This window comes from Flavobacterium cyclinae (assembly GCF_021172145.1).
Classification (GTDB): domain Bacteria; phylum Bacteroidota; class Bacteroidia; order Flavobacteriales; family Flavobacteriaceae; genus Flavobacterium; species Flavobacterium cyclinae.
Genome location: NZ_CP089095.1, coordinates 1,267,836 through 1,325,506, shown reverse-complemented (window position 1 = coordinate 1,325,506; position 57,671 = coordinate 1,267,836). Strand labels below are relative to the sequence as shown.

Genomic DNA, 57,671 nt, shown 5'->3' with positions numbered 1-57,671 from the left:
AACGTTTAATTCGTTGAAATATTGGTTAATATAAACAGATCCTTTTGTTTCTTCGTGTAATCTTTTAGCAACATTGTAGTACGAACGTTCATCATCTGCAGAAACGTGAGCCGGACAAACATAAACCTTAGCTCCCATTGAACGCAACATATCGATTTTATCTTTTGATGATTTTGAACTCACTGCTAAAATACAATCGTACCCTTTAATGATGCTAACCATTGCCAAACTAAAACCAGTATTTCCTGAAGTAGTTTCAATAATGGTATCTCCAGGTTTTAAGATACCTCTTTTTTCTGCTTCTTCAATAATATATAACGCGATTCGGTCTTTTGTAGAGTGTCCTGGATTAAAGGCTTCAACTTTTGCATAGAAATTACCTGGTAAATCAGCTGAAACTTTATTCAGTTTGATTAATGGTGTATTCCCAATTAAATCTAATACACTATTATAGGCTTTTATTTCTTCTTTCATATGAAGATACTGTTTGTTTTAATGTTTCCAAAATACTATGCTTTACTAGCATTTTTAGTATTTTATACTTAATTTTTTGGATTGCAATCACTTTTAGGTAATTCCAAAACCTTGCAAATTTAACAAAAAAAAGTTTAACTACTTCTTAATTTTTTCTAAATCTAACAAAAACGCAAATTCTTTGGCCAATTCTTTTAATGCTTCAAAACGGCCTGATGCACCACCATGACCAGCATCCATATTGGTGTCTAAGAATAATTGCTTATCGTTAGTTTTCATAACACGTAATTTTGCTACCCATTTTGCCGGTTCCCAATATTGCACTTGCGAATCGTGAAGTCCAGTGGAAACATACATATTTGGATACGCTTGCGCTTTTACTTGGTCGTATGGTGAATAGGACAACATATAATCGTAATACACTTTTTCATTTGGATTTCCCCATTCGTCATATTCCCCTGTTGTTAATGGAATGGTATCGTCTAACATAGTCGTAACTACATCCACAAAAGGAACTTGGGCGATAACCCCATTATATAATTCTGGTGCCATATTTACAATCGCTCCCATTAATAATCCACCTGCAGAACCACCTTCTGCATATAAATGTTCTGGGGAAGTATATTTTTCTGCAATTACAAATTTAGAACAATCAATAAAATCGGTAAACGTGTTTATTTTCTTCAAAAGTTTTCCGTTTTCATACCATTCTCTTCCTAAGTCCTCTCCTCCTCTAATATGAGCAATGGCATAAATAAATCCTCTATCTAACAAACTCAAACGTGTTGAAGAAAAATAAGGATCCATTGTAGCTCCGTAAGAGCCATAAGCATAAAGTAAGAATGGGTTTTTACCATCTTTTTTGATTCCTTTTCTATACACCATAGAAATTGGCACTTTTGTTCCATCAGTAGCAGTAGCCCAAATTCGTTCTTCAACATAATTGTTTTTATCAAACTTCCCACCCAAAATTTCTTGCTCTTTCAATACTTTTTTCTCCTGAGTTCTCATATTGAAATCAATCACAGAAGAGGGTGTTGCCATAGATTGATATCCATAACGTAAAATTTCAGTATCGAAATCTACGTTAGTTGTAGTATAAGCCGTGTAAGTTTCACTATTAAAAGGTAAGTAATACTCCCCTTTTCCATTCCAAGGCATGATTCTAATTTTGTTCAAACCATTAGAACGCTCTTCAACAACTAAATACTCTTTAAAAATATCGATTCCTTCTAATAAAACATCTTTTCTGTGCCCAATTAAATCTTTCCAGTTTTCAGCCGAAGTAGCAGTTTCTGGGGTTTTCATTAATTTGAAGTTCGTTGCTTTGTCTTTATTCGTAACAATGTAAAAACTATCTCCATAATGCGAAATCGAATATTCTAATCCGCGTGTTCTTTTATGGAAAACTTTAAACTCTCCATTCGGATTTTTTGCATCTAAAATTTGGTATTCAGAAGTTAATGTACTGTTAGAACCAATAACTATGTATTTTTTTGATTTTTCTTTGTAAACAAAAGTGTTAAAGGTATCGTCTTTTTCATGAAAGACTAAAACATCAGCAGCAGCTTCTGTACCTAGAGTATGCTTATAAATTTTATCGGAACGTAAGGTTTGTTGGTCATTTCTTGTGTAAAACAAAGTTTTATTATCACCAGCCCAAGTTGAACCTCCCGATGTATTTTCTATTTTTACAGGAAGAATTTCTCCTGTTTCCAAATTTTTAATTTGGATGGTATATTGTCTTCTTGAAACTAAGTCAACTCCAAACGCTACCCATTTATTATCTTCACTTACATTTAATCCCGCTAAATTAAAGTACGAATGTCCTTTTGCCATTTCGTTACAATCAAACATGATTTCTTCCTTAGCATCTAAACTTCCTTTTTTACGAGCATAAATGGGATAATCTTTTCCTTTTTCAAAACGAGTGATGTAATAATAACCATTGTATAAATAAGGAACTGAACTATCGTCTTCCTTAATTCTACTCTTCATTTCTAAGAACAATTCGTCTTGGAATGGTTTGGTATGAGCCGTTGATTTTTGGTAATATTCATTTTCTTGGTTCAAATAATCAATAACTTCTGGGTTTTCTCTTTCGTTTAACCAATAATAATTATCAATTCTTTTATCACCGTGCTTTTCTAATGTTTTTGGAACAATTTTAGCAACAGGAGGAACAATTTTATCTGACATTGTTTTTGTTTTATTTTGACTGTAAACAGGAGCAAAAATAATGCAACTAAGAAGTAAAAATGGTAATTTTTTCATGAAGTTTTACAATAATTATTAACCGCTAATTTACTATTTTTGTCCAAATAAAAAAACTTAAAAATTATGTTTGGAGATATTATGGGAATGATGGGTAAATTAAAGGAAACCCAGCAAAAAGTAGAAGAAACAAAAAAACGTTTAGACTTTGTTTTAATCGATGAAAGAAGCAGCGATGGCTTGTTAGAAGTAACTTTAACTGCAAACAGAAAAATCAAAAACATTACAGTAAGCAATGAATTACTTCAAGACAAAGAAATGCTTGAAGATTACTTAGTTAATGTGTTAAATAAAGCTATTGAAAAAGCTACAAACGTTCACGAAACTGAGTTAGCAGCTGTTGCTAAAGAAGGTATGCCAAATATCCCAGGAATGGATATGTTTAAATAATTCCCATTCCTAAAGCAATTGCCACTAAAAGCAATAAAACGGCAACTAAAACTTGGAGAAATTTTAGGGTAACTTTCTTTAAAAGTTGGTTACCCAAATACGCTCCAGTAATCGCACATAGCGTTGCAGAAATCAGTAATACCTTATTTTCATACAAGGTATAAGTCGTGATTTTGGAAGCGTAAACACTTAAGCGAGTAAAATCGATAAACATAGAAACTACAATTCCTGTAGCGATGAAACTTTCTTTGGATAAACCCGCTTTAATCAAAAAAGCACTTCGCAAAGCCCCTTGATGTCCGGAAAGTCCACCAAAGAATCCGCTTAAAATTCCACCTAAAGGCAATTTATCTTTTCCAAACTCGAATTTACTCAAAAACGGAATTAAGTCTAAAAGCGCAAAAATTACTAGTAAAATTGCAATGATGAATTTCACAGGAAAAACTTCTAATTGTTTTCCAAAAAGAAAATAACTAAATAATGGTTGTAGATCCGAAATTTGCAACAACAACCACGAACCTATCATAGCAGCAAAAATGGCTGGGATTCCAAATTTTAGTAAAACTTCTTTGTTGGCGTGTTTCCCAACCAAGAAAAACTTAAAAATATTATTTGCAAAATGAACCAATCCACACAAACCTATTGCAATATCCACTGGAAAAAACAACATGAAAACCGGAGTTAACAGCGTTCCTAAACCAAAACCTGAAAAGAAGGTTAGAATGGCGGTTAAAAACGCTACAATAGATATGATTAGGATTTCCATATAATTTTTGTTTCAGGTTTCAAGTTTGATTTTAAAAATTATTTAAATTTCTTCAATCTGTGTTCCAAAAAATTAAAAAGTCAGTTTAGAAAACACTTCCATCACATATTCATGCATCACTTCTTTGTAATCTAAATGCGTTACAATTCTCAATTTTCCATGTCCCATTGAACTAATAGCAATACCTTTTTGTTTTAATTTTTCCATGAAAAGCTTTTCATCCACAAAAGATTGCAGTCCAAAAATCAAAATATTAGTTTCAACCGATTCTACATTAGCAACCCATGGCATTTTTACTAATAAATTGCCCAATTCTTTCGCTCTTCTGTGATCAATTTCTAAACGACTGATATTGTTTTGTAATGCGAATAATCCAGCGGCAGCTAAATATCCTGATTGACGCATGTTACCGCCAAAAATCTTTCTAATTCGTAAAGCTCGATGCATATCTGCTTTACTTCCCAACAAAACCGAACCAACTGGCGCACCCAATCCTTTAGACAAACAAACCGAAATCGTATCAAACAATTCCCCAAACTGTTTTGGATGTTGTTTTTTTGCTACTAAAGCATTCCATAAACGCGCACCATCTAAATGATATTTCAAATTATGGTCGATGCAAACTTGCTTAATTTCTTGCAAAGGTTGTAAATCATAACAAGCGCCACCACCTTTGTTTGTTGTATTCTCAATACTAACTAAGGAAGTTAAAGGGGCGTGATAAAATTCAGGGTCATTGATTCCGTTTTTAACCAAATCGGCTGTAATCATCCCTCGATTCCCATCTACCAAACAACACGAAACACCACTATTAAATGATGCACCACCACCTTCATAATGATAAATATGCGAATATTTATCGCAAATTACTTGTTCACCTGGCTGTGTATGCAACTTAATCGCCGTTTGATTTGCCATTGTTCCCGAAGGAAAAAATAAGGCGGCTTCCATTCCAAATAAATCCGCCAAAGTTTCCTCTAACTCATTGACTGTTGGGTCTTGTTTATATACATCATCGCCTACTTTAGCATTAAACATAGCGTTTAACATCTCAACAGAAGGCTTGGTTACGGTATCACTTACTAAATTTATTTCCATAGAATAAAAAAGAATAGCTATTTTTGTTGTGTAAAACTACAATATTTATGATAAATACAGAACAAGTCAGAGATATTATTGATCGCCTTGGTGCGTTAAGGAGGTATCTTTGACATCGATGCCAAATTGATTGAAATAACTAACGAGGAAGAAAAAACCTTCGCTCCCGACTTTTGGAATAACGCCAAAGAAGCCGAAATCATTATTAGAAACCTACGTTCGAAAAAGAAATGGGTTGAAGATTACAATAAAGGAATTGAATATTCTGAAGAACTTCAGATTATGATGGATTTCTTCAAAGAAGGCGATGTTGCCGAAGAAGAAGTTGAAGAGCAATATCAAAAAACCTTACAACACATTGAAGATTTAGAGTTCCGAAATATGCTTTCCGATGAAGGAGATAGTATGAGTGCTGTATTGCAAATTACGGCTGGAGCTGGTGGAACTGAAAGTTGTGATTGGGCTTCCATGTTAATGCGAATGTACTTAATGTGGGGCGAAAAGCAAGGATACAAAATCAAAGAATTGAACTTTCAAGAAGGCGATGTTGCTGGAATTAAAACCGTAACCTTAGAAATTGAAGGCGAATTTGCTTTTGGTTATTTAAAAGGTGAAAACGGTGTTCATCGTTTGGTTCGAATTTCTCCTTTTGATAGTAATGCAAAACGCCATACGTCTTTTGCTTCTGTTTATGTGTATCCTTTGGTAGATGATTCTATTGAAGTAGAAATCAATCCAGCTGATATTGAAATTATAACTTCTCGTTCGAGTGGTGCAGGTGGACAAAATGTAAACAAAGTAGAAACCAAAGTACAATTGTTTCACAAACCAACCGGTATCCAAATTCAGTGTTCCGAAACGCGTTCTCAACAAGACAACCGCCAACGTGCGATGCAAATGTTGAAATCGCAGTTATACGAAATCGAATTAAACAAACGATTAGCACAAAGAGCCGATATCGAAGCAGGAAAAATGAAAATCGAATGGGGTTCGCAAATTCGAAATTATGTAATGCACCCTTATAAATTGGTAAAAGACGTTCGTTCTGGATATGAATCTAGTGACGTGGAAGGCATTATGAACGGCGATATCGATAATTTCTTGAAAGCCTATTTAATGATGATGGGGCAAAAAGAAGAATAATTTTTTTTATAAAATTAAAACCGAGAACAAATTAACAAAATAGTAATTATTCTCGGTTTTTTTTATATCATATTCAAAATAGATTTGTTTATATCTATAACGATTTCGTAAATTAGCACACCAATAAACAACAAAACCCAAATGGACTTAAATTTCAATAAAAACGAAGATCACAATAAACTTTTAGTAACTGATTTAAAAAAGCGATTTGCTCAAGTAAAATTGGGTGGCGGTCAAAAAAGAATTGAAAAATTACACGCTGAAGGCAAAATGACCGCTCGTGAACGTATTGATTATCTGTTAGATGACAAAGCAAATAGCATTGAAATTGGTGCTTTTGTTGGCGACGGAATGTATGCAGAGCATGGAGGTTGTCCTTCTGGAGGGGTTGTAGTTAAAATGGGGTATGTATCGGGTAAACAATGTATCGTAGTAGCAAATGATGCTACTGTAAAAGCTGGTGCATGGTTTCCAATTACCGGGAAAAAGAACTTAAGAGCCCAAGAAATTGCTATTGAAAATAGATTACCTATTATTTATTTAGTGGACTCTGCAGGGGTTTATTTACCAATGCAAGACGAAATTTTCCCAGATAAAGAACATTTCGGAAGAATTTTTAGAAATAATGCCATTATGAGTAGTATGGGAATTACCCAAATTGCAGCTGTAATGGGAAGTTGCGTAGCGGGTGGTGCTTATTTACCTATCATGAGTGATGAAGCTTTAATTGTAGATAAAACCGGAAGTATTTTCTTAGCAGGAAGTTATTTAGTGAAAGCCGCTATTGGAGAAAGCATTGATAACGAAACACTTGGAGGTGCTACAACACACTGCGAAATTTCAGGTGTAACGGATTATAAAGCTAAGGATGATAAAGATGCTTTAGACCGAATTAAATCGGTGGTAGGTAAAATTGGTGATTATGAAAAAGCAGGTTTTAACCGAGTAAAAGCGGAAAAACCAGCGTTAGAAGCGAAAGATATTTACGGAATTTTACCAAAATCTCGTGCTGATCAGTACGATATGATGGAAATCATCAAACGTTTGGTAGACAATTCAGAATTTGACGAATACAAAGCAGGTTACGGACAAACCATAATAACAGGTTATGCACGAATTGACGGTTGGGCTGTAGGAATTGTAGCCAACCAAAGAAAAATTGTAAAAACAGCTGGTGCCAAAACGAAACCAAGCGAAATGCAATTTGGAGGTGTAATTTATTCGGATTCAGCAGATAAAGCGACGCGTTTTATTGCGAATTGTAACCAAAAGAAAATTCCTTTAGTATTTTTACAAGACGTTACCGGTTTTATGGTAGGTTCCAAATCAGAACATGGTGGCATTATCAAAGATGGTGCTAAAATGGTAAATGCGGTTTCTAATTCGGTTGTACCAAAATTTACGGTTGTAATTGGAAATTCGTATGGAGCAGGAAATTATGCAATGTGTGGAAAAGCATACGATCCAAGATTAATCTTTGCTTGGCCAAGTGCTGAATTAGCGGTAATGGGTGGCGCTCAAGCAGCAAAAGTATTGTTGCAAATTGAAGCGGCTTCTTTAAAAGCAAAAGGAGAAGAAATCACACCAGAAAAAGAAGCGGAATTATTTGATAAAATTAAAGCACGTTACGACCAACAAGTGTCTCCCTATTATGCAGCCGCCCGTTTATGGACAGATGCTATCATTGATCCATTAGACACCAGAACATGGATTTCAATGGGGATTGAAGCGGCCAACCACGCTCCTATTGAGAAACCATTTAATTTAGGAGTGATTCAGGTGTAATTTGTAACACGAATTTCGCGAATTGCCACTAATTAATTGAGCAGAAAATTTTTTTTACATCGCTATCTAAATCATATGTACAGATATATATTAATATCACTTATATTATTTAACAATATTGTATATTCACAAATTGAAACTCATCTTTTAAATGGAGAATGGGTAAAAGTAAAAAACAGAATGGTAGATGGAAGTAAAAATCTTTCAGAATCTTTTTCATCTTCAAAATTTTTAATGTGGAAAATATCTAATAAAAAAATATGCATGGATTCTGATCCAGTAAATTCTATTGAAGAAACTTGCTTAGATTTTGATTTAGTAAAAAACTTGATAAGAACATCTTCTGAATCTGGTTATGAAATTAATAAACTAACTACAGACACTTTAATAGTAATTCAAAAAATCAAAGGTATCAATGAAAATGATAAATTAGAAAAACTTTGGTTTGTTAAATCTACAATAATTAGAAATAATTACTTAAATAAACATAAAAGCGATTCTATTTTAATAGCAAACGAACATTTTACCCCAACTTTAAATAAAAAATTTATTACAGAAATTCATAAGCAGTTTTTAAAGAAAAGTAATTATCCGAATTTTGATTTAATTGGAAACTTAGTTTTCTTTCCTAAGGAAGAAAAAATAGAAGTAGAGATAAATAACAGTAATGATAAAAATGTAATTGAAAATAATGAAGAAATAAGTTATATTGTACGTACGATTGAAAAATCATACGGTAATTGGAATCTTAATGATTTTAAAAACTTTAATAAAATTTACATACCATTTATAATTAAAAGTGAATCATATAAATTCAAAGGTGGTTCCCATAAAGGTACTCCAATATTTTTCTTTCTAGAAAATGTAAATGATATTGATAAAATCTATGGGATAAAAATGGAAGATTTAAGAGCTTCTGGTGTTAATTTTCAAAACGGAATAATGGCTTATCAAAATAAAGAATATGAAAAAGCAATATTCCTTTTCATGAAATCATTTCAAATCGATAATAGAAATATTGATGCATTATATAATTCTGCTTCAATTTATTCTATTTTGAATGATAAAATTAAAATGTGTGATTGTTTAAAAAAATTAAAAGATTTAGAACAAACTGAAGGTACTAGACAATATAATGAAAATTGTTTAAATTAAAAATTATTACTGATTCTGGAAACAAACTTCTCCATTCATTTTTTGAATATCTTATTTCAAATAACTTCAGAATTATACACATCATTTTCTTCTGAAACTTTAAGAATAGCCTCAATTTCTTGCTTATAATCTGAAACAGATAACAACTTTCCTGTTACATCATATATATAACCTTCTTCATTTAAAATTTGGTCAATTTTATTCAAAACTTCTTCGTTTTGGATATCCAAAATTCGATGAATAATACTTTTTCTATGTGTTTCAATATTCATGAGTAAACTGATTTACACAAAGATAATTATTATTTCAATTACTTTATCTTTGCAGTATGTCAAAATCATTATTCCAACCCTTCAAAACCAACATTTCAGGTATTACTTTACCTAAGAAATTCACGTTTCCTTTTTATTACGAACCGCATGAATTGAGCATTATTGCGGCTAATGAATTGCAATCGTATTTGGAAACACAAACTGATTTTGAACACAATTTTGGATTGAAAGAAAATCAAGAAGGTTTGGTAATAGGTAAAATGTTTGGCGTTTTAGTCTGTCAGAATCAAGAAGGTGAACTTGGCTATTTATGGGCCTTTTCTGGAAAATTGGCTGGTGTGAATCATCATCCTTATTTTGTCCCTACTATTTTTGATATGTTGCACGAAGATGGATTTTTTAGAAAAGAAGAGGAAGTATTGAACGCTATCAATCACCAAATTGAAATTTTAGAAAATTCAGACGACCTTTTAAATTCAAAAAGAAAATCAGAAAACACCAAAAAAGAAGCGGTTTCAGATATTCAAAATCAGAAAGATAAAATCAAACGCTTAAAAATTGAACGCGATGAAAAGCGTAATTCATTTGCTAATTTATCTGCATCTGAAATTGAACAATTAGAACAAGAACTTTCAGAAGAAAGTAAAAAGGAAAGCATTTTACTCAAAAAAATGACTAAATATTGGAATTTTCAAATCGAAAATGCTCAGAAAGACGTCAATTTGCTCTTGGATGAAATCAATCAATTAAAAGAAGAACGCCGATTAAAATCGGGAGCTTTACAACAAAAACTCTTTGCTGAATATTCTTTTTTGAATCAGTTTGGAGAACGAAAAAGTATTGGTGAAATCTTCAATAATAATCCGCCTGCTGGTGCTGGAGAATGTGCCGCTCCAAAATTATTGCATTATGCTTTCGAACATAATTTGAAACCTATTGCTATGGCTGAATTTTGGTGGGGTCAATCGCCAAAATCGGAAATTAGAAAACACAAGCAATTTTATCCAGCTTGTAAAAGCAAATGCGAACCTATTTTGTTATCGCACATGCTAAAGGGTTTAGAAATTGAAGCCAATCCTTTTCAAGAAAATCCAGCAGAAGGAAAAAACATTGAAATAGTCTTTGAAGATGAAGTTTTAGCAATAATTAACAAACCTGCAGAATTTTTATCTGTTCCAGGAAAAATCATAGCTGATTCGGTTTATCAAAGAGTAAAAGAATTATATCCAAATGCAACCGGACCCTTAATTGTGCATCGTTTGGACATGTCGACTTCAGGTTTGATGTTAATTGCAAAAGATGAAGAAACGTATGTAAAATTACAATCGCAATTCATTAAAAGAACAATAAAAAAACGTTATGTTGCTTTATTAGATGGAATTTTACAAGAAAATGACGGTTTTATTGATTTACCGCTTCGAGTTGATTTAGACGACCGTCCACGCCAATTGGTATGTTTTGAACACGGAAAAAAAGCCCAAACCAAATGGAAAAAAATTGAAATCCGCGACAATAAAACTCTGGTTTACTTCTACCCTATTACGGGAAGAACGCATCAACTAAGAGTACACGCTTCACATGAATTGGGTTTAAAAACGCCTATTGTAGGCGATGATTTATATGGCACAAAAGCCAATCGTTTACATTTACATGCCGAAAGTTTGACCTTTGAACATCCTACAACTAAAAAAGAAATAACAATTTGTGAAAAAGCTGAATTTTGAATTAGGAATACAAATTGATTTTTTCAATTAAATCTTTAAAAGTAAAAGGTTTTCTAACATAAGCTTTAACCCCAAGGTTGAGCCCATACTCTTCATCTTTTTGTTCCACTTTTGCTGAAAGTAAAATTACAGGAATAGCAGCGTATTTCGATTTTACATGATATTCCATAAATCCATAACCATCTAGTTTAGGCATCATTACATCACAAATAATAAAATCGGGATTTGATTCTTCAACTTTTTTTATTCCTTCCTCTCCATCTTGGGCTAAAACAACTTCAAAACCAACATACACTAGCATTTCTGCTATGGTTTCTCTTAGATTAACCTCATCATCAATAATTAATATTTTTTTCATAATTACATATTATTCATTTTTAAACAATGGAAACTCTAAAGTAACCTTAGTTCCTTTTCCTAATTGACTTTCAAGCATTACAGAACCCGAATTTTTCTCGGTAAACGTTTTAATAATATATAATCCTAACCCAGTTCCTTGAATACCATTAGAATTACTAGCTCTAAAGAAAGTATTAAATAATTTAGGCTGGTCTTCCTCAGGGATTCCAATACCATTATCAATCACTTCTACAATTATATTTTCATCTTTTTCTTTTAGATTTAATTTTACATTTCCAAATCCAACAGAATATTTAAAAGCATTGCTTAATAAATTAAACAAAGTGTATTTAATTAAATTAGCATCCGCATAAATGGTAAAAATTGAAGATTCAAAAAATACTTCTACACTACGATTATCTTTTTGATGCGCAAAACTTGTCTCTATAACATCTAAACAAATTTCTTTTAGATTACAAATTACAGGATTAAAACTTGTTTTATCGGCATCATCTTTAGAAATAGTCAAAACTGCATCCATTAGTTCAACAATTCGATCAATTTCTTTTGTTATTGTTTCTAAACGTTTTTCTACTTGTGGTGTTTTTTCAAAATTACTGTTTTCTATATACATCGCAATCAATTCAGCACTTGTGCGAATGGTTGTCATAGGAGTTCTAAATTCATGCGAAATAGTTGAAACTAAATTTGTTCTTAATTCGTTTAATTGACGCTCTTGAATTAATGTATCTTCAATGATTTTTTCTGCTTTTTTTCGTTGTGTTATATCACGAGTACTTGATTGATAACTTACTGGAACATTATTTTCATAAACCAAAGTTGCATTAGTTTCAAACCATTGATACTCGCCATTACTATTAATTAATCTAACTTGTTCAGAAATTCGTTTGTTTTTATTGATTATAGTACCAATCTGACTTTTAAATTTTTCTAAATCTTCTGGATGAATCAAATCAGCAGGATATTTACCAATTAAATCTTCTGGAGTGTAGCCCAAAAGATTTTTTATAGATGGTGAAACATATTTAAAACTAGAATCTAAGTTATGTAAGCAAACTAAATCAATAGTATTATCAGCTAGTAAACGATACCAGTTTTTAGCTTCCATCAACTGTTGGGCTTTATTCCTATTGTTTTCTTCTACAAGTAATCGGTTTTCCTCTTCCATTCGTTTACGTTCAGAAATATCAACAACCTGAGCCACATAATATTGAACATTACCATTACTATCTTTAACAGTAGAAACCGATAAATGTACCCAAACTAAGGATTGATTTTTGTGAATAAAACGCTTTTCAAAATGAAAGTACGAGATTTCACCTTCGTCCATTTGTTTTTTATACGCCAAATCAATCTCAAGATCATCTTTATGAGTAAATTGTACAAATGAAAGTTCTTTAAATTCTTCTTTTGTATATCCTAGAATTTCTGTCATTCTATTGTTTACTACAATCCAATTTCCATTTAAACTCACCAATGCGGAACCAAATGAAGAATTGTTAAAAGCCCCTTTAAAACGTTCTTCACTTTGTTGTAACTCGTATTTCAGTAACTTTTCTTGAGTAATATTTTGCATGGCTCCAATCATTCTAACGGGATTCCCATTTTCATCTCTAATAATAATGGCTTTATCACTAACAAAAGCATAAGTACCATCACTTTTTAAATAACGATATTCATGCGACCATTTTTGTTTATTTTCAATGAATGCATTTTCTATAGAATTTTCGTAATCTTCTTTGTCTTCGGGGTGAACTAAAGATTCACAAAATTCACCAGGAATTACATTGTTATCAAATTGGTAACCAAAAAGTAAATTATAACTTTCGCCAACAAATATTTTATTAGTTTCTATATCCCAATCCCATAATGCATCAGATGTAGCTTCACTAGCATACTTAAATCGTTCATTACTTTCAATTAATGCATCTTCCGCTTTTTTTCTGGCCGTTATGTCATTAAAAGTACAAATAACATAAAGCAATTCTTTTTTATTATTAAAAACAGGAATTGCATCTACCAACAACCAAACTAAATCATTTGTCAATGGGCGATGAACTCCCATTGTAACATTTTTTACAGGAATTAAATTTTTTATTACTTGTGGAACCGGATGTTCTTCTGCTTTAAATTCAGAACCATCTAAATGAACTACTTTCCAATGCGGATGAAAAGAAGATTTTCCTATCATTTGGTCTTCTGTTAAACCAAGCATTTCACAAGCCGATTTATTATATTCTAAGAATTCAGACTGTGGACCTTGAACAATAATACCTACTGCAGCATTTTGAATTACACTTGTAGTTAACTGACGACTTTTTAATATTTCTTCATTAATTTTTTTACTTTCTGTGACATCAATACCATATCCAGTCATCATTTCAAACTGACCATCACTATTATAAATGGGAATAAATTTTCTTATAAAAAAACGTTGATTTCCATTCAGGTCATTAATTTGATCCTCCCACTCGACAATTTCTTTATTTTCTAAAGCTTTTAAAAATTTTCCTCTTCTACTTTTTGCAAAACCATCATCTCTTCCCGTATGTTTTGCATATTCAAAATCATCTTTACCTATAATAAAATTTCGTAATTCATCATTTTTAATAGCTTCACGATTTAAAAATAAATACCGATGATTTTCATCCCAAACCCCTAAATCAATTGGAAGTCTATCTAAAATTTTACCATAAAACTCTTTTTGCTTTGTAATTTCTTCTTGCGATTTTATAAAATCCATTACATCTCTACAGTTACCAATAAAGTATAACGTATTATCTCGTTCAATTAATTTTACATCGGATGAATGCCAAATGTAATGCCCTTTTTTATGCTTAATTCTATAGGTTACCGATTCATTACATTTCTCATTAGGAACCAACTTACTTAGAAACTCGCCTACACTTTCAATATCATCTGGATGTAAATATTCAGCTGTAATTTTTCCCAATGATTCTTCTATAGTATAACCTGTTGCGGCTTCCCAACTATCAGATAAATATAGTATTTCCCCTAAATGATTAAGCTCGTAAAGAATTTCCTTAGAATTCTCAATAAAAGATTCTAATTGTTTGTTTTGATTGATTACTTCTCTTTTAAGTTGAATTGTATTTTCAAATAATTCAATATGACTTTCAACCAACTGTAAGCAAGTATCCATCGCTTCTTTAGAAAGTTGATCATCGTAAATTAAAGCTAAAGTCCCTATTAATTCTGAATTAGTAATTACAATTGGATAAATAGTAATATTGCTAAAATCGTCATTTATTCGTTCTTGATAAGTTTGAGATACTTTGAGCGATTTTACTTCGTTTAGTCTATTTGTATAATTTTGAGAGTTAACATTTAAATCAAAATCACCTTTTTTAATAGAAAGTAATTTGTCTTCGATTTGAACCTGAAATGAAAGAGCAAAACAAGATTCATTGTTAAAAACAAGATTTAAAACATTTGAAATATTTTTTTCTAGCTTATCTATTGATATTGAAGTTATTTCAAATTTATCTTGAAAATTTTTAGCACTAGAGATTGGCATTTTTTATAGATTGATACTTCGCAATATAGTTCTAATATTTTAAAAATAAAAATTTATATAATTATTAAAAAACAATGCTAAAAAATGTGAAATATATAAAATACTTCCTCTAAATTAATACTTTAATTCCTATACTTTTTTTATGTTTTTAAAAAACAAACTTATATATTTAGACCTGAAAATTTTCCCTATGAAAAACTACACATTAAAATCGTTATTATTAATTAGCTTAACATTTTTAAGCATTGATCAAATTCATGCCCAATTTTCACGAAGAGATTCATTACAAGGTGGATTAAGAATTGAGCGAACTTGTTTTGATGTAAAAAGATATGATTTAAATATTACTATCAATCCTGAACAAAAAAGCATTACTGGATTCAATGAAATTACGTTTGAAGTTTTCATTCCTACACAAAAAATTCAATTGGATTTATTTGATAACATGAAAGTGGATTCTATTGTTTGGAATTCAAAACAATTAAAATATGATAGAGATTTTGATGCCGTATTTATAGATTTCCCTGAAAAATTAACTTCTAAATCCCAACATAAATTAAAATTCTATTACTCTGGAAATCCTAAAATTGCCAGAAATGCGCCTTGGGATGGTGGATTTGTCTTCAAAAAAGATAGTAATGGAAAAGATTTTATTGGAGTTGCAGTTCAAGGAACGGGAGCAAGTTTATGGTATCCAGTAAAAGATTCTCAATCAGATGAACCCGATAATGGTGCTTCTATAAAAGTTGCAGTTCCTAACGGATTAATGAATGTTTCAAATGGGCGTTTGTTAGGTTTCAAAGATTTAAAAAACGGTTATACACGATGGGATTGGGAAGTAAAAAATCCAATTAATAATTATACGATTACGGTAAATATTGCCGATTATGTCCACATTCAGGATAAAATGCCTGATTTGGATTTAGATTATTATGTATTAAGAGAAAATGAAGCAAAAGCGCGTGAACATTTTGCTGAAGTTAAACCTATGATGGAATGTTTTCAGTCGAAATTTGGTCGTTATCCGTTTTGGGAAGATGGGTATAAATTAGTTGAAACGCCTTATTTAGGAATGGAACACCAAAGTGCCGTTGCTTATGGAAATAAGTACAAAAAAGGATACATGGGATTTGACTTATCAGGAACTGGCGTAGGCATGTTTTTCGATTATATTACGATTCATGAAACTGGTCACGAATGGTTTGGAAATAGCATTACCAGCATGGATATTGCCGACATGTGGATTCATGAAGGGTTTACAACGTATTCAGAAACTGTTTTCATCGAATGCATTAAAGGATATGAAGACGCAATGAAATATGTAAATGGACAGGCTAAAAATGTTAGAAACGACCGTCCTATAATTGGGCAATATGGTGTTAATAATGAAGGTTCTGGTGATATGTATTATAAAGGGTCATTACTTTTAAACACTTTGAGACATATAATTGCAGATGATGAAAAATGGTGGAAAATACTTTATGATTATACCGAAACTTTTAAAAAGAAAATAATCACTTCAGATACTGTAATTGATTATTTTAACAAAGCTTCTGGAATGAACTTAACTCCTGTTTTTAGACAATATTTATACACCAATCAACTTCCAATATTTATTTATAAAGTTAAAGGCGATTATTTATACTATTATTGGGATAATGTATCAGAAGAATTTAATATGCCAATTGATATTGGATTTGAAGATTCTAAAATAAGATTATATCCTACCTTAAAAGAACAAAAAATTAAACTGAAGAAATTAAGCAAGAAAAGTTTTCTAATCTATGACAATCAGTTTTATGTAAAAATAAAAGAAGACAATTAGTCTTCTTTTGTTTTTAATAGTTGTTCTATTGTTTTAACTCTACTTATTTTTTTAGTATCAGTCTCTACAAATTTTGGTGTAAAAATTATATCTTTTGGTTTTTCAAACTTGTCCAATTTTTCAAAAATTTTTGAATCAATATCCATTGGATCTCCTTCCATAACTAATGTTACTTTTGTTCCTAATACTGCATCTGGTAATCCCGCTATGAAAAATCTATTTGTTATTTCTGACATCAATTTAGCTTCAATTTGCTCTGGAAATAATTTAATTCCACCACTATTAATCACATTATCATATCTGCCAATCCATTTGAAGTGTCTCTCATCTAAGATTTCTACAATATCGTTTGTCACAATTTGTTCCTCTGAAATACTAGGAACATCAATAACTAAACAATTTCTATCATCTTGAGAAATAACAACATGTTCTAAGGTAGCAAAACAGTTCTCTCCTATCTTTTTTGCAGCTATATGTGTTATGGTTTCGGTCATTCCATACGTTTCATAGATATCTGATTTTATTTCTTTTAACTTATTTGCTAAATCATCAGATACTTTTGCTCCCCCAATAATAATTTTTTTAAATTGAGATAACTTCTCTAAACTATTCTCTGCTTGAAGCGGAACAATGGCAACAAAATCATAATTCTTATGAGATAATAAATCATCTAAATGCGATGTTGGAGGCATGATTTCTAATTCTAGTCCCAACATCATAGCTCTTACAATCATCATTTTTCCGGCAATATAACGAGCTGGCAAACATAATAAAGCTTTATCTTGAGGATGTAAATTAAAGTAATTGCCAGTTGCAATAGCCGAATGTACCATTGACTGTTTCTTAATAGTGATAGTTTTTGGAGTTCCCGTTGTTCCTGATGTAGTTAATTGAATGGTTTCTTTATCATCTAACCAATCCAACAAAAAAACACCCAAGTCTTTTTCGTGTTCTTGACCTTCTTTAATAAGCGTATAAGCTAATTGATACAAGGCATCTTTATCAAAATGAAAATTATTTATTTTAAAACGATTGTGAATGTTTTTATAATGTGGAATCATTGGAATTATTTTCTACAATTAAACTACCTGTTAACTTTTCTTTCCAATTCTTCCATTTATACACTTTGGAAAATAAGTAAATTAAAATGGGATATATTACAAAAACGGGTAAAAATGCTTCATAATCTAAAGAGGGTTCTGATAAATCTTTAAATACAGAATACGTTTGAAAAACAGTAAAATCAGATGTTATTAACAAAGCAGCTATCATATTATTTGCAGCATGAAAACCTAAAGCTAATTCTGTTCCTTCATCCATTAAAGTAATTATCCCTAAAAAAAGTCCAGTACCTATGTAGTATATTAAAACTAAATAACCCATTTTTTGAACTTCAGGATTAAAAATATGCATGGTTCCAAAAATTACTGATGTCATTACTAATGGAAACCATTTGTTCTTTGCCAAATTAAAAAAACCTTGCATTAAATACCCTCTAAAAACTAATTCTTCTGTACTGGTTTGAATAGGCATTAAGACCAACGTTATTACCATTAAGATTAAAAATGGTATCAAGTTAAATTGAAGCTTAATTTCTGAGGGATTTATAAAATACGAAATTACAATCATTGAAGAAGAAAACAAGGCCCAAATACCAAAAGCAAAAAATACACGTTTCCAATCCATTTTATTTCTTGAAGTAATAATTGAAATAAAAGACTGATTATGCATTTTAATTACTACGAAATATAAGCCAATTAGAGCAAAAAGAAACGATATTAAAATTAAAAACAGTAGTAAATTTGAATCAAACATTTTATACAAATCACTTTCTCCTGATGGTATTTTATTTGAAGTAATGCTTTTAACCAAAATTGCTATTAATAAAGGAACTTGTCCAACTACAGACGCAATAAAAACAATTAAAGAACCTAGTAAATATTTCCAAAAATCACCTTGCTTTTTTAACCCTTGTGCTATAAACATAAATAGAATCAATTACTTTTGTGTAATTCTAAACAAAAATACAAAATGATAACCATTTACCATAACCCAAGATGCACTAAATCAAGAGAAGGTTTGTGCGAAATTGAAAACTTAAACCAACCTTTTAAAATTCGAAAATATTTAGAGGAACCTTTTACTGAATCGGAACTAAAAGAAGTTATAAAAAAATTGAATATACAACCCATAGAGTTGGTTAGAACAAAAGAATCGATTTGGGTAGAAAACTACAAAGGAAAAGAACTCAGCGATGATCAAATAATAAAAGCAATGTTAGAAAACCCTAAGTTAATTGAACGTCCAATCATTGTTAATGGTAATAAAGCAATTATTGCAAGACCAAAAGAAAAGATTAACGAAATCCTTTAGTAGTTTTAACAAAGATTTAGCAATTAAGGAATAAACCATAAGTTACTTTTGCAGTCTTACTTGCAAAAAAACAATTATGAACAAGAAAATTATTATTGCTACACTCACATTACTATTAAGTTTAACCACATTTGCTCAACGTCCAGAAGGTAAAAAAGTTACTATTTCGGGTAGAGTAATGGAAAAAGGAACTGATTTTCCTTTAGAATATGCTACTATTGTTTTTGAAAATATGACTACCAAACAACTTTCTGGTGGTATTACTGATGAAAATGGAAATTTTAAATTTGAAATCAATGCTGGTAAATATAACGCTAGAGTTGAATTTATTTCCTTTAAAACCGTAGCAATTCAACAGAAAGATTTTACTTCTGATACTAACTTAGGAGTAATTGAATTAGCACCAGATGTTGCTCAATTGAATGAGGTTGAAGTAATTGCTGAAAAATCTACTGTAGAAATCAAACTTGACAAGCGTGTTTACAACGTGGGTAAAGATATGATGGTTAAAGGTGGAACTGTTAGTGATGTTTTAGATAATGTTCCATCAGTAACTGTTGATGCAGAAGGAACAGTAGCTCTTAGAGGAAATGAAAACGTTAAAATATTAATTGATGGAAGACCTTCTGGCTTAGCCGGAATCAATATTGCAGATGCGCTTAAATTATTACCCGCTGATGCTGTAGAAAAAGTTGAAGTTATTACGAATCCTTCTGCTCGTTATGATGCTGAAGGTGGTGGAGGTATTATTAATATCATTCTTAGAAAAGGGAAAGCTAACGGAGTAAATGGTTCTCTTATGGTAAATGCAGGTGACCCTGAAACTTATGGAACTAGTGTTAGTTTAAACAAAAAGAGTGAAGCTTATAATTTGTTTTCAAATTTTGGTTACAATTACAGAAATAATCCAGGGAACACTTTAGTAGATTCTGAGTACTTTAATAACGATGGAACTACTAATCGTTTTATTAACGAAAGAAGAACTAACGACAGATTAAGTGAAGGTTATAATGCTAATTTTGGAATTGATTTAAATTTATCTAAATCTTTAACTTGGACTAATGCTTTGACTTTTAGAGAAAATAGAGGTAAAAATCCTGACAATGTTTTTTTCTATAATTTTGATGCTGCTTCTAATCCTACTTTTACAAGAAACCGTTTTAATGATCAAAATAGCGATGAATTTAGTATTGAATATGCCTCAAATTTTGTAAAAAAATTCAAAAAAGAAGATCACAAATTAACAGTAGATATTGCTATTTCGCAGAATAGAGAAAATCAATTTGCTACAATTTCCGATCAAATTATTGGAGATCCAAGTACACTAGTTTTAGAAAACACTAGTAATATTAATACGCAACAACGTAATTTACTTCAAACTGATTATGTATTACCGATTGGTAAAAATGGCCGTTTTGAAGCAGGATATAGAGGTAGTTTTTTAAACAACTTAACTGATTTTACTGTTACACCTGACAATTCAAATTTTTCAAACACACTTGAATACGTTGAAAATGTAAATGCTCTTTACACGCAATATGGTTCAAAAATTAATAAATTCTCTTATTTCTTTGGTATTCGTTTTGAGGATAGTAATATTGAAGTTAATTCAATATCTGAAAACGATTATAACACAAAAAAATACAACAACTTTTTCCCTTCTGCAACTTTAAATTATGAATTTTCACAATCAAGTTCTTTAAGTTTAAGTTACAGTAAAAGAATCAATCGTCCAAGAGGTCGCTTTTTAAATCCTGTTTCATCATTATCTAGTAATATTAACATATTTCAAGGTAATCCTGATTTAGATCCGTCATTAACCGACGCTGTTGATTTAGGGTATTTAAAAAGATGGAATAAACTAACTTTTAATACTTCGGCATATATTAATATTACTAATGATTCGTTCCAATTTATTAGAAAAGAATCAGGATTGTTTGTTGAAGGTGTTCCTGTAATTTTAAGTACTCCTATTAACTTAGCGAGAGAATATAGAGCTGGATTTGAATTTAACTTGAATTATACACCTTACAAATGGTGGAGATTAAATGGAAACTTTAATGCATTTAGAAATGAAACTCAAGGTGATTATAGTTATGTAGATTATGTAGGTAATACTGTTATTCAAAACTTTGATAATGTAGCATTAACATGGTTTGCTAGAATAAATTCTAAAATAACATTACCATATAAAATTGATTGGCAAACAAACGGAACTTATAATGCTCCTCAATCAAATGCACAAGGACGTTCATTAGGTGTTGCATCTATGAATTTAGCTTTCAGTAAAGACATACTAAAAGATAAAGCTACAATTGCTTTAAATGTGAGTGATGTCTTTAACTCGAGAAAAAGAATCATGGAAACTAATATTCCTAATGTAGTAAATTCGTATAGCGAAATGCAATGGAGACAAAGACAAGTTATGATGACATTTACTTATCGTTTTAACAAACAGAAAAACGAAAAAGATAGACAACCTCGTAGAGAAGATAATGGTGGTGAAGGCGATTTTATGGGAAGACCCTAATTGCTGAAATCCAAACAATAAAAAAAGTCCCGATAAAATCGGGACTTTTTATTTTAAAAATTAAAAGAAATTATCCTTCTAATTCAGCTTGTCTTTTAGCTCTTTTCTCTTTGATTAATTCCATGATAGCACCGCCCAACCAATAGTGAACAAATCCTACCAAGAAAATCATCAACCAAAAACCAATAGTTAATATGGTTAAGAAAAGTAAAAAACCTAGGTACTGTTGAAATTCAAACATAATATTTTCCGGAATTTATGAATTCACGTCAAAGATAATAGTATTATTTATTTTTGCCAATAGAATTCAAAATTATTTTAAAAGTTTAAAACCATTTTTTTAATTTAAAATACACAAACATAAATACAACTACAATTATCATAATTCCCCAAATGATAAAATAACCATTTTCCCACTCAAGTTCAGGGAAATGTTTAAAATTCATTCCGTAAACACCTACAATAAAAGTCAATGGTAAAAAGAACATAGAAACAACTGTAAGGGATTTCATTACTTCATTCATCTTGTGATTTTGTGCCGAAAAAAAGTAATTAGATGCACTTTCTAAAGCAATTAAATCCGATTCTATTTGCTCTAATAACTCTAAACATTTTTGATGCAATCGCGAAAAAAAAGAATAATTTTCATGCTGAATATCATTAAAAACATCATCATCTTTCATACTTTTAATAGAATATAACGAATCACGAAGTGGAATAATAGATCGTTTTAAAAAATTAAAATTATCTCGATGTTTCTCTATTAATTCTAACACTTCTGGTTTTGTACTTGATTTCGATAAATCAATAATTTCATCTACTCGATCTTCTTCACTTTCAATAGAAATATAAAAATTTTCAATTATTGCATCTAAAAGTAAATACAAAAGAAAATCCGATTTTTTAGACCTAACAACTCCTGAATTCGTGCGTAAACGTTCTCTAATATGAGTAAAAAAGTCACTTCTTTTTTCTTGAAACGACAACAAAACATTGTCTTTCAACAAAAAACTAATTTGTTCATAACCTAAAGCATCACTATCTTTTATAGGTAAAAGCGATTTAACATTAAAAAATAAAATATCGTGGTATTCTTCTAATTTTGTCCTTTTAGTTGTATTTAAAATATCGGATATGATAAGATGATCAGCTCCAAAAATTTCTCCAATAGCTACTATTTTATCAGATTCATTTAATCCATGTACATTAACCCAATTCACTTTTGAAATATCTATAGCATTTTGAATTTCTGAAACATCAAGTTGTTGCATTTCGATTACATCTTGCGCATCATATACAAATAATTGAATTTCAGTAGGAGTTGCTTTATGCGAACCGGTATACTCTATTACACCCGAATGTACTTTTCTTCCTTTTTTATATTTAATTTTTCTCAAAACAAACAAATTTTATATAAAGATAGGAGTTTTTAAAAATGAGAAGTATTTTTACAAAAATTATTTTAGATGCAAACCTTATTCATCAACATAAAAGAACTATTACAAATTAGAGAAGCAGGAATTGATAAAATTTCAGGTTCAGATATGGCAATATTACCTAAAATTGATAACGCTTATCTTTTAATAGAAAACAATCTTATTTCTGATTTTGGTCCAATGGAAAATTGTCCAAAACGCACTGATATTGATATCATTGATGCAACTGGACAAGTAATTTTACCAACTTGGGTAGACAGCCACACACATATTGTTTATGCCGGCAATAGAATTCAGGAATTTGTTGATAGAATTAATGGATTATCGTATGAAGAAATTGCAAATCGTGGTGGCGGAATTTTAAATTCGGCAAAAAAACTAAACGAAACTTCAGAAGACGAAATTTACGAGCAATCGAAACTACGTTTAGAAGAAGTTATGCAGCAAGGAACTGGTGCAGTCGAAATCAAATCGGGTTATGGATTGACAGTTGATGGAGAATTGAAAATGTTGCGCGTTATCAAACGTTTAAAAGAAAACTATCCGATAGCGATAAAAGCAACATTTTTAGGCGCTCATGCTTTTCCAATGGAATATAAAGAAAATCATACGGCTTATATTGATTTAATTATCAACGAAATGCTTCCCAAAATTGCATCCGAAAACTTAGCTGATTACATAGATGCATTTCTTGAAACTGGTTATTTTTCAGTTGAAGAAACCATAAAAATTATGGAAGCTGGTAGAAAATTTGGTTTAGAACCTAAAATCCACGTGAATCAATTCACTGCTATTAACGGAATCAAAGCTTGTGTAGAAAATGATGCACTATCTGTAGACCATTTAGAAATCGTTACCGATGAAGATATAGAAGTATTAAAAAACAGTAAAACCATTCCAGTGGCTTTACCAAGTTGTTCATACTTTATTAGTATTCCGTACACTCCTGCTCGAAAAATGATGAATGCAGGATTACCATTAGCGTTAGCCACCGATTACAATCCAGGTACTACTCCATCAGGAAATATGAATTTTGTAGTTGCAACAGCTTGTATTAAAATGAAAATGACACCAGAAGAAGCTATCAATGCAGCAACTATCAACGGAGCTTATGCAATGGGAATTGCAGATTCTCATGGAAGTATCACAAAAGGAAAAAAAGCAAATCTTATCATTACAAAACCAATTACAAGTTTTTACCAATTGCCCTATGCTTTCGGAACGAATTTAATTGACAAAGTAATGATCGAAGGAAAATTTATATAATATGTTTAAAACTCTATTATTAGTAGGAATTGGTGGTGCAATCGGAAGTATGTTCCGATATGTAACCCATTGGATAACCACAAAATACTTCCAAAGTTTATTCCCAATAAGTACTTTTTTAGTTAATATTCTAGGAAGTTTATTAATTGGAGTTTTGATTGGTTATTTGGCAAAATATTTTCCTGAAAATCATCCCTTAAAATTTTTATTAATAGTAGGCTTTTGTGGTGGGTTTACCACTTTTTCTAGTTTTGCTTTAGAAAATTACAATTTACTACAAAACAACCAACAGTTTACTGCATACATTTACATGGCAACTTCAATTATTCTTACGGTATCAGCTGTTGGTTTAGGAAGTTATTTATCAAAATATCTATAAAAAAAAGTCCAATGAAACATTGGACTTTCTTATTATTTTTAAAATAAGTTTATCTTAATTCAAAACTAGTTTTAGAAACTAATTCTGCATTTTTATCAAATACATTTACAAAGTAAGTTCCTTTAGCAAAGTCTTTACCCGGAACATCCTCGTTTACTTGAACGGTTTTATTCTCATATTTTACAGTAGAAACAAAACTATATGTTAATGTTTTATCTCCTGCAGGAATCGTTTTCTTTTCACCTAAAATATTATTTTTACTATCAATTATTTGTACAAAATATTCTCTAGCACCTGTTTTTGCAATTTGATTTTCAGCAATTAAGAAACTTACTTTAAGTACATCAGCTCTGCTTGCTTTATCAGTTTCAATTTGTTTACCAGAACTTCTTTGTTTAACTGCTAATACTTTTAAGTTTAAAACTGCTAACTTAGACCCTTTTTCTACTGTTTTAGTTAAACTTTCGTTTTGAGTTAATAAGGTATCATTAAATTTTTTAGCATCTGATAAAACTACATTTGTACTATCTAAGCTAGAAGTTAATGCAACATTTTGTTCTTTTAAAATTTTATTTTCGGCTACTAAATTATCCATTTCGCGTTTTAAACGAAAATATTCATTTTTATATTTTGCCATTGCAGCTGCATCTCCTTTAGATTTTTCAACTTGTTCTAAAAGTTCAACCATTTTAGCTTGCTCAGCTTGTAACTCTTCTTTTAAAGCTGTATTATCAGCAATCATTGCATCATATTCAGCAATTTTAGCTTTTAGCTCATTTGATAAGTTATCTTTTTCTTCAGTTAGAGTGGTTACAATTTCAGTTTTATCTGAATTAAGCTTGAAAATATAGCCAATACTTCCTAATAGTAAAAGTGCTAAAACTACCACTGCTGCTTTTAATCCAGAATTGTTTGATTTGTTTTCCATTTTTTAGATTTTGATGGGGTTATTGATTAGTTTTTTCAAAAATACAATTTTTAAAGTATTTTTTAAATTTTAAACCAAATTTTATTTTTAAAATAGTATTTTTGGATTGTATTTTAATGCAATTATGGAGAATATAGCACTTTTAAGCCAAAATGAATTAGCTAAAATAACCCATCACAGAAGTGGAGAAATTAAATTTGGAGAAAAAATAATTACCATTCCAAAAGATGTAGATGTTTTAGAATTTATCAGTAATAGTGAAGCTAAATTTGTTCTTATAGGATTACCAGAAGACATAGGTGTTCGTGCTAATTTAGGCCGTGCAGGCACTTCTAGCGCTTATGAAAGTGCCTTACAAAGTTTAGCCAATATTCAACATAATAAATTTTGTAAAGGAAGTAATCTAATTGTGCTGGGGCATCTTGATGTTTCAGAAGAAATGAAAATTGCTCAAAATTTAGATCATTCAAAAAAAGAACACAGAAAAGAACTTTTCAAATTGGTTGAAAAAATTGATATTGAGGTTTCACATATTATTCATCAAATTTGTTCTATTGGAAAAATCCCAATTATTATAGGTGGCGGACACAATAACGCTTACGGAAACATCAAAGGCTTAGCTTTAGCCAAAGGGAAACCCGTTAATGCTATAAATTTTGATGCACATACCGATTTTAGAATATTAGAAGGAAGACATTCTGGAAACGGATTCAGTTATGCTTTTGAAGATGGTTTTTTAAAGAAATATTTTGTTTTTGGATTGCATGAAAACTTCGTTTCTAAAAGTGTTTTCAATACATTGAAAGAATTGACTTCGAGAGTAAAATATGTTACTTATGAAGAAGTAGATGTAAAACGTGAGAAAAACTTTGAAACCGAGTTAGAAAACGCACTTAACTTCATTAAAAACGAACCTTTTGGTGTAGAGTTAGACTTAGATGCTATTCCTAATATTCCATCTAGCGCTATGACTTTGAGCGGCTTCAGTGTTGACAAAGCTAGACATTTTACTTACTTTTTTGGAAAACATCACAATGCTTCTTATTTCCATATTTGTGAGGGAGCTCCAACACTTGATGATTCTAAAAACAATCATTTAACGGGAAAATTAATTGCTTCCTTAATCACCGATTTTATGAAGGCAAAAATGGGATAAAACCAATTTGCCTAAAATAACACTATCTTTGTACCCTTATCAAACTTATTTGATAGGATAATTTACCATTTATGACCTTTAACGAATTAAAATTATTTAACAATATACAACAAGCTTTAGAAGAAGAAGGCTACACTAACCCTACTCCTATTCAAGAGCAAGCGATTCCTGAAATATTAGCCGGACAAGATTTAGTGGCATGTGCCCAAACTGGAACTGGTAAAACAGGTGCTTTTGCCATTCCTATTTTAAATTTAATCCACCGAATTGTTGGTTCAGCAAAAAAAACAAAACATATTCGAACTTTAGTAGTTACACCAACAAGAGAATTGGCCATACAAATTGACGAGAGTTTTAAAACCTATGGAAAATATACCAATGTAAAATCGTTAGTGATTTTTGGAGGTGTAAACCAAGTACCACAAGTAAATGAATTGAAAATGGGGGTTGATGTTTTAATAGCAACTCCAGGACGCTTTTTAGATTTACACAAACAAGGTTTTATCGATTTGAATCACATGCATCATTTGGTTTTAGATGAAGCCGATCAAATGTTAGATATGGGTTTTATTAATGACGTAAAGAAAATCATTAAATTAACACCAGAAAATCGTCAAACGTTATTGTTTTCTGCAACAATGCCATTAGCTATCAGAGAATTAGCAGATACTTTTTTAACCAGACCAAAATACATTTCAGTAACACCAATATCAAGTACGGCTGAAAATGTATCGCAAAAAGTTTATTTGGTAAATAAAGACGAAAAACGTTTGTTGTTAAAACAACTTATTTTAGAAGAAAATATCACTAATGCTTTAGTTTTCACTAGAACAAAACATGGAGCTGATAATATTGTAAAAGTTCTAAAAAAAGCAGAAATCAAAGCGGAAGCTATTCACGGAGATAAATCACAAAATGCACGTCAACGTGTTTTAGAGCAATTTAAAAATAAAGAAATTGATATTTTAGTTGCTACCGATATTGCGGCAAGAGGAATAGACATTGAACAACTACCCTTTGTAATTAACTTTGATATTCCAAACATTTCTGAAACCTACGTACACCGAATTGGTCGTACTGGTCGAGCTGGAAATTCTGGTTTAGCAATATCTTTCTGTGGAAAAGACGAAAAAACATATTGGCAAGATATTGAAAAGTTAATTCGAATGAAAGTTAAGGTTATCACCGGACATTCGTATGAATGGAAAGACGAAGTTAAAAATCCAGATGCAAAACCTGATTTAAGAAACAAAAACAAGAAAAATCCCAATTCAAAATCAAGAAAATCGGATGCTTCTAAGAAAAACAAAAAACGCTGGTATTAACCAGCGTTTTTCATATACTCTATCGAGTTAGTTTTTTGTATTTGATTCGGGTAGGAACCACATCTTTCCCTAAACGTTTTTTCTTATTTTCTTCATATTCAGAGAAACTTCCTTCAAAGAAATACACTTGTGAATCTCCTTCAAAAGCTAAAATATGAGTACAAACTCTATCTAAAAACCATCTGTCGTGCGAAATAATTACGGCACAACCTGCAAAGTTTTCCAAACCTTCTTCTAGAGCACGTAAAGTATTAACGTCTAAGTCATTTGTTGGCTCATCCAATAATAAAACGTTACCCTCTTCTTTCAACGTCATAGCTAAGTGAAGTCGGTTACGCTCACCACCTGATAAAGTAGCGACTTTTTTGTTTTGATCGCTTCCACCGAAGTTAAAACGAGATAAATACGCTCTCGAATTTACTTGTCTTCCGCCCATCATAATTAATTCTTGACCATCACAGAAGTTTTCCCAAATCGATTTGTTTACATCAATATTAGCATGAGATTGGTCAACATAAGCGATTTTAACAGTATCACCAATCGTAAAAGAACCACCATCTGGAGTTTCTTCTCCCATAATCATTCGGAAAATGGTAGATTTACCAGCACCATTTGGACCAATAATTCCAACAATTCCCGCTTGAGGCAATACAAAATTCAAATCATCGTATAATAATTTATCTCCAAATGCTTTTGCCACATTTTTAGCTTCAATTACATTGGTTCCTAAACGAGGTCCATTTGGAATGTAGATTTCTAATTTTTCATCTAATTCTTTTTGGTCTTCATTCAATAATTTATCATAGTTCTGTAAACGCGCTTTTTGTTTGGTTTGACGCCCTTTTGCACCTTGACGAACCCAATCCAACTCACGTTCTAAGGTTTTTCTACGTTTTGAAGCCACTTTTTCTTCTTGCTCTAAACGTTTCGCTTTTTGGTCTAACCAAGAAGAATAATTTCCTTTCCAAGGAATACCTTCTCCTCTATCTAATTCTAAAATCCAACCTGCTACATTGTCTAAGAAATAACGGTCGTGCGTTACTGCAATAACGGTTCCAGCGTATTGTTGTAAATGTTGCTCTAACCAAAGAACCGATTCTGCATCCAAGTGGTTAGTTGGCTCATCTAATAACAAAACATCTGGTTGTTGTAATAATAAGCGACATAAAGCTACACGTCGTTTTTCACCACCTGATAGCACATTAATTGGAGTATCTGCTTCTGGAGTACGTAGCGCATCCATTGCAATTTCTAACTTATTATCAATTTCCCAAGCGCCGCAAGCATCAATTTTATCTTGTAGCTCAGCCTGACGATCCATAAGTTTTTGCATTTTATCGGCATCTTCATACACTTCAGGCAAACCAAAATCGTCATTGATTTTATTGAACTCTTCTAATAATGCAAAGATTTCAGCAGCTCCTTCACGAACTACTTCTATTACGGTTTTAGTTTCGTCTAATTTAGGTTCTTGCTCTAAATATCCTACTGTATATCCTGGTGCAAAAACTACATCTCCTTGATAGTTTTTATCAACTCCAGCAATAATCTTCAATAAAGAAGATTTTCCTGAACCATTTAAACCTAAAATACCAATTTTAGCTCCGTAAAAGAAACTCAAATAGATATTTTTTAAAACTTGTTTATCACTTCCTTGGTAAGCTTTGCTTACTTTTTGCATGGAGAAAATGACTTTCTTATCGTCTGACATATTTCATGTTATTATTCTGTTAATTTATTGATTTTCATTTATTTATAAAATTACAAATTTACTAAATTTTGAATTATTAACTAAATACTCTCTTAAGAAAATTGTACTTTAGCTTTAAAACATAAAGTTTTTAGAAAATAACCTCTCAAAAACGACCAATTATTGTTAAGAGTTTAAATTATTAAATAAATAAAAATTAACATCATTTTTAAATATTTCTTCTTTGTCCTTGTATCCAAGTATAGGTGAATAATCTTTAAGTCTTAATATTTTATCATCATTTGATAATTTATTTGATTGATTATTTAAAAAAGCAACTTCAAAATGTTGTTGAATGAAAATATCTTCAATTGATGGTGGTGAATCATTTACAAAATATTTACAAATATCTTTTAACAAACTATTTAAAATGTTATCATCTATTTTTTCAAATCTTTTAGTTAAACTAATATATTTTATGTCAACTTTAGGAAGTCTTTTTTTAAAATCAATAATATTTTTTATGGCAAGACATAAAATTTTGTTATCTATATTATCCATAACAAAGTCCTCATCAAATTTTATGTAATTTTGATATTCAATCATCCTTTAGTCTATTCTTTTTATAATTTTATAAACATAGTAAATTTTCGAGTTTTTGGAATCATAAAAATATACATAACTAAAATCAGGAAATATTTCAGTGTATCCATATTCACTATAAAAAGCATATCTATTATTGTAAATTTGTTTAAATTCTAATTCTCTTGACAAAGGCTTGTCCATTCCGTCTTTTAAAATATAAATCCATTGTAAATCTAAATAAATCTTACCATTTTCATTATTTGATAATTCCCAATTTTCATTGTTTTGTATATAAGTTTTTATTTCAACTTCATATTTGCCTCTATATTTTTTTAAAAGTTCCATTGCTCCATTAGAATTATTTTTTTCATCTTTTTTATTTATATTATTGCATGCATACTCATTTCCCATTTCACATGCCTCATTGTAATAAAAATCTGCTTTGATGGTATCTTTTTTATTTTTGTAAAGATGTCCTAAAAACAAAAGAGCTTTATCTTTTAAAAAACTATTACTATAAATAACTTTTTTTAAATTATATTCAGATTCATCATATTTTTTTAGCCAATAATAGTTTTCACCTAAAAGATAATTATATCTTAAATCAGTTATCGTACTACAATCTGGAAAATTTTCATATAGTTTTTTTAAATAATTATTTGACAATTCATAATTTTCCTTTTTAGAAGTAATAAAACTAATATTGTTTAAATAATCAGTAATCGAATTTTTAATTTTAATGGATTCGTAATCGTTTTTGTTTTTATATTTTAGTATTAAATCATCTAAATTAGTTGAATTTGTTAATTCTTTTAGTTTTAAAAAAAACACTTCAGCATATGTGTTAGCATCATCAAATAATCCATAATTTAAATATAAGGAAGTAAGATTATTAATCATATTTAAATAATCTTTCTTATCTTTATTGTTACTATTATAATTGATAATAGAATACTTTTCTATTCCATATTTTAATATTTCTACACATTTTTCAGGATTTTCTTTTTGATAATAGTATACGTTAAGATTTACCAAATCGTAAATATTTTCTAAATTTTTATAATTAATTTCAGATAAATCATAATTAAATTTTATACCCATTTTAAAATTACAAAAATAACTCCCAATTAAATAACTATCTTTTTTTGTTTTATTGTATAAAATATCATAGTATTTTTTAGAATTTTTATAATCGCCTTTTTCACTATAGAGAAAAGCTAATGCTTCAAAAACCATAGGGTTTTCACGGCTCTTTAATACAATCTCATAATAATTAATTGCATTATCTAAATCTGAACTTTTGTGGTTTTCTAAATAATCAATCATTGCATTATTTGCTTTTCTGTGAAAGTTTAAAATCTCAAAAAACAATGCCGTTTTTTCTATCTCTTTTCTATATAATTCAATAGTTTTTTCTATTTCATTATTCTCAAAATAATAACCTTTAAGTGCTGCAGAGATTCTTTTGTCTAGGGTTGGATGTGTAGAATTGTCTGTTTCGGGATGAGGTATCTTTTTAAGAATATCAATAACAATACTTTCTTTAGCGTTGTATTTTCTCAAAATCATTCCAGCAAATTTATCACATTCTAGCTCTTGCTTACGTTTATCTTCTAGACTAGGTACATTTTTTAATGTGTGTCCATTTAAATGATGACCTATTTCATGAGATAAGATAAATAAGTAAAACCAATAATCATTTACTTTTTCATTTCTATTGTTTAAAAAATTTAAAAAATTTTGGTCAGCAACAATAAATCTTTCATCTTTATAGATGAAAGCAAGTGCATTATATACAGAATTGCATGATATAATTCTAAAATTTTTTTCATTTATGCCAACCTTTTTTAATATATCATTACAGATTTTTTCAAGTTCTAAAGAATTATTGAAATTAAAATTAGTTGTAACACAATTAATTAAGTTTGTTGATGTTTCATTTGTCAAACCACATGTAAATTCTTGTGAATATAAACTAGTGTTATATAACAAAATAATGTAAAGAAAATATTTTTTAATCATAATAATGGTACTATTTATATATTTAAAATTCAAGTGATTAAGTCTGATATAATAATAATTATTATTAATTTTTTATTGTTTGTAAATATAAATTTATTTTAGAAAATTTCAATTAAGACAGATATGTATGTATTCAAACTAATTTGGACTTTTCCTAAGTGAATATTTAGTTAATAATTAAAATGTTAGGTTTTTTTAATTTAGACTTAATGTTTGATTTTTGTGCATTAATAATAGTAATCGTTAATATCTGAAAAAATAAAGCTATCAAAGAAATATTTTTGAATTATACATAGTGTAATGTTTATTATTATATTCATAACTTAAAAAACAGATTGGTGCTTTAAAAAAAATATAACAATTGTTTAATAAAATAAATTTAAACCCTCCCCTTCAAGGCATTAAAAACCCAAGCAATAGCAAAGAAACCAACACCTACTGCTGAAAATCCCCAACCTGCTACATCGGCATATCTATAAATACCTAAGCCAATCAATAATAATCCCATTAAAATCATGATGAAAGTGGCCCAAGCTAAAATTGTATTTTTATTCATTCCCATTTTGTCTGTAATTAAATTAACGTTGAAATTTTAGGGGTAGCAAATATAAGAAATAATAGATTTGTTCTTTTAATCGTAATTAATTAAAAATTTTAATCAACATTTCTTTTAATAAATCGTGTTGTGTCATAGAGGATGCTCCAACTCCTTTGCTTTTTATATCAATATCTCGTAAAGCCGCAACAATTGCACTTACTTTTTTCATGGGATAATTTCGGAAAGCCACTTCAAAATCTTTTACAAAATAAGGACTCACTTTTAAAACTTTAGCCGCATTAAACTGAGATTTATCTTTTAATCCGTGATATTGTAATAATTGCGAAAAGAATCCAAAAACCATACCGGTAGTTACTACCATAGGATTATCTTTTGGATTTTGTGAGAAGTGATCAATGATTTTATATGCTTTCAATTGGTCTTTTTCACCAATGGCTTTTCGTAATTCAAAGTTGTTGAAATCTTTACTAAATCCAATATTTTCTTCAATGTCTTTTGGTGTAAACGTATGTCCTTTCGGTAAAATGATTTTTAGTTTATCTAATTCATTATTAATTTTTGATAAATCGGTTCCTAAAAATTCTATTAAAATGGCAGCCGCTTTGGGTTCAATGCTATACCCTTGACCTGATAAAACCCTTTTAATCCAATCGCCTACTTGGTTTTCGTATAACTTTTTACTTTCAAAAACGACCCCAACTTTATCTAAAACTTTAATGAGTTTTTTACGCTTATCCAAAGTTTTATATTTGTAAGCAAACACTAAAACCGTTGTAGGTTGCGGATTTTCAGCGTATGCTTCTAATTTATCTATAGTTCTTGATAATTCTTGTGCTTCTCTTACTACAACCACTTGTCGGTCGGCCATCATTGGAAAACGTTTCGCATTACCAACCACATCTTCTATGGTAACATCTCGACCATATAAAATCGTTTGATTGAAATCGCGCTCGTGCTCTTGTAACACATTTTGTTCAATATATTCGGTCAATTTATCAATATAATAAGGTTCATCACCCATAAAAAAGTAAATGGGTTTGATGTTTCCAGCTTTTATATCGTTTGTAATTTGAATTACTTGATCCATTTTTTTTTAGTATTCAGTGCTCAGTGTCAGTTGGCAGTTAGTTTAAAATAACTATTTTTGTTACATGCAAAAGTTGAACTTTCCAGTTTATTCCTTTCGGTTCAAAAATAGTGAAAATAAAGTGTCTATTTTTGATGAAATTAGAAAAAAATTTATTCTTCTTACTCCAGAAGAATGGGTACGCCAACACGTAGTTCAATTTTTGTTACAAGATAAAAAGTATCCAAAATCCTATATTAATGTTGAAAAATTAATCAAGATTAACAATTTAAGCAAAAGATACGATGGCGTTGTTTTTGAACCAAATGGCGAAATATTTTTATTAATAGAATGCAAAGCGCCCGAAGTTCCTATTTCCCAACAAACATTTGACCAAATTGCTCGATATAACTTAGTTTTGAAAGCAAAATATTTAATGGTTACCAACGGACTAAATCATTACTTTTGTCAAATGGATTTTGAGAATGAAAAATATGTTTTCTTGAAAGAACTTCCAGAATTTAATAGATTTTAGAACTGAGAAAATTGAAAAAAGATGACTATAAAAATCCTTATGTCGTTATTGGCAGTTTTTGTTCTGTTAAAAACATATAATGTAAAGACAAATTTTAAGAAAGAAGTTACTTTACTATTGTGTTTTTCAACTCTAGTAACTTGGTTTACTTCTAAAATTTTAATTACAATTGGAATTTTTAGTTATATTATTACTTGTATTTGGATATTTTCAAAAGGAATTACACTTCAGAATCTTACTAAAGTTGAGAAAGCAAACTTTATTGTTTTAGGATTTTTTTCAAGTTTAGGAATGCTTTTTTCATTCATGAGTTGGCCATTTGCTGCTTTCATAAACATTGCAATGGTCGTCCCAATAATTTTATACCTTTACACCTCGATTACAACCAAATTAAAATTTTTCAATGACTATTTATTTTTGAGTATTTTGGTATTGGATTGTATTTCACGATTTATGAAATTATTTTAAATGGAAAAACGCGATTTAATACAAGCCGAAATTGAAAAATTAGGATTCTTTTTACAACGATTATTAGCCATTTTTTTAAAAGGAAATTCGGCAGGTAATTCAGTTGAAACATCTGATTTAGTTACGAATGAATTTAAGAAAGAATTGGATTTTGATTTACCTTTATTTATTTCTCTCTCAAATGATGAAATGAAAAAATATCTTTCAAATTTTAAATTTAACGAACAAAACTTGGAAAAATTAGCTGATTTGTTAGCTCAAATGAATACCTCCAAAACCTATGTAACAAAAGCAATAGAAGTATTAAATTGGGCAGACGAAATTTCAAACACCTACTCATTTGAACGAAATAACAAAAAAATAAAATTTCAACAATTACTAAATCAATAATCACTTGAAAAAAATAGCAGTAGTCATACTAAATTGGAACGGAGCCAAATTATTAGAGCAATTTTTGCCTTCTGTAATTGCATTTTCAGATGAAGCTACAATTTATGTTGCTGATAATGCTTCGACAGACGATTCCATTGAAGTGATTCAAAACCAATTCCCTTCAGTGAAAATTATTCAAAATACAGGTAATTTTGGTTTTGCAAAAGGGTATAATGAAGCATTGAAATTTGTTGAAGAAGAATACTACGCTTTAGTAAATTCCGATATTGAAGTAACCGAAAATTGGTTGGCTCCTATTTTAAATATATTTGAAACGCAACCTGAAACTGCAATCATACAACCTAAGTTATTAGATTTCAAAAAGAAAACCCATTTTGAATATGCTGGCGGTGCTGGTGGTTTTATAGATAAATTTGGTTTTCCCTTTTGTCGTGGACGAATTTTTGATACCATAGAAGAAGATAAAAATCAGTATGATGATGAAATGGAAATTTTTTGGGCAACAGGTGCTTGTTTCTTTATTAGAAAAGAAGTGTATCGCAAATTAAATGGTTTTGATGATGATTTTTTTGCTCATCAAGAAGAAATTGATTTGTGTTGGAGAGCATTTAATTTTGGTTATAAAATAAAATACACTTCAAAATCAATAGTGTATCACGTGGGTGGAGCCACTTTAAACGAAGGAAATCCTAGAAAAACTTTTTTGAATTTCAGAAACTCATTGTTGATGTTAACTAAGAATTTACCAAAAAATCAATTATTTCCAATCATTTTTATGCGCTTATGCTTAGATGGATTGGCGGGAATTCAATTTATTTTGAAAGGGAAATTCAAACATTGTTGGGCAATAATAACCGCACATTTTCACTATTATCATATTGTGAATCAATTTTATAAGAAAAGAGGAAAAATTCAAAATTCAAACTACTACAAAATTAACAGTATTGTCTTTCGTTATTTTATTAAGAATGGCAAGGTCTTTGCTGATATTTTTTAACAATAGTTTAGGTTTAAAAAAGCTATTTTTTAACAATTTCCATTTAATTTTGCATAAAAAATAAGTATATTATGAGAAGAGTAATGCTATTTGCAACAGTAGCTGCAATTTCATTAAGTTCATGTGTTTCAAAAAAGAAATACACAGAATTAGAAGCTAAAAACAAAGAAATTCAAGATTTATTAAACACTGCAACGGTTAAATTAAACACATGTTTAACTGAAAGAGAAGCTTTAGCCCAACAAGTAGATTTCCTAAAGAAAAACAATACAGATTTAATTAACAATGTTGGGAATCTAACAACATTAACTACAAAAGGTGCTGAAAATCTTGAAAAATCTTTAGAAAGTTTAAAAGAAAAAGATTTAAAAATATCTCGCTTACAAGACGCTTTAACAAAAAAAGATAGTGTTACTTTAGCATTAGTTACAAGTTTAAAACGTGAAGTAGGAATTGATGATCCTGATATCAATATCAATGTTGATAAAGGAGTGGTAATGATTTCAATTGCTGACAATTTATTATTCAAATCGGGAAGTTATGAAGTAAGCGACAAAGCAAAAGGAGTTTTAGCAAAAGTGGCTAAAGTAATTAACAGCAAACCTGATTTTGAATGTATGGTAGAAGGTCACACTGATAATGTGCCAATTAAAAATGCTGTTTTATTAGACAACTGGGATTTATCGGTTAAAAGAGCTACTTCCATCGTAAGAGTTTTACAAAAAGATTTAGGAGTTAGTCCAAAACAATTGATTCCTGCGGGAAGAAGTTCGTATGTTCCATTAGTAGAAAATGATTCTCCTGCAAACAGAGCTAAAAACAGAAGAACTCGAATCATTATTATGCCAAAAATTGACCAATTCTACGATATGCTAGAAAAGGAAATGAAAAATTTAGAAGGGAAATAAATTTTCAAAAAATATAATAATATAAATATCAAAACACTTACTAAAGTTTAGTAAGTGTTTTTTTTATTCATTTGCTACGTGTTTAATTTTATACAAATTCATCACAAATGTAAATTTCGAACACATAATATTAAAAAATAATCATTTTTTTTTATATTAATAAATAAAAAAACCAACCTTTTAACCTTTTTAATTGTTTTATAACGATAAAACCATTCGTAAACTAATTATTTTCATTAGATTTAAGAGAACTTAAAAAAATATAAAATTATGAAATGTAAAAAATTAATGTTTTATTTTTTGAGTGTTTATTTTATTGGTATAACCTTTATTGTAGCACAAAATTCGGTTAATGCTTCGGGAGGAAATCTTTCGGGAGCTAATGGATCAGTTTCTTATTCAGTTGGTCAAATGGTTTACACGACAAACTCAGGAACTAATGGATCTAATGCACAAGGTGTTCAACAACCTTATGAAATCTCCGAAGTATTATCTTCGATAGATTATTCAGAGTTAATTAGTGATTTGAAAATTTATCCAAATCCTTCCACTGATCATATTAAAATAAACTTTATCAACTTAAATAATTTAAATCTTAGTCTTAAAATTATTGATATTAATGGGAAAGTTATAAAAAAAGAAGATTACTTACAAAACGAAACTACTATTGATGTTTCTAGCTATTCTTCAAATATCTATTTTCTCAATATAATGAATAAAGACAAATTAATCAAATCTTTTAAATTAATAAAAAAATAAAATTATGAAAAAATTATATACTCTTTTTGCATTCATATGCATTACCTATACAGCACAAGCTCAAACTCCAGAAATGATGAGTTATCAAGCAATAATTAGAGATGGTTCAGACGCGTTAATCATATCATCACCTGTGGGAATACAAGTGAGCATATTACAAGGCTCTTCAACAGGAACAGCAGTTTATGTTGAAACTCATTCAACAAGTACAAATGCAAATGGTTTAATAAGTATAGAAGTTGGAAATGGAAGTGTTGTATCTGGAAGTTTTTCTACAATCGATTGGTCAACTGGTTCGTATTTTATTTCGACTGATGTGGATCCTGCTGGTGGGACAAATTATACAATTAGTGGTTCAAGTCAACTATTGAGTGTTCCTTATGCATTATTTGCAAAAACTTCTGCTGGGGTTAATGGTCCACAATGGTCTACAAACGGCACAAATATTAATAATTCCAATACTGGAAGTGTAATAGTAGGTCCAAATGTTACTAATTCAAATTTAAATTTTGTAGTAACTAACAATACTAGTCCTAAAGCTGGTATAGGTAATCTTGGTGGTTTTAACAATGTAAATTCGGGAGAATTACTTTTTGTTGAGGATATTAATTATGCAGCAGGTGAATGTGGAATTAAATTTCAACATAATGGGGCTTTAAATAATTTATATTTAATTGGTGCTTGTTCAACTCCTGATACTCTTGCTAGATTCAATAGAAGTGGCTATTCAAATTTTAGACAATTAAGACTTGGCCTTAATTACAATACTAATGCCTTAAATACTTTAAGTGTTGATGGAAATTCTGATTTTACAGGAAATGTAACAATTAATGGAGATTTAAATATAACGGGAAATATTGCTAAAGGTGGAGGAACTTTTAAGATTGATCATCCATTAGATCCAAAAAACAAATATTTAATTCACAGTTTTGTTGAATCACCTGAAATGTTGAATATATATTCTGGTAATGTTACAACAGATGAAAATGGTTATGCAACAGTTTTATTACCAAACTATTTTGAAGCCGCTAATAAAGATTTTAGATATCAATTAACTACCATTGGTACATTTGCTCAAGCTATAATTAGAGAAAAAATTTCAGACAATAAATTTATTATCCAAACAAATTCACCTAATGTAGAAGTGAGTTGGCAAATAACTGCTGTAAGAGCAGATAAATATGCTAATGAAAACAGAATTATCCCAGAGAAAGAAAAAGAATACAAAGGAACTTACTTACATCCAGAATTATATGGTCAAAGTAAAGAAAAATCTGAAAATTATGCTAAAAATAAATTAATTAGCTATCCAGATACTAATTCTAATGTTGATGGACAATAATATCTAAATAAACTATTTTTTGAAAGGACAATTTAATATTAAATTGTCCTTTTTTTTACAATATATCTAAACTTCCCTTACCCTCACGAACAACTTCTGGCTCATAACCTGTTAAATCTATAATGGTGGAAGCTACATTGTCACCGTAACCACCATCGATAACCAAATCGACTTTATTTTGCCATTTTTCGAAGATTAATTCTGGATCGGTAGAATATTCAATAACCTCATCTTCATCACGAATTGATGTTGAAACAATAGGATTTCCTAACATTTCCACAATCTGAAGCGCAATATTGTTATGAGGAACACGTATTCCAACGGTTTTCTTTTTTCTGAATTCTTTTGGCAAATCATTATTTCCTGGCAAAATAAAAGTGTAAGGACCAGGCAAAGCACGTTTTAGGATTTTGAAAGTAGAAGTATCAATTTGCTTTACATAATCAGATAAATTACTCAAACTCGAACAAACAAAAGAAAAATTCGCTTTTTCCAATTTAATGCCTTTGATTTTAGCTAATTTTTCAAGTGCACGAGAATTCGTTATATCACAACCCAATCCATAAACCGTATCAGTTGGATAAATTACTAAACCACCATCTTTTAATACATCTACTACTTTTTTAATAGCTGCTTCACTTGGCTTATCTTCGTATATTCTTATGAATTCTGACATAACTAATTTTTCATATGATGATTTTTTTTAAATGAATTTGATCTTTCAATTAAAAAAACATTGTAACTTAAACTAATAATTATAAGCAATTTAAAAACAATTCCATTAAATAAGGTATCTGGATTAATAAGGTAATTCAATGTGTAAACACTTAATATTAATAACAAAGGAATAATTGTTAACAAAAGAGGTTTTCTCTTTAAGAAAAAGCCACATAAAAATATAACCGTTCCTATAAAAACATTGATAATCGTTTCTAAATAAAATCCTTTATTATTTATAAAGAATAGTATTGCTGACAAGAAAGTAAATGCTGAAACAATGTATAATAAATACTGATTTTTTTCCAATGAATCTTCAGATTCTGAAATAACTCTTTTATTTACAATAAACATTCCAATATGCTTGGCTTTTTCTTCTTCAGTACCTAAAAAAGGAAAATTACAAAATTTACAATTTGTACTATTTTCTGTAACTTGATTTTTACAACAAATACATTCTTTAACTTCCATATAATCTATTTTATCCTATAACTTCTAATTTTGCAAATCGTAGCAACAACTTCTTTAATCCGCCCACATCAAAGCGAATTTCAGCTTTTTTATCAGCTCCTACTCCTTCTATGTTTACGATTTGACCTTTTCCAAAACGTTCGTGCATTACGATATTTCCAACCGTTAAATTGGCATCAACCGAATTAGATCCTCCTGAATTACTCGAAACAGGTTTCAAACGTCTAATATTTGCAGTTGGACTTGGTTGGTCTTGCGTCAAATATTTTGGTGGTGTTCCAGCAGTTGGTTTAGATAAACGTAATTTCGATTTATCAATATCGCCAAAAACATCCACATCCATCAAAGGTTTGTATCGATAACCCGTGTCAACCGGATTCAAATATTCTAAATATTGGTCATCAATTTCTTCAATAAAACGCGATGGTTCGCTATCAACCAATTTTCCCCAACGGTAACGCGATTGCGCATACGTCAAATACGCTTGATGTTCGGCACGAGTTAAAGCTACGTAGAACAAACGACGTTCTTCTTCTAATTCGCTTCTAGTATTTAAACTCATGGCACTTGGGAACAAATCTTCTTCCAATCCCACAATAAACACGTGTGGAAACTCTAATCCTTTTGCTAAGTGGATTGTCATTAGTGCTACTCTATCGTCATCTCCAGTATCTTTGTCCAAATCGGTAGCTAGCGCAACATCTTCAAGAAATTCGGCTAACGAACCTCTAGCACCATCAACCTCTTTTTGTCCTTCGGTGAAGTCTTTGATACCATTTAATAATTCTTCAATATTTTCAATACGGGCAATTCCTTCTGGTGTTCCGTCTTTCTTTAATTCTTGAACTAAGCCTGTTTTCTTAGTAACATGATCAGTTAAGAAAAACGCATCTTGATTTTCGTTGATAACTTGGAAACTTTTAATCATGGTAACGAAATCATTCAACTTGGCTTTCGTACCTGAATTCAATTTCAAATCAATCTTATCGATGTGCTCCATCACCTCAAAAATAGAACGCTTGTAATGATTAGCCGCTACCGTTAATTTCTCTACTGTAGAATCTCCAATGCCTCGTGCTGGATAATTAATAACACGAACTAAAGCTTCTTCGTCTTTTGGATTAATTACTAAACGTAAATACGCCAAAACATCCTTGATTTCCTTGCGTTGGTAAAACGATAATCCTCCGTAAATTCGGTAAGGAATATCGCGTTTACGCAAAGCGTCTTCCATAGCTCGCGATTGCGCATTGGTACGATACAAAATTGCAAACTGTCCGTTATGCATTTGGTGCTGCATCTTTTGTTCGAAAATTGTGGATGCCACAAAACGTCCTTCTTCACCATCAGTTAAACTTCGGTGGACTTTAATTTTGGGTCCGTGCTCATTGGCGGTCCAAACCACCTTATCTAATTTGGTTTTGTTCTTATCGATTACATTATTCGCTGCTTCTACAATATTGCGACTAGAGCGATAGTTTTGCTCTAATCGATACATTTGAACATTTTCGTAATCTTTCTGGAAATTTAGAATGTTATTGATGTTTGCACCTCGGAAAGCATAGATACTTTGCGCATCATCACCTACCACACAAATATTTTGGAATCTATCGGACAACGCACGAACAATCAAATATTGCGAATGGTTGGTATCTTGGTACTCATCCACCAATATATATCGAAATCTATCTTGATATTTCGCTAATACATCAGGAAAACGATTCAATAATTCGTTGGTTTTCAATAATAAATCATCAAAATCCATCGCACCCGATTTAAAACAACGCTCTACATATTGTTGATAAATCTCTCCCATACGCGGTTTTTTACTCATCGCATCCGCTTCTTGTAATTCGGGATTATTGAAATAAGCTTTTACGGTAATTAAAGAATTTTTGTAAGATGAAATTCTACCTATGATTTGCTTTGGTTTGTAAATATCTTTATCCAATTGCATTTCTTTAATAATCGCACCTATCAATCGCACCGAATCTTGCGTATCGTAAATCGTAAAGTTAGAAGGGTAACCAAGCTTTTCAGCTTCAATACGTAAAATCTTAGCAAAAACCGAGTGAAAAGTTCCCATCCAAAGATTTTTAGCTTCGTTATTACCAACGATATCAGCAATACGTTTTTTCATTTCACGTGCAGCTTTATTGGTAAACGTTAACGCCAAAATATTAAATGCATCCACACCTTGACTCATCAAGTTAGCAATTCGAACCGTTAGTACTCGGGTTTTTCCAGAACCTGCACCAGCAATCACAATCATAGGTCCGTCTTTTTGTAAAACCGGAAGTTGTTGTGCTTCATTCAATTGGCTAATATAACGCTGCATTTCATTCATAGGATTCGATAACTTTTTACTAATTTACAAAAATACACTTTGATTAGTGTTAATACAAAAGAAGTTATCAACTCTTTTTAAGATAATACCAACAAAAGAAAATCTATTTGAATTTTAATAATTTTAATCTTAATTTGCGAACTATTTAAATCTATTAAAAATGACTATCGAAGATAAATTATTAGAAATTGCAGCTTATACTTTACCAGCTTTAATTACGGGAGGTGTTGCTTTTGTAATGATGCAAAAATTCTACAACAGCGAAGAAAGTAAACGTAAATTTGAATTGTTAAGAGAAAATCAAAAACAAGCGTTACCCATTCGTTTACAAGCCTATGAACGCATGGTTTTATTTTTAGAACGAATTAATCCAGCGCAATTATTACTTCGTGTGGCTCCAATTAGCCAAACAAAAGAGGATTACGCAACTTTATTAGTACATCATGTTCAAACGGAATACGAACACAATCTAACCCAACAAATATATTTAACTGCTGAAACTTGGGATATCGTGTTAAAAGCCAAGAATAGTACAGTTCAAATTATTCGAAAAAATGCGGCAAGAGAAGACATCACAAGTGCTGATAAATTAAGAGAAGCCATCATGTTAGAAATGACTGAAACTGAAGCTCCGAGTACTGTTGCAATAAGTTACTTAAAAGAAGAATTAAAAAGAGTGTTTTAAACATAAAACCTGACAGGTTTTTGAAACCTGTCAGGTTTATTTTATTTCTCATTCAAAAATTTCAAGTATAATTCTCTCATTGAATCATCTGAGGTTGCTGCTAATTTTTCAACTAAAGCTCGGTATTCAGAATTTTTAAGTAATTCTCGAATCTTTGTTCTTGCAAAAAGTGTAAACTGCCATTTGTGATGTTTTGTTGCTAAAAATAATTGTGTAATTACTTTAGTATTCATAAAATCAATTGATAACAGGGTTTCTAAAGCATTTTGCCTAATTGAACTTTCATATTGGGCCGATGCATAATGCAATAATTCCAAATAATAATCTAATTTTTGTGCATCAAATTCTGGCGTTTCATAAGCTAGTTTTAACCATGTAATTCGTAAACTTTTATCATTATTGCCTAACAAGCGTCTCGTTTGAAATAAATACTTTTCTCTGTCTGCAGGAAAGTTCATACACAAATACACTAAAGCAATTTCATTTGTTACATACGAATTATCATCTAACAATGTTTCGTATTGCGACTTAATCGCTTCAGGAATTATTGGAGTTGACTCGGCTACAGCCCTTCTTACCAAAATATCATTTGTAGCTAAAGCGGCTTTAATTATCACTTTTCTCTCTTCAAAAGGAATATTTCGTGTTTGATATACTATGTATTGCTTGATTGGATAATAGGCGTCCGATTTCAAAATTTCTGTTAATTCAGCTAATGATTTTTTACTTTTCTTTAGTGCAAAATAGTCTTGAATGAATTTGTTTCTAGAAAGATATTTTTGAGCGATTTCCATTTCAAATCCGGCTTTTTCTAGCCAAAGTTTTTTAAAGATATCTACATCATAACCCGAAACTTGTCTCACAATTTTCAAGAAATCATCGGTATTTACATTTTTATATTGGTACTTTTTCAAATACTTTTTTACTGCTTTTTGGAAATTCTTTGCGCCAATATCTTCTCGTAACACATGCAATGCCCAAGCTCCTTTTTTATAAAACGATAATGTACTCGCTTTTTCATTCATCACAGGAATCGTATCGGTTTTTGAAGCGCGATACAATTGTTCTGCATAATCATTTAATACGTCATAAAAATAGTCATCTCCAAATATATGACGTTCTGCCAATAAAGCATAATTAGTAGCAAATCCTTCTTGCAACCAATGATGTTTGCCTGATTGCGCTGTAATTAAATCCCCAAACCATTGATGCGCTAATTCATGAGCGTTGACATTGACATAATTTCTATCATTAAACCCTATAGAATCCACTACAAAATCTTGTGAAAAAATGGTAGAAGTCGTATTTTCCATTCCCGCATATAAAAAATCACGAACCGGAACTTGACGGTAAATGCCCCAAGGATACTTCACTCCTATTTCTTGCTCCAAATAATCAAACATTTCTTTGGAATAACGAAACGTGGGTTCAAATTTAGAAACATCGTTCTTATCTAAATAAAATTCTAATGGCGTTCCTGATTTTGTAGTTGTAGTTTGCTTTTCGAAATTTCCAATGACTAGCATTACTAAGTAAGATGACATTGGTTTTTTCATTTCAAATGCATCATAATCCATATACATTACCTCAGGTTTTCTTTTTAACAAACCATTAGAAATAACTTTTAAATAAGGATTTACATCCGAGATTAAAATATTAAAAATCACTTTCTCATTCACATCATCAAAACTTGGCAACCAGTAACTTGTATATTTACCTTGACCCTGTGTCCAAATTTGTAAATTCTCATCTTGACCCGTAAAATAAAGTGTTTGTTTGGGTTTAGCTGAATAGCTGAAAGTTAGTTTGTTTTTTCCTTTTTTAAATCCTTCAAATAAATCCAATGTTTTACCTGAGTTTTTAAATTTTACGGATTTTCCATTGATCATAACTCCTGAAAATTCCATGCTTTTAGCATCAATTTTAATAGTATCGATTGCTTTTTTTACTTTAAATTCATAAACAACAGTTCCAGAAATTGATTTTTCTGATGCATATGGATAAACTGAAGCATCACATTTTATAAAATCAACTTTATCCGTTTGTTGGGCAAAAGATATGCTTATAAAAAATAGGGCTAAAAGAATACGAAACATTTTAATGGAATTTAATAAAGTACGAATATAAACATTTTCAAATTCTCTGTTTTTCAAATTAACAAATTATAAACTATCTTCGCTTAAATAATTTTAAATATAACTTCTCGACTCCGCTCGAAGAGAAAAACTGTAAACTGCGACTGTAAACTGTGAACTTATTAGAGACTCCCATAGAATATCTCAAAGGCGTTGGTCCACAACGTGGTGATTTATTGCGCAAGGAGTTGGGCATTCATAAATATGCCGATTTACTAAATTTATTCCCAAATCGTTATATTGATAGAACTCGATATTACAGAATTAACGAACTGCAAAACAGTAATTCAGAAGTTCAAATTGTTGGAAAAATTATCAACATCAAAACCGTTGAACAAGGGAAAGGAAAATCGAGATTAGTAGCGACATTTGTAGATGATACTGGTCAAATGGAACTGGTTTGGTTTCAAGGTCAAAAATGGATTCGAGAGAGTTTGAAAATTAATGTTCCGTATGTTATTTTTGGAAAAGTAACGCAATTTGGTGCTACTTACAACATGGCACATCCTGAAATGGAATTGTTGGAAGAACACAAAGCCAGTCTTCGTTCGGCCATGCAACCGGTTTATCCAAGTACAGAAAAATTAGCCAATAAAGGGATTTCTAACAAAGTCATCAATAAAATGATGCAACAATTGTTTTTAGAAACCCAAGTTTTGTTTTCAGAGAATCTTCCGAATTATCTTTTGGATGAATTAAAATTGATTCCAAAAAATGCGGCTTTATTCAATATTCATTTTCCAAAAAGCCAAGATTTATTGGCAAAAGCACAATTCCGATTGAAGTTTGAAGAATTGTTTTTCATTCAATTGCAATTGATTACGAAGAATCTGATTCGTAAACATAAAATCAAAGGAATGCCGTTTGAAAAAGTGGGTGAAAACTTCAATAATTTCTATAAAAATCACTTGCCTTTTGATTTAACGAATGCCCAAAAACGTGTATTAAAAGAAATCCGAAATGATTTAGGAAGCAACGCCCAAATGAATCGTTTACTGCAAGGCGACGTAGGTTCTGGAAAAACGATTGTAGCTTTAATGTGTATGCTTTTGGCAAAAGATAATGGTTTTCAAAGTTGCTTAATGGCACCAACAGAAATTTTAGCAAATCAGCATTTTAATGGTATTTCTGAATTGGCAAAAGAATTAAACATCAATATAAAAATTCTAACGGGTTCAACCAAAACTGCAGAACGAAAAATTATTCATGAAGCACTTGAAAACGGAAGTTTAGATATTTTAATTGGAACTCATGCTTTGTTAGAAGACAAAGTACAATTTCATAATTTAGGCTTAGCGATTATAGATGAACAGCACAGATTTGGTGTAGAGCAGCGATCTAAACTTTGGGGGAAAGCCCCTATTCCACCTCATGTTTTGGTCATGACTGCTACTCCAATACCACGAACTTTAGCCATGAGTTTGTATGGTGATTTAGATATTTCAGTCATTGATGAATTACCACCAGGAAGAAAACCTATTCAAACCGTTCATCGCTATGATTCTAATCGTCTAAAGGTTTGGAAATTCTTAAAAGACGAAATTGCAAAAGGACGCCAAGTTTATATTGTGTATCCGTTAATTCAAGAATCAGAAAAAATGGATTATAAAGATTTAATGGATGGTTATGAAAGTATTTCGAGAGATTTTCCATTACCTCATTATTCCATTTCGATAGTTCATGGAAAAATGAAACCTGCCGATAAAGATGAAGAAATGCGTCGCTTTGCAGAAGGAAAAACCAATATTATGGTGGCGACTACTGTGATTGAAGTTGGGGTAAATGTTCCAAACGCTTCTGTAATGGTAATTGAAAGTGCAGAACGATTTGGATTATCGCAATTACATCAATTACGCGGTCGCGTTGGTCGTGGTGCCGAACAAAGTTATTGCATCTTAATGACAGGTCATAAATTGAGTAATGATAGTAAAATCCGAATGGAAACGATGGTGCGTACTAATGACGGTTTTGAAATTTCGGAAGTCGATTTGAAATTGCGCGGTCCCGGTGATATAATGGGAAAACAACAAAGTGGCGTATTAAATCTTCAAATTGCAGATTTAGTTAAAGACAAAGAAATTTTACAATTGGCACGCCATCATGCTATTAAACTTTTAAAAGATGATGCGCCAATGGAAAAACCAGAACATGCAAAACTTCGAGAAGCATTTATTGAATTAAGTAAAAAGAAAACCATTTGGAATTACATTAGTTAATGTGTCATTTTGACTATTATCAACATCCAATTGAAACAAGACATTTGTACCTACAACAATGTTAAATAAATGGTAACTTGTATGGTATTTAAAACGTATAAGTTAGTTTTGTACTTTATAAATTAAAACTCACATGAACATAAAAAAATTTAGTATCTCTATTTTAGTTATTTTACTATTAGGTTTGATTGTATATCGCATCTTTTCAAATGTAAAAGAAGAATCAAAAAATAATAATAAAGGTGGTAATAAATCACCAATGGCTGTAAATGCTCTTATTGTCACTGAAATGGATTATGCTAATACAATTTCACTATCAGGTTCTATAGAGGCAAATGAAGCAGTAGAAATTAAAAGTGAAGTTTCAGGAGTTGTAGAAAAAATTTATTTTACCGAAGGAACAACCGTAAACAAAGGACAACTTTTAGTAAAAATCAATGATATCGAACTTCGCGCTCAGTTATCTCAAGCGCAAACACGTCAAGGTTTAGCTGCTGAAAATGAAAGACGCGCTAAATTACTTCTTGAAAAAGAAGCCATTTCTCAAGAAGAATATGAAGTTGCGCTAGCAGAATATAAAAGTTTAAAAGCGCAAACCCAATTGATTCAAGCGCAAATTTCAAAAACAGCTACAAAAGCTCCTTTTTCTGGAAAAATTGGCTTGCGAAATATTTCGCCTGGGACTTATATAACACCAAGTCAAATTATTACAAATTTGGTTAATACAAATCAGTTAAAAATCACCTTCTCCATTCCAGAAAAATATGCTGCCCAAGTAGAAGTTAATTCAACTTTTAAATTTAAAGTTTCTGGAATGAATGAAGAATTTGAAGCTAAAATTTATGCTTTAGAACCTAGTGTAGATGTAACTACGAGAACTTTACAAGTAAGAGCTATTACTCAAAATAAAAACAATAAGTTATTTCCAGGTACGTATGCCAATGTTGAATTACCTTTAAGTGTTATTAAAAATGCTATTTTAATTCCAACCGAGGCAGTTATTCCAATTCAAAATGGGAAAAAGGTATTTGTTTCAAACAATGGTATGGCTTCAGAAAGAAATATCATAACAGACACTAGAACTGAAAACAAAGTATTGGTTTTAGAAGGATTAAAAAAAGGTGACACGCTTATTACCACGGGAATAATGAGTTTAAAAAACGAAATGCCTTTAAAAATTTCAATTCAATAGTTTGAATTAATCAGAATCGTTATGAGTTTATCAACTTTAAGTATAAAAAGACCGGTATTAACTATTGTATTAAATTTAACCATTATTTTATTTGGTTTTATTGGGTACAAATTTTTAGGCGTTAGAGAATATCCTTCTATTGATCCCGCACAAATATCTGTAAGAACCAATTATACAGGTGCAAATGCAGATATTATTGAATCTCAAATTACAGAGCCATTAGAAAAAGCTATAAATTCTATCGATGGAATAAAAAACATTACCTCGTCAAGTAATCAAGGAAGTAGTATAATTACAATTGAATTTAATTTAGATAAAGATTTAGAGGCAGCAGCAAATGATGTTCGAGATAAAGTTTCACAAGCGGTAAGAAGTTTACCTGAAGATATTGATTCGCAACCTATAGTATCTAAAGCAGATGCCAATAGTGAAGCTATTATTTCAATGACGGTTCAAAGTAAAACTAAAAATGCACTCGAATTAAGTGATTATGCAGAAAATGTTATTAGTCAGCGTTTAGAAACTATTCCGGGTGTTAGCGGTATTCAAATTTGGGGACAAAAACGTTATGCTATGCGATTGTGGTTAGACCCCAATAAACTTGCCGCTTATGGAGTAACTGTAGCTGATGTTAGATCCGCCTTGAATAAACAAAATGTTGAGCTTCCTTCTGGTAAAATTACAGGTGCTGCTACCGAACTAACCGTAAAAACCATCGGTAATTTATCATCAGAGAAAGAATTTAATGATGTTATCATTCGTTCTGAAAATGACAAAATAGTGCGCTTAAGTGATGTGGGAAATGCTTCATTAGAAGCCGAAAACATCGAAACCCAAATGACCCAATCAGGAAAGCCATTAGTGGGTGTTGCTATTGTTCCATTACCTGGTGCAAATTATTTAGATATTTCTAACGCATTTTATAAAGAATTTGAAAAACTAAAAAGAGAATTACCTAAAGATATTGAATTAAACATTGCTATTGACACTACAACTTTTGTAAAAAAATCGGTTACTGAAGTTGCAGAAACTCTAATCATATCGATACTTTTAGTTATATTAATTATCTATCTTTTTTTTAGAGATTGGGCTATTGCATTTCGTCCATTAATTGATATACCGGTATCTTTAATTGCTACCTTTTTTATTATGTGGCTTTTTGGTTTTTCTATCAATGTTTTAACACTTTTAGCCATAGTATTAGCCACAGGTTTAGTGGTTGATGACGGAATTGTTGTTACCGAAAACATTTACAAGAAAGTTGAAGAAGGCATGTCGCCAATTGAAGCTGCAATTAAAGGTTCAAACGAAATCTTTTTTGCTGTAATTTCTATTTCAATCACTTTAGCTGCAGTATTTTTACCTGTAATATTTCTTGAAGGATTTGTTGGCCGATTGTTTAGAGAATTCGGAATCGTTATTGGTGCAGCGGTATTGGTTTCTGCCTTTGTTTCTTTGACCTTAACCCCAATGTTAAATGCTTATTTAATAAAAGGTGGCGAACAAAAGAAATCGAAATTTTATTTAGCAACGGAACCCTATTTTGAAAAATTAAACAAAATATATGCTTCCAACCTAACCCGATTTATTCCTAAAAAAGGATGGAGTTTTGCTATCATTATTATTTGTTTTGGATTGATTTTTCTTTTCTTTTCTATTCTTCAAAAAGAAACAGCACCTTTAGATGATCGCAGTGGATTTGTCATGAGAATGTCTACACCTGAAGGCGCATCTTATGAATATACAAATCGCTTCATGCAAGAAATGTCGCAATTAGTTGATGATTCTATTCCAGAAAAACAAGTAAGTTTGGTAATTTCATCACCTGGATTTGGTGGAACATCATCAGTTAATAGTGGATTTATTCGTATTTCACTAAAAAATCCAAAAGAAAGAGAAAAATCGCAAATGGAAATTGCTGATGAATTGGGGAAATGGGTTAAACGTTATCCTGATGCAAAAACTTCTGTAATTCAGCAACCCACAATTTCGGTTAGCCGAAGAGGTGGTTTACCTATTCAATACATTATTCAGGCCCAAAATTTTGAAAAACTTCAAGAAAAGATACCTGTTTTTATGGAAGAAGTAAATAAAAACGGTACTTTTTCAATGGCTGATGTTAACTTGAAATTTAATAAACCTGAAATAAACGTAACTATTGATCGTGAAAAAGCTGAAAGTTTAGGAGTTTCGGTTTTAGATATTGCACAAACACTTCAATTAGCATTAAGTGGTCAACGTTTTGGTTATTTTATGCAAAATGGAAAACAATATCAAGTGATTGGGCAGTTTGAAAAACAAGATCGTTCAAAACCTACCGACGTAACTTCAATGTTTGTTAGAAATAATAAAGGCGAATTAATTCAAATGGATAATGTGGTCGAAATTGAAGAAAAAAGCAATCCACCACAATTGTACCATAACAACAGATACATGTCGGCAACAGTTTCAGCAGGTTTAGCACCAGGAAAAAGTATTGGTGACGGAATTGAAGCCATGAATGAAATAAAAGAACGCGTATTAGACGATTCATTTACGACAGATTTAGGTGGAGAATCTCGTGACTTCGTGGAAAGTAGCTCAAACACTTCGTTTGCTTTTGGACTAGCGTTATTGTTGATTTATTTAATTCTTGCAGCTCAGTTTGAAAGTTTTATTGATCCATTTATTATCATTCTAACTGTACCAATGGCAGTAGCTGGAGCATTATTCTCGCTTTGGTTATTTGGACAAACTTGGAATATTTTTAGTCAAATTGGAACGATAATGTTGATTGGACTTGTTACCAAAAACGGAATTCTGATAGTCGAATTTGCGAACCAACTTCGAGAACAAGGGAAATCAAAATACGATGCCATTTTAGAAGCTTCGGAAGCACGTCTACGTCCTATTTTGATGACAAGTTTAGCTATTGCTTTAGGAGCATTACCTATTGCTTTATCACTTGGAGCCGCATCAGCAAGTAGAATGGGAATGGGAGTTGTAATTGTAGGTGGAACATTGTTTTCATTAATTTTAACCTTATTTGTTATTCCTTCAATCTATTTAATGTGGTCAAGAGCAAAAAAACATCGACCAGAATTTGATAATTTAGACGCTTTAGAGAAATAATAGTATGCAACATTTATATAAAATAGTATTCCTTATCATTATTGGATTTTCAGCGCAAGCTCAAGAACTACTTACACTTAAAGATGCTGTAAAAATTGCCTTGGAAAACAATTACGACATTAAAATTGCTGAAAATAATTCTAAAATTGATGCAACCAATAACAATTTAGCAAATGCTGGAATGTTACCTGCTTTGAATGCAAATTTCACCAATAATAACAGTCAATTCAATACCACACAAACGCAAGCTGATGGTTCTGAAAGAAAGCTAGACAATGCTAAAAATATGAATTTAACTTATGGCGTTGGTTTAGATTGGACGATTTTCGATGGGTTAAGTATGTTTGCCAGAAAAGAGCAATTGGACGTTTTAGAGCAACAAGGAAAGGCCGAATTACAAACCGCCATTTTAACCCGAATTAGCGATGTGTACACCACCTATTTCGATTTGGTACAACAACAACAAGTTTTGGCATCGATTGATACGGCAATTGTGATTTCAAACCAAAGATTGACAACTGCTCAAAATCGATTTAGTATAGGAAAAGCTTCAAAATTGGAGGTTTTGAATGCACAAGTAGATTTGAATAGTGATTTAAGTTTACAATTGAGACAAAAAGAACTAATTAAAATCAGTAAAATCAGATTGAACGAATTATTAGTTCGTGATACACAAACCGATTTTAAAGTGGCTAACGAAGTTACTTTCGAACAAAATTTAGATTTAAACGAATTAAAATCAACAGCCGAAAAACAAAACCCGCAATTACAAGCGCAAATTCTGTCTAAAAAAGTAGCCGATTTGAATTTGAAACAAGTCAAAGGTAATCGTTATCCAACAGTTAGAGTTACTTCGGGTTATAATTTCACACGTTCGGAAGCTTCTTTGGGTTTCATCACACAATCATCTGGACAAGGTTTTGTGTATGGAGTAACGGCTACTGTACCTATTTTTAATGGCTTTCTTCAAAACAGAAACGAAAAAGTAGCGAAATATCAAGTGGAAAATGCTAATTTACTTTTAGAACAACAAAAATTGTCTTTATCATCTCAATTAGCTTCATTTTTTGCAAGTTATCAAACCAACTTAGAATTGGTAAAAGTGGAAGAAAAAAACTTAGAAATCGCCAAGCAAAACTTAGATATTACATTAGCGAAATTCAAAATCGGAACCATAACGACAATCGAATTTAGAACTGCTCAACAAAACTTTGTTGAAGCATCAGTTCGTTATTCAAATGCACAATATGTAACCAAACTTTCAGAAATTAACTTAAAAGAATTAGCCGGCACTTTACAATTAAATTAATATATTTAAACTTTTTACTTCTCACTTTTTACTTTTTACTTAAAAATGGTTCAATACAACCCAAAAGACTGGATTACTTTTATTTTTCGTTTTCACGAATCAGATACGTTTCGTCAATTAATTCCAATGATGATTTTCATTGGTTTTTATGCTTATGGAATTGCCTATTTGGAAATCGAATATTGGAAACTTTCCGAAACCAGTCATGTAAAAAACCTCAATATTATGCACACCACCGTAGGTTTTGTATTGTCGTTATTATTGGCTTACCGAACCAATACCGCTTATGACCGTTGGTGGGAAGGAAGAAAACTTTGGGGTGCTTTAGTTAATAATAGTCGAAATTTAGCTTTAAAACTTTCTGCCTATTTATCAGATGAAAAAGATAGAAATTTCTTTCAAAAAGTAATTCCAGCTTATGCTTCGGTGCTTTCGAAACATTTATTGAATGAAGAAGTGAGTAAAATGCTGTTTGAAGGTTTGGATTTAGAAATTGATCATCACAAACACCGCCCGAATCAAGTGGCAAAAATGTTGTTTCAAAAAGCAAATGATTTGTACCAATCTGGAAAAATTACGGGCGACCAATTTATCATCATCAATTCCGAATTGCAATCGTTTACGGATATTTGTGGCGCTTGCGAACGTATTAAAAACACGCCTATTCCCTACTCGTATAGTTCGTTTATCAAAAAATTCATCTTCTTTTTTGTGATGACCTTACCTTTCGGATTTGTATTTAGTTTAGGTTACTACGTAATTCCAGTAGTGATTTTTATCTTTTATGTGTTAGCGAGTTTAGAATTAATCGCCGAAGAAATAGAAGACCCTTTTGGCAACGATGCTAATGATTTACCGATGACAAAAATTGCTTCAAATATTAAGAAACACGTGGAAGAGATTTTGTGAGGATTTGGAGGGAATTTGGTATATTTGATTTTTAAAGATATAAAACATGGAAAAAATTTTATCATTCAAACATTGGCAACTATTCCTAATATTTATTTGTATTTTCTGGGTTTCTCCAAGCCCAATTAAAGAAATTATAAATTTAATTAGTATACTTACTTTCATAATTTGGATTTTTTCCATTGTAAAATATGGTCAAATTAAAATTCAAGAACAAAATCTTCCAAAATTGGATGATAAATTATTTAAATTAAATTTAGTTGTTCTAACTTTATTTTTAATCATTAAATATTTCTTTTTAACTGAAGAGATAAACGAAACTGGTATATTTAATCTAATCCATATAGTTTTAACAATCTATCTGATTTTTGCTTTCATTCAAATAATTGTCTTTTCAAGTAAGACTTTATCAACTTTAGAATTAAGAAAAGAAACTAAATTTTCTGATTATTCAGGTTATTTTTTTTTGTTCATATTCTTTTTCGTAGGAGTATGGATGTTACAACCCAAAATTAATAAACTGTATAGCAGAGAGTAACGATTTAATTGCAAAAAATCCAACCATGAAAAACCTATTCCGCACAACACTCCTTCTTTTCAGCATAGCTTTATTAACAAGTTGTAAACAAGAAACCTTAGTCACTCAAAACGAGTATTTAGCACCATCTTCAGATAGCATTCAAAATGGTGGTGTAAAAGTGATTCCTATCGAGACTCCAAAAGGCACTTTTAATGTTTGGACGAAACGTATTGGAAACAATCCAAAAATTAAAGTATTGCTTTTAAATGGGGGTCCAGGCGCTACACATGAATATTTTGAATGTTTTGAAAACTTCTTACCAGCTGAAGGCATCGAGTTCATTTATTACGATCAATTAGGTTGTGGAAATGCCGATAATCCAAACGATACTTCGATGTGGGATTTGGCAAGATATGTTGAAGAAGTAGAGCAAGTTCGTAAAGCTTTAAAGTTAGACAACACCAATTTCTATTTGTTAGGACATTCGTGGGGCGGCATTTTAGCAATGGAATACAGCTTGAAATATCAAAACAACATGAAAGGCTTAATCATTTCGAACATGATGGCAAGTTGCCCTGAATATGACCAATATGCCAATGAAGTTTTAAGCAAACAAATGAATTCAGAAGTGTTGGCAGAATTGATGAAAATAGAAGCCAATAACGATTTTTCGAATCCAAGATATATGGAATTATTACTTCCGAATTTCTATGAAAAACACATTCTTCGTTTCCCTGCAAAAGATTGGCCAGAACCGGTAAATCGTTCGTTTGCTAAGATGAATCAGTCGCTTTATGTGACCATGCAAGGTCCTAGTGAATTTGGTATTTCAGGAAAATTAGAAAATTGGGATAGAAAAGCGGATTTGAAAAACGTAAAAATCCCAACCTTAGTAATCGGTGCAAAACACGATACGATGGATCCAAAACACATGGAAGAAATTTCAAAAATCTTACCAAATGGTTCGTATTTATTCTGTCCAAAAGGAAGTCACATGGCATTTTACGATGATCAAAAAACGTATTTTAACGGATTAATATCGTTTTTGAAAAAATAAACCAAAAGCAACTCTTAGTAGTTGCTTTTTTTGTATCTTAGTTTTTCTATTTGAAATTTTAGAATGGCAAACAAAGCGTTACTTTTTACTCCTGCTTTAACCCACGAAAAGTCATTAAAAACTTTGGTGGAAAATCGGACCATTTTTTCTTTAGACCATTGCGAATTGAATATTTTTGAAACCTATCAAAAATCCGATTTAGTTCCTTTGAAATTTAATGATTTGGTGGTTACGAGTATGTTGCGTGGAAAAAAAGTAATGCATTTATTTGAAGACCCAAGTTTTGAATATTTACCCGGCGAAACCGTAATTGTGCCTTCCAATGCCGAAATGAAAATCGATTTCCCAGAAGCTTCAAAAGACAATCCTACACAGTGTATTGCTTTGGCCATCGATAATCAGATTATTACGAATACATTGGATTTTTTAAACGAAAAATATCCAAAAGAAGGAAAAAGTAATTTGTGGAAATTAGACCACGAAAATTATTTCTTTTATAATAATGTTGAATTAGCAGGAACTATCAACAAGTTGATTAAAGAATGTATGGGCGATTCATTAACCAAAGACGCTCTTGCCGATTTAACGCTTCAAGAATTGATTATCCGAATCATTCAAACACAAACCACAAAACGTTTTGAAAGCGACACGTATATTGATAGCAATAGTCCAATTACACCAGCGATTGAATACATTAAAAGTAATATTCGAGAAACCATTAATTTGAAAGATTTGAGCGATAAAGCGTGTATGAGTACCACTTCATTTTATCGTTATTTCAAGAGAGAATTAGGTATGAGCCCAATCGAATTCATACTAAACGAAAAAATTAAATACGCAAAAAAACTATTGAGTAATCCTAATATTCAAGTCAACGAAGTTTCCTATGCCACAGGTTTTGAAGATTGCAATTACTTCATACGCTTATTTAAAAAATACGAAGGGGTTACACCAAAACAATATCAGTTGATGAATTATAATGGGTAATTTATGAATTTAAAAAATAGTATTCTAATAGCATTATTTACAACTTTATTAAGCTGTACAAAAGAAGATAAACTTACAGTATACCAAGAAAAGTCAAATGAACTAATTAACCAAATATTGGTTAATAATGAAAGTGAATGTAGTTGTATCATAGAACCTGATACTAACGAATCTACAATTCAAACATTATCAACAGACAATCCAAAAAGAAATTATAAAAAAATCATTTTAAATGAGTTAAATATCAATGATACTTTTCTAAAAAATTCAAATGAATTAAGCAAGTTTTATACTCTTGATGAATCCTTAAATAAGAACTACAAAATTTTGAAAAAAGAAGAATTATTTTCTCTTTTAAAAAAATATAAAGGTTTTGATAAATTAGACGAATTGACAAAAATTTGCCCAAAAGGTTGGTTTAGTTTTTCTCCCCCAATTTTCAATGAAACTTTTGACAAAGCAATTATTTCATATAGTTTCTATCCAGGTGGAAG

50 protein-coding genes (2 of these 50 cut by a window edge) are annotated in these 57,671 nt (G+C 30.7%); 29 read left to right on the top strand and 21 right to left on the bottom strand.

Going from position 1 to position 57,671, the window contains the following annotated elements:
• Together capA and LOS86_RS06265 are read right to left on the bottom strand one after the other, a co-directional pair.
• Positions 1–474 carry the start of a cysteate synthase gene (gene capA / locus LOS86_RS06270; protein ID WP_231843763.1) on the bottom strand. It extends 567 nt beyond the left edge of the window, so the window shows 474 of its 1,041 coding nt (coding positions 1–474); the start codon lies at positions 472–474; its stop codon lies off the left edge, out of view.
• Between the two features lie 138 nt (positions 475–612).
• A complete protein-coding gene (locus LOS86_RS06265; RefSeq protein ID WP_374107583.1) occupies positions 613–2,748 on the bottom strand; it encodes a S9 family peptidase in 2,136 nt (711 codons plus the stop codon).
• A 66-nt stretch (positions 2,749–2,814) separates the two neighbouring features.
• On the opposite strand from LOS86_RS06265, the gene LOS86_RS06260 reads away from it, so the two are divergent.
• Positions 2,815–3,138, top strand: a complete 324-nt coding sequence (locus LOS86_RS06260) for a YbaB/EbfC family nucleoid-associated protein (RefSeq protein WP_231843761.1) — start codon at positions 2,815–2,817, stop codon at positions 3,136–3,138.
• Here the strand turns inward: LOS86_RS06260 and LOS86_RS06255 are convergent.
• The gene (locus LOS86_RS06255) at positions 3,131–3,904 is read right to left on the bottom strand and encodes a sulfite exporter TauE/SafE family protein (RefSeq protein ID WP_231843760.1); all 774 of its coding nucleotides are present in this window, start codon (positions 3,902–3,904) and stop codon (positions 3,131–3,133) included. The two genes, LOS86_RS06260 and LOS86_RS06255, sit on opposite strands and share 8 nt — an antisense overlap.
• A 72-nt stretch (positions 3,905–3,976) precedes the next feature.
• Positions 3,977–5,002 carry a threonine aldolase family protein gene (locus LOS86_RS06250; protein ID WP_231843759.1) on the bottom strand — a complete coding sequence of 342 codons (1,026 nt, stop codon included), beginning with the start codon at positions 5,000–5,002 and terminating at the stop codon, positions 3,977–3,979.
• Positions 5,003–5,049: 47 nt separating this feature from the next.
• Here LOS86_RS06250 and prfB point away from each other — a divergent pair.
• The 3 genes from prfB to LOS86_RS06235 all read left to right on the top strand — a co-directional run bounded on the left by prfB (position 5,050) and on the right by LOS86_RS06235 (position 9,085).
• Positions 5,050–6,145, top strand: a protein-coding gene (gene prfB, locus LOS86_RS06245; protein WP_231843758.1) for a peptide chain release factor 2 whose coding sequence is annotated in 2 segments (ribosomal slippage) — positions 5,050–5,112 and positions 5,114–6,145 — 1,095 coding nt in all. Because the reading frame shifts where the segments join, the coding sequence is not laid out codon by codon here.
• A 141-nt stretch (positions 6,146–6,286) separates the two neighbouring features.
• On the top strand, positions 6,287–7,930 hold the full coding sequence (locus LOS86_RS06240) for an acyl-CoA carboxylase subunit beta (RefSeq protein ID WP_231843757.1): 1,644 nt from the start codon (positions 6,287–6,289) through the stop codon (positions 7,928–7,930).
• A gap of 75 nt (positions 7,931–8,005) precedes the next feature.
• Positions 8,006–9,085: a hypothetical protein gene (locus LOS86_RS06235; RefSeq protein ID WP_231843756.1), complete on the top strand. Its 1,080-nt coding sequence runs from the start codon at positions 8,006–8,008 to the stop codon at positions 9,083–9,085.
• Positions 9,086–9,141: 56 nt separating this feature from the next.
• Here the strand turns inward: LOS86_RS06235 and LOS86_RS06230 are convergent, their stop codons facing one another.
• Positions 9,142–9,357, bottom strand: coding sequence for a hypothetical protein (locus tag LOS86_RS06230; RefSeq protein WP_231843755.1), 216 nt, complete (start codon positions 9,355–9,357; stop codon positions 9,142–9,144).
• Positions 9,358–9,413: 56 nt separating this feature from the next.
• Between LOS86_RS06230 and LOS86_RS06225 the strand changes: the two genes are divergently transcribed.
• Entirely contained in the window at positions 9,414–11,081 is a 1,668-nt protein-coding gene (locus tag LOS86_RS06225) for an RluA family pseudouridine synthase (RefSeq protein ID WP_231843754.1), read from the top strand.
• 1 nt (position 11,082) lies between these two features.
• Here the strand turns inward: LOS86_RS06225 and LOS86_RS06220 are convergent, their stop codons facing one another.
• Complete coding sequence (locus LOS86_RS06220) at positions 11,083–11,439, bottom strand: response regulator transcription factor (RefSeq protein WP_231843753.1); 357 nt, start codon at positions 11,437–11,439, stop codon at positions 11,083–11,085.
• A gap of 9 nt (positions 11,440–11,448) precedes the next feature.
• Complete coding sequence (locus tag LOS86_RS06215; RefSeq protein ID WP_231843752.1) at positions 11,449–14,979, bottom strand: PAS domain S-box protein; 3,531 nt, start codon at positions 14,977–14,979, stop codon at positions 11,449–11,451.
• A gap of 190 nt (positions 14,980–15,169) precedes the next feature.
• Between LOS86_RS06215 and LOS86_RS06210 the strand changes: the two genes are divergently transcribed.
• Entirely contained in the window at positions 15,170–16,804 is a 1,635-nt protein-coding gene (locus LOS86_RS06210) for a M1 family metallopeptidase (RefSeq protein WP_231843751.1), read from the top strand.
• Here the strand turns inward: LOS86_RS06210 and LOS86_RS06205 are convergent.
• Entirely contained in the window at positions 16,801–17,865 is a 1,065-nt protein-coding gene (locus tag LOS86_RS06205) for an AMP-binding protein (RefSeq protein ID WP_231843750.1), read from the bottom strand. The genes LOS86_RS06210 and LOS86_RS06205 overlap by 4 nt on opposite strands.
• Positions 17,849–18,790: a CPBP family intramembrane glutamic endopeptidase gene (locus tag LOS86_RS06200; protein ID WP_231843749.1), complete on the bottom strand. Its 942-nt coding sequence runs from the start codon at positions 18,788–18,790 to the stop codon at positions 17,849–17,851. The genes LOS86_RS06205 and LOS86_RS06200 overlap by 17 nt, the downstream gene beginning before the upstream one ends.
• 45 nt (positions 18,791–18,835) lie before the next feature.
• Here LOS86_RS06200 and arsC point away from each other — a divergent pair, with 45 nt between their 5' ends.
• Positions 18,836–19,177 carry an arsenate reductase (glutaredoxin) gene (gene arsC, locus LOS86_RS06195; RefSeq protein ID WP_231843748.1) on the top strand — a complete coding sequence of 114 codons (342 nt, stop codon included), beginning with the start codon at positions 18,836–18,838 and terminating at the stop codon, positions 19,175–19,177.
• 76 nt (positions 19,178–19,253) lie between these two features.
• Entirely contained in the window at positions 19,254–21,707 is a 2,454-nt protein-coding gene (locus LOS86_RS06190; protein WP_231843747.1) for a TonB-dependent receptor, read from the top strand.
• Positions 21,708–21,777: 70 nt separating this feature from the next.
• Here LOS86_RS06190 and LOS86_RS06185 read toward each other — a convergent pair whose 3' ends face one another.
• Both LOS86_RS06185 and corA read right to left on the bottom strand, forming a co-directional pair.
• A complete protein-coding gene (locus tag LOS86_RS06185; protein ID WP_008258162.1) occupies positions 21,778–21,948 on the bottom strand; it encodes a hypothetical protein in 171 nt (56 codons plus the stop codon).
• Positions 21,949–22,033: 85 nt separating this feature from the next.
• The gene (gene corA / locus LOS86_RS06180) at positions 22,034–23,104 is read right to left on the bottom strand and encodes a magnesium/cobalt transporter CorA (protein ID WP_231843746.1); all 1,071 of its coding nucleotides are present in this window, start codon (positions 23,102–23,104) and stop codon (positions 22,034–22,036) included.
• Between the two features lie 69 nt (positions 23,105–23,173).
• Here corA and hutI point away from each other — a divergent pair, with 69 nt between their 5' ends.
• Positions 23,174–24,409, top strand: coding sequence for an imidazolonepropionase (gene hutI / locus LOS86_RS06175; RefSeq protein WP_231843745.1), 1,236 nt, complete (start codon positions 23,174–23,176; stop codon positions 24,407–24,409).
• Position 24,410: 1 nt separating this feature from the next.
• Positions 24,411–24,788, top strand: a complete 378-nt coding sequence (crcB, locus tag LOS86_RS06170; protein WP_231843744.1) for a fluoride efflux transporter CrcB — start codon at positions 24,411–24,413, stop codon at positions 24,786–24,788.
• Positions 24,789–24,837: 49 nt separating this feature from the next.
• On the opposite strand, the gene LOS86_RS06165 is transcribed toward crcB, so the two are convergent.
• On the bottom strand, positions 24,838–25,716 hold the full coding sequence (locus LOS86_RS06165) for a DUF8428 domain-containing protein (RefSeq protein ID WP_231843743.1): 879 nt from the start codon (positions 25,714–25,716) through the stop codon (positions 24,838–24,840).
• A 124-nt stretch (positions 25,717–25,840) separates the two neighbouring features.
• Between LOS86_RS06165 and LOS86_RS06160 the strand changes: the two genes are divergently transcribed.
• Both LOS86_RS06160 and LOS86_RS06155 read left to right on the top strand, forming a co-directional pair.
• Positions 25,841–26,872, top strand: a complete 1,032-nt coding sequence (locus LOS86_RS06160) for a formimidoylglutamase (protein ID WP_231843742.1) — start codon at positions 25,841–25,843, stop codon at positions 26,870–26,872.
• Positions 26,873–26,943: 71 nt separating this feature from the next.
• The gene (locus LOS86_RS06155) at positions 26,944–28,197 is read left to right on the top strand and encodes a DEAD/DEAH box helicase (protein ID WP_231843741.1); all 1,254 of its coding nucleotides are present in this window, start codon (positions 26,944–26,946) and stop codon (positions 28,195–28,197) included.
• Between the two features lie 19 nt (positions 28,198–28,216).
• Here LOS86_RS06155 and ettA read toward each other — a convergent pair whose 3' ends face one another.
• The 5 genes from ettA to holA form a co-directional block, all read right to left on the bottom strand.
• Positions 28,217–29,908 (bottom strand): energy-dependent translational throttle protein EttA, encoded by a 1,692-nt coding sequence (gene ettA, locus LOS86_RS06150; RefSeq protein WP_231843740.1) that lies wholly within the window; start codon positions 29,906–29,908, stop codon positions 28,217–28,219.
• A gap of 165 nt (positions 29,909–30,073) precedes the next feature.
• Positions 30,074–30,493: a hypothetical protein gene (locus LOS86_RS06145; protein ID WP_231843739.1), complete on the bottom strand. Its 420-nt coding sequence runs from the start codon at positions 30,491–30,493 to the stop codon at positions 30,074–30,076.
• A gap of 3 nt (positions 30,494–30,496) precedes the next feature.
• Positions 30,497–32,494 carry a phage exclusion protein Lit family protein gene (locus LOS86_RS06140; protein WP_231843738.1) on the bottom strand — a complete coding sequence of 666 codons (1,998 nt, stop codon included), beginning with the start codon at positions 32,492–32,494 and terminating at the stop codon, positions 30,497–30,499.
• A gap of 379 nt (positions 32,495–32,873) precedes the next feature.
• Entirely contained in the window at positions 32,874–33,056 is a 183-nt protein-coding gene (locus LOS86_RS06135; protein ID WP_026725732.1) for a CAL67264 family membrane protein, read from the bottom strand.
• Between the two features lie 79 nt (positions 33,057–33,135).
• Positions 33,136–34,140: a DNA polymerase III subunit delta gene (gene holA, locus LOS86_RS06130; protein WP_231843737.1), complete on the bottom strand. Its 1,005-nt coding sequence runs from the start codon at positions 34,138–34,140 to the stop codon at positions 33,136–33,138.
• Between the two features lie 64 nt (positions 34,141–34,204).
• Between holA and LOS86_RS06125 the strand changes: the two genes are divergently transcribed.
• From LOS86_RS06125 to LOS86_RS06095, 7 genes are all read left to right on the top strand, one after another.
• Entirely contained in the window at positions 34,205–34,654 is a 450-nt protein-coding gene (locus LOS86_RS06125; RefSeq protein WP_231843736.1) for a type I restriction enzyme HsdR N-terminal domain-containing protein, read from the top strand.
• A gap of 21 nt (positions 34,655–34,675) precedes the next feature.
• Complete coding sequence (locus LOS86_RS06120; RefSeq protein WP_231843735.1) at positions 34,676–35,122, top strand: hypothetical protein; 447 nt, start codon at positions 34,676–34,678, stop codon at positions 35,120–35,122.
• Positions 35,123–35,512 carry a hypothetical protein gene (locus LOS86_RS06115; protein WP_231843734.1) on the top strand — a complete coding sequence of 130 codons (390 nt, stop codon included), beginning with the start codon at positions 35,123–35,125 and terminating at the stop codon, positions 35,510–35,512. It abuts the gene before it with no gap.
• A gap of 4 nt (positions 35,513–35,516) precedes the next feature.
• A complete protein-coding gene (locus tag LOS86_RS06110) occupies positions 35,517–36,512 on the top strand; it encodes a glycosyltransferase family 2 protein (RefSeq protein WP_231843733.1) in 996 nt (331 codons plus the stop codon).
• A 71-nt stretch (positions 36,513–36,583) separates the two neighbouring features.
• Positions 36,584–37,420: an OmpA/MotB family protein gene (locus tag LOS86_RS06105; protein ID WP_231843732.1), complete on the top strand. Its 837-nt coding sequence runs from the start codon at positions 36,584–36,586 to the stop codon at positions 37,418–37,420.
• A 270-nt stretch (positions 37,421–37,690) separates the two neighbouring features.
• The gene (locus tag LOS86_RS06100) at positions 37,691–38,179 is read left to right on the top strand and encodes a T9SS type A sorting domain-containing protein (protein WP_231843731.1); all 489 of its coding nucleotides are present in this window, start codon (positions 37,691–37,693) and stop codon (positions 38,177–38,179) included.
• A 4-nt stretch (positions 38,180–38,183) separates the two neighbouring features.
• Positions 38,184–39,521 (top strand): DUF8740 domain-containing protein, encoded by a 1,338-nt coding sequence (locus tag LOS86_RS06095; protein ID WP_231843730.1) that lies wholly within the window; start codon positions 38,184–38,186, stop codon positions 39,519–39,521.
• Between the two features lie 55 nt (positions 39,522–39,576).
• On the opposite strand, the gene LOS86_RS06090 is transcribed toward LOS86_RS06095, so the two are convergent.
• Genes LOS86_RS06090 through LOS86_RS06080 form a run of 3 tightly spaced genes read right to left on the bottom strand, consistent with a single transcriptional unit; the run spans position 39,577 to position 43,047 of the window.
• Entirely contained in the window at positions 39,577–40,197 is a 621-nt protein-coding gene (locus tag LOS86_RS06090; protein WP_231834601.1) for an L-threonylcarbamoyladenylate synthase, read from the bottom strand.
• Positions 40,198–40,199: 2 nt separating this feature from the next.
• Entirely contained in the window at positions 40,200–40,709 is a 510-nt protein-coding gene (locus tag LOS86_RS06085; protein ID WP_231843729.1) for a hypothetical protein, read from the bottom strand.
• Positions 40,710–40,719: 10 nt separating this feature from the next.
• The gene (locus tag LOS86_RS06080) at positions 40,720–43,047 is read right to left on the bottom strand and encodes an ATP-dependent helicase (protein WP_231843918.1); all 2,328 of its coding nucleotides are present in this window, start codon (positions 43,045–43,047) and stop codon (positions 40,720–40,722) included.
• 169 nt (positions 43,048–43,216) lie between these two features.
• Here LOS86_RS06080 and LOS86_RS06075 point away from each other — a divergent pair, with 169 nt between their 5' ends.
• The gene (locus tag LOS86_RS06075) at positions 43,217–43,741 is read left to right on the top strand and encodes a DUF7935 family protein (protein WP_231843728.1); all 525 of its coding nucleotides are present in this window, start codon (positions 43,217–43,219) and stop codon (positions 43,739–43,741) included.
• Between the two features lie 41 nt (positions 43,742–43,782).
• Here the strand turns inward: LOS86_RS06075 and LOS86_RS06070 are convergent, their stop codons facing one another.
• Positions 43,783–45,837, bottom strand: coding sequence for a M1 family metallopeptidase (locus tag LOS86_RS06070; RefSeq protein ID WP_231843727.1), 2,055 nt, complete (start codon positions 45,835–45,837; stop codon positions 43,783–43,785).
• Positions 45,838–45,989: 152 nt separating this feature from the next.
• On the opposite strand from LOS86_RS06070, the gene recG reads away from it, so the two are divergent.
• The 9 genes from recG to LOS86_RS06025 form a co-directional block, all read left to right on the top strand.
• Entirely contained in the window at positions 45,990–48,092 is a 2,103-nt protein-coding gene (gene recG / locus LOS86_RS06065; protein ID WP_231843726.1) for an ATP-dependent DNA helicase RecG, read from the top strand.
• Between the two features lie 133 nt (positions 48,093–48,225).
• Positions 48,226–49,284 carry an efflux RND transporter periplasmic adaptor subunit gene (locus LOS86_RS06060; protein WP_231843725.1) on the top strand — a complete coding sequence of 353 codons (1,059 nt, stop codon included), beginning with the start codon at positions 48,226–48,228 and terminating at the stop codon, positions 49,282–49,284.
• Between the two features lie 21 nt (positions 49,285–49,305).
• The gene (locus LOS86_RS06055) at positions 49,306–52,395 is read left to right on the top strand and encodes an efflux RND transporter permease subunit (RefSeq protein WP_231843724.1); all 3,090 of its coding nucleotides are present in this window, start codon (positions 49,306–49,308) and stop codon (positions 52,393–52,395) included.
• Positions 52,396–52,399: 4 nt separating this feature from the next.
• The gene (locus LOS86_RS06050) at positions 52,400–53,704 is read left to right on the top strand and encodes a TolC family protein (protein ID WP_231843723.1); all 1,305 of its coding nucleotides are present in this window, start codon (positions 52,400–52,402) and stop codon (positions 53,702–53,704) included.
• 45 nt (positions 53,705–53,749) lie between these two features.
• Complete coding sequence (locus LOS86_RS06045) at positions 53,750–54,613, top strand: bestrophin family protein (protein ID WP_231843722.1); 864 nt, start codon at positions 53,750–53,752, stop codon at positions 54,611–54,613.
• Positions 54,614–54,659: 46 nt separating this feature from the next.
• Complete coding sequence (locus LOS86_RS06040; protein WP_231843721.1) at positions 54,660–55,151, top strand: hypothetical protein; 492 nt, start codon at positions 54,660–54,662, stop codon at positions 55,149–55,151.
• 25 nt (positions 55,152–55,176) lie between these two features.
• Entirely contained in the window at positions 55,177–56,190 is a 1,014-nt protein-coding gene (locus LOS86_RS06035) for a proline iminopeptidase-family hydrolase (RefSeq protein WP_231843720.1), read from the top strand.
• A 63-nt stretch (positions 56,191–56,253) separates the two neighbouring features.
• Complete coding sequence (locus LOS86_RS06030) at positions 56,254–57,177, top strand: AraC family transcriptional regulator (RefSeq protein WP_231843719.1); 924 nt, start codon at positions 56,254–56,256, stop codon at positions 57,175–57,177.
• A 3-nt stretch (positions 57,178–57,180) separates the two neighbouring features.
• Positions 57,181–57,671: the 5' portion of a hypothetical protein gene (locus tag LOS86_RS06025; RefSeq protein ID WP_231843718.1), read on the top strand. The gene runs 70 nt beyond the window's last position; 491 of the gene's 561 nt are visible here — the first part of the coding sequence; it begins with the start codon at positions 57,181–57,183; its stop codon lies off the right edge, out of view.

Excerpts from the sequence above, each read along its gene's own strand:
- LOS86_RS06265 (WP_374107583.1), bottom strand. The coding sequence starts at position 2,748 with ATGAAAAAATTACCATTTTTACTTCTTAGTTGCATTATTTTTGCTCCT.
- LOS86_RS06260 (WP_231843761.1), top strand. The coding sequence starts at position 2,815 with ATGTTTGGAGATATTATGGGAATGATGGGTAAATTAAAGGAAACCCAG.
- LOS86_RS06255 (WP_231843760.1), bottom strand. The coding sequence starts at position 3,904 with ATGGAAATCCTAATCATATCTATTGTAGCGTTTTTAACCGCCATTCTA.
- LOS86_RS06250 (WP_231843759.1), bottom strand. The coding sequence starts at position 5,002 with ATGGAAATAAATTTAGTAAGTGATACCGTAACCAAGCCTTCTGTTGAG.
- LOS86_RS06240 (WP_231843757.1), top strand. The coding sequence starts at position 6,287 with ATGGACTTAAATTTCAATAAAAACGAAGATCACAATAAACTTTTAGTA.
- LOS86_RS06235 (WP_231843756.1), top strand. The coding sequence starts at position 8,006 with ATGTACAGATATATATTAATATCACTTATATTATTTAACAATATTGTA.
- LOS86_RS06230 (WP_231843755.1), bottom strand. The coding sequence starts at position 9,357 with ATGAATATTGAAACACATAGAAAAAGTATTATTCATCGAATTTTGGAT.
- LOS86_RS06225 (WP_231843754.1), top strand. The coding sequence starts at position 9,414 with ATGTCAAAATCATTATTCCAACCCTTCAAAACCAACATTTCAGGTATT.
- LOS86_RS06220 (WP_231843753.1), bottom strand. The coding sequence starts at position 11,439 with ATGAAAAAAATATTAATTATTGATGATGAGGTTAATCTAAGAGAAACC.
- LOS86_RS06215 (WP_231843752.1), bottom strand. The coding sequence starts at position 14,979 with ATGCCAATCTCTAGTGCTAAAAATTTTCAAGATAAATTTGAAATAACT.
- LOS86_RS06210 (WP_231843751.1), top strand. The coding sequence starts at position 15,170 with ATGAAAAACTACACATTAAAATCGTTATTATTAATTAGCTTAACATTT.
- LOS86_RS06205 (WP_231843750.1), bottom strand. The coding sequence starts at position 17,865 with ATGATTCCACATTATAAAAACATTCACAATCGTTTTAAAATAAATAAT.
- LOS86_RS06200 (WP_231843749.1), bottom strand. The coding sequence starts at position 18,790 with ATGTTTATAGCACAAGGGTTAAAAAAGCAAGGTGATTTTTGGAAATAT.
- arsC (WP_231843748.1), top strand. The coding sequence starts at position 18,836 with ATGATAACCATTTACCATAACCCAAGATGCACTAAATCAAGAGAAGGT.
- LOS86_RS06190 (WP_231843747.1), top strand. The coding sequence starts at position 19,254 with ATGAACAAGAAAATTATTATTGCTACACTCACATTACTATTAAGTTTA.
- LOS86_RS06185 (WP_008258162.1), bottom strand. The coding sequence starts at position 21,948 with ATGTTTGAATTTCAACAGTACCTAGGTTTTTTACTTTTCTTAACCATA.
- hutI (WP_231843745.1), top strand. The coding sequence starts at position 23,174 with ATGCAAACCTTATTCATCAACATAAAAGAACTATTACAAATTAGAGAA.
- crcB (WP_231843744.1), top strand. The coding sequence starts at position 24,411 with ATGTTTAAAACTCTATTATTAGTAGGAATTGGTGGTGCAATCGGAAGT.
- LOS86_RS06165 (WP_231843743.1), bottom strand. The coding sequence starts at position 25,716 with ATGGAAAACAAATCAAACAATTCTGGATTAAAAGCAGCAGTGGTAGTT.
- LOS86_RS06160 (WP_231843742.1), top strand. The coding sequence starts at position 25,841 with ATGGAGAATATAGCACTTTTAAGCCAAAATGAATTAGCTAAAATAACC.
- LOS86_RS06155 (WP_231843741.1), top strand. The coding sequence starts at position 26,944 with ATGACCTTTAACGAATTAAAATTATTTAACAATATACAACAAGCTTTA.
- ettA (WP_231843740.1), bottom strand. The coding sequence starts at position 29,908 with ATGTCAGACGATAAGAAAGTCATTTTCTCCATGCAAAAAGTAAGCAAA.
- LOS86_RS06145 (WP_231843739.1), bottom strand. The coding sequence starts at position 30,493 with ATGATTGAATATCAAAATTACATAAAATTTGATGAGGACTTTGTTATG.
- LOS86_RS06140 (WP_231843738.1), bottom strand. The coding sequence starts at position 32,494 with ATGATTAAAAAATATTTTCTTTACATTATTTTGTTATATAACACTAGT.
- LOS86_RS06135 (WP_026725732.1), bottom strand. The coding sequence starts at position 33,056 with ATGGGAATGAATAAAAATACAATTTTAGCTTGGGCCACTTTCATCATG.
- holA (WP_231843737.1), bottom strand. The coding sequence starts at position 34,140 with ATGGATCAAGTAATTCAAATTACAAACGATATAAAAGCTGGAAACATC.
- LOS86_RS06125 (WP_231843736.1), top strand. The coding sequence starts at position 34,205 with ATGCAAAAGTTGAACTTTCCAGTTTATTCCTTTCGGTTCAAAAATAGT.
- LOS86_RS06120 (WP_231843735.1), top strand. The coding sequence starts at position 34,676 with ATGACTATAAAAATCCTTATGTCGTTATTGGCAGTTTTTGTTCTGTTA.
- LOS86_RS06115 (WP_231843734.1), top strand. The coding sequence starts at position 35,123 with ATGGAAAAACGCGATTTAATACAAGCCGAAATTGAAAAATTAGGATTC.
- LOS86_RS06105 (WP_231843732.1), top strand. The coding sequence starts at position 36,584 with ATGAGAAGAGTAATGCTATTTGCAACAGTAGCTGCAATTTCATTAAGT.
- LOS86_RS06100 (WP_231843731.1), top strand. The coding sequence starts at position 37,691 with ATGAAATGTAAAAAATTAATGTTTTATTTTTTGAGTGTTTATTTTATT.
- LOS86_RS06095 (WP_231843730.1), top strand. The coding sequence starts at position 38,184 with ATGAAAAAATTATATACTCTTTTTGCATTCATATGCATTACCTATACA.
- LOS86_RS06090 (WP_231834601.1), bottom strand. The coding sequence starts at position 40,197 with ATGTCAGAATTCATAAGAATATACGAAGATAAGCCAAGTGAAGCAGCT.
- LOS86_RS06085 (WP_231843729.1), bottom strand. The coding sequence starts at position 40,709 with ATGGAAGTTAAAGAATGTATTTGTTGTAAAAATCAAGTTACAGAAAAT.
- LOS86_RS06080 (WP_231843918.1), bottom strand. The coding sequence starts at position 43,047 with ATGCAGCGTTATATTAGCCAATTGAATGAAGCACAACAACTTCCGGTT.
- LOS86_RS06075 (WP_231843728.1), top strand. The coding sequence starts at position 43,217 with ATGACTATCGAAGATAAATTATTAGAAATTGCAGCTTATACTTTACCA.
- LOS86_RS06070 (WP_231843727.1), bottom strand. The coding sequence starts at position 45,837 with ATGTTTCGTATTCTTTTAGCCCTATTTTTTATAAGCATATCTTTTGCC.
- LOS86_RS06060 (WP_231843725.1), top strand. The coding sequence starts at position 48,226 with ATGAACATAAAAAAATTTAGTATCTCTATTTTAGTTATTTTACTATTA.
- LOS86_RS06055 (WP_231843724.1), top strand. The coding sequence starts at position 49,306 with ATGAGTTTATCAACTTTAAGTATAAAAAGACCGGTATTAACTATTGTA.
- LOS86_RS06050 (WP_231843723.1), top strand. The coding sequence starts at position 52,400 with ATGCAACATTTATATAAAATAGTATTCCTTATCATTATTGGATTTTCA.
- LOS86_RS06045 (WP_231843722.1), top strand. The coding sequence starts at position 53,750 with ATGGTTCAATACAACCCAAAAGACTGGATTACTTTTATTTTTCGTTTT.
- LOS86_RS06040 (WP_231843721.1), top strand. The coding sequence starts at position 54,660 with ATGGAAAAAATTTTATCATTCAAACATTGGCAACTATTCCTAATATTT.
- LOS86_RS06035 (WP_231843720.1), top strand. The coding sequence starts at position 55,177 with ATGAAAAACCTATTCCGCACAACACTCCTTCTTTTCAGCATAGCTTTA.
- LOS86_RS06030 (WP_231843719.1), top strand. The coding sequence starts at position 56,254 with ATGGCAAACAAAGCGTTACTTTTTACTCCTGCTTTAACCCACGAAAAG.